Source organism: Variovorax sp. 10L421, from assembly GCF_056395365.1.
In genome coordinates this window covers 558,719-614,670 of sequence record NZ_JBFTJJ010000001.1, presented here as the reverse complement: position 1 = coordinate 614,670, position 55,952 = coordinate 558,719, and the positions used below count along the sequence as shown (strand labels likewise).

At 67.9% G+C, this 55,952-nt stretch carries 52 protein-coding genes (2 of these 52 running past the window's edge); 33 read left to right on the top strand and 19 right to left on the bottom strand.

Annotated features, from left to right (window positions below; all coding sequences use genetic code 11):
• Positions 1-162: the beginning of a MarR family winged helix-turn-helix transcriptional regulator gene (locus AC1DFC_RS03015; protein ID WP_007833731.1), read on the bottom strand. The gene continues 363 nt to the left of window position 1, outside the view; only the first 162 of its 525 coding nucleotides appear in the window; its start codon is at positions 160-162; its stop codon lies beyond the left edge, outside the window.
• Positions 163-267: 105 nt separating this feature from the next.
• Between AC1DFC_RS03015 and AC1DFC_RS03010 the strand changes: the two genes are divergently transcribed.
• From AC1DFC_RS03010 to AC1DFC_RS03000, 3 genes are read left to right on the top strand one after another with little or no spacing between them, the layout of a single operon-like run.
• On the top strand, positions 268-1,266 hold the full coding sequence (locus AC1DFC_RS03010; RefSeq protein WP_007833732.1) for a Bug family tripartite tricarboxylate transporter substrate binding protein: 999 nt from the start codon (positions 268-270) through the stop codon (positions 1,264-1,266).
• A gap of 39 nt (positions 1,267-1,305) precedes the next feature.
• Positions 1,306-2,298 (top strand): Bug family tripartite tricarboxylate transporter substrate binding protein, encoded by a 993-nt coding sequence (locus AC1DFC_RS03005; RefSeq protein ID WP_413334111.1) that lies wholly within the window; start codon positions 1,306-1,308, stop codon positions 2,296-2,298.
• 53 nt (positions 2,299-2,351) lie between these two features.
• Positions 2,352-3,668 (top strand): sulfatase family protein, encoded by a 1,317-nt coding sequence (locus AC1DFC_RS03000; protein ID WP_478178650.1) that lies wholly within the window; start codon positions 2,352-2,354, stop codon positions 3,666-3,668.
• Positions 3,669-3,974: 306 nt separating this feature from the next.
• Here AC1DFC_RS03000 and arr read toward each other — a convergent pair whose 3' ends face one another.
• The 3 genes from arr to AC1DFC_RS02985 all read right to left on the bottom strand — a co-directional run bounded on the left by arr (position 3,975) and on the right by AC1DFC_RS02985 (position 5,980).
• Positions 3,975-4,370, bottom strand: a complete 396-nt coding sequence (gene arr, locus AC1DFC_RS02995; protein ID WP_007833735.1) for an NAD(+)--rifampin ADP-ribosyltransferase — start codon at positions 4,368-4,370, stop codon at positions 3,975-3,977.
• A gap of 209 nt (positions 4,371-4,579) precedes the next feature.
• Positions 4,580-4,990 carry a hypothetical protein gene (locus AC1DFC_RS02990; protein WP_237726095.1) on the bottom strand — a complete coding sequence of 137 codons (411 nt, stop codon included), beginning with the start codon at positions 4,988-4,990 and terminating at the stop codon, positions 4,580-4,582.
• 63 nt (positions 4,991-5,053) lie between these two features.
• Positions 5,054-5,980, bottom strand: coding sequence for a protein NO VEIN domain-containing protein (locus AC1DFC_RS02985; RefSeq protein ID WP_478178649.1), 927 nt, complete (start codon positions 5,978-5,980; stop codon positions 5,054-5,056).
• A gap of 94 nt (positions 5,981-6,074) precedes the next feature.
• On the opposite strand from AC1DFC_RS02985, the gene AC1DFC_RS02980 reads away from it, so the two are divergent.
• The 9 genes from AC1DFC_RS02980 (at position 6,075) to AC1DFC_RS02940 (ending at position 15,462) form a co-directional block, all read left to right on the top strand.
• Entirely contained in the window at positions 6,075-6,635 is a 561-nt protein-coding gene (locus tag AC1DFC_RS02980; protein ID WP_007833740.1) for a hypothetical protein, read from the top strand.
• Complete coding sequence (locus AC1DFC_RS02975) at positions 6,632-7,819, top strand: PrsW family intramembrane metalloprotease (RefSeq protein ID WP_413312601.1); 1,188 nt, start codon at positions 6,632-6,634, stop codon at positions 7,817-7,819. Before AC1DFC_RS02980 ends, AC1DFC_RS02975 begins: the two co-directional genes overlap by 4 nt.
• On the top strand, positions 7,816-8,241 hold the full coding sequence (locus AC1DFC_RS02970; RefSeq protein ID WP_478178648.1) for a DUF1801 domain-containing protein: 426 nt from the start codon (positions 7,816-7,818) through the stop codon (positions 8,239-8,241). Before AC1DFC_RS02975 ends, AC1DFC_RS02970 begins: the two co-directional genes overlap by 4 nt.
• A gap of 371 nt (positions 8,242-8,612) precedes the next feature.
• Entirely contained in the window at positions 8,613-10,928 is a 2,316-nt protein-coding gene (locus AC1DFC_RS02965) for an alkaline phosphatase family protein (protein WP_478178647.1), read from the top strand.
• Positions 10,925-12,361 carry a cytochrome-c peroxidase gene (locus tag AC1DFC_RS02960; protein WP_413334101.1) on the top strand — a complete coding sequence of 479 codons (1,437 nt, stop codon included), beginning with the start codon at positions 10,925-10,927 and terminating at the stop codon, positions 12,359-12,361. The genes AC1DFC_RS02965 and AC1DFC_RS02960 overlap by 4 nt, the downstream gene beginning before the upstream one ends.
• Positions 12,362-12,372: 11 nt before the next feature.
• A complete protein-coding gene (locus tag AC1DFC_RS02955) occupies positions 12,373-12,996 on the top strand; it encodes a hypothetical protein (protein ID WP_007833751.1) in 624 nt (207 codons plus the stop codon).
• A 4-nt stretch (positions 12,997-13,000) separates the two neighbouring features.
• Entirely contained in the window at positions 13,001-13,891 is an 891-nt protein-coding gene (locus tag AC1DFC_RS02950; protein ID WP_478178646.1) for a 2OG-Fe(II) oxygenase, read from the top strand.
• Positions 13,892-13,998: 107 nt separating this feature from the next.
• A complete protein-coding gene (locus AC1DFC_RS02945; RefSeq protein WP_007833756.1) occupies positions 13,999-14,574 on the top strand; it encodes a PadR family transcriptional regulator in 576 nt (191 codons plus the stop codon).
• A 54-nt stretch (positions 14,575-14,628) separates the two neighbouring features.
• Complete coding sequence (locus AC1DFC_RS02940) at positions 14,629-15,462, top strand: siderophore-interacting protein (RefSeq protein WP_413334095.1); 834 nt, start codon at positions 14,629-14,631, stop codon at positions 15,460-15,462.
• 54 nt (positions 15,463-15,516) lie between these two features.
• On the opposite strand, the gene AC1DFC_RS02935 is transcribed toward AC1DFC_RS02940, so the two are convergent.
• Positions 15,517-16,494 carry a magnesium and cobalt transport protein CorA gene (locus AC1DFC_RS02935; protein ID WP_007833758.1) on the bottom strand — a complete coding sequence of 326 codons (978 nt, stop codon included), beginning with the start codon at positions 16,492-16,494 and terminating at the stop codon, positions 15,517-15,519.
• A gap of 22 nt (positions 16,495-16,516) precedes the next feature.
• Entirely contained in the window at positions 16,517-16,849 is a 333-nt protein-coding gene (locus tag AC1DFC_RS02930; protein ID WP_157632202.1) for a hypothetical protein, read from the bottom strand.
• An 18-nt stretch (positions 16,850-16,867) separates the two neighbouring features.
• On the opposite strand from AC1DFC_RS02930, the gene mutS reads away from it, so the two are divergent.
• From mutS to AC1DFC_RS02915, 3 genes are read left to right on the top strand one after another with little or no spacing between them, the layout of a single operon-like run.
• Positions 16,868-19,516 (top strand): DNA mismatch repair protein MutS, encoded by a 2,649-nt coding sequence (gene mutS / locus AC1DFC_RS02925; RefSeq protein WP_413334092.1) that lies wholly within the window; start codon positions 16,868-16,870, stop codon positions 19,514-19,516.
• 28 nt (positions 19,517-19,544) lie between these two features.
• Positions 19,545-20,384, top strand: a complete 840-nt coding sequence (locus AC1DFC_RS02920) for a proteasome-type protease (RefSeq protein ID WP_042673444.1) — start codon at positions 19,545-19,547, stop codon at positions 20,382-20,384.
• Between the two features lie 20 nt (positions 20,385-20,404).
• Complete coding sequence (locus tag AC1DFC_RS02915; protein ID WP_413334090.1) at positions 20,405-21,205, top strand: alpha/beta fold hydrolase; 801 nt, start codon at positions 20,405-20,407, stop codon at positions 21,203-21,205.
• 15 nt (positions 21,206-21,220) lie between these two features.
• Here the strand turns inward: AC1DFC_RS02915 and AC1DFC_RS02910 are convergent, their stop codons facing one another.
• Positions 21,221-22,693 carry an amidase gene (locus tag AC1DFC_RS02910; protein ID WP_478178692.1) on the bottom strand — a complete coding sequence of 491 codons (1,473 nt, stop codon included), beginning with the start codon at positions 22,691-22,693 and terminating at the stop codon, positions 21,221-21,223.
• 122 nt (positions 22,694-22,815) lie between these two features.
• Between AC1DFC_RS02910 and AC1DFC_RS02905 the strand changes: the two genes are divergently transcribed.
• The 5 genes from AC1DFC_RS02905 (at position 22,816) to AC1DFC_RS02885 (ending at position 26,831) form a co-directional block, all read left to right on the top strand.
• The gene (locus AC1DFC_RS02905; protein WP_478178645.1) at positions 22,816-24,069 is read left to right on the top strand and encodes an RNA polymerase sigma factor; all 1,254 of its coding nucleotides are present in this window, start codon (positions 22,816-22,818) and stop codon (positions 24,067-24,069) included.
• A gap of 47 nt (positions 24,070-24,116) precedes the next feature.
• Positions 24,117-24,497 (top strand): YciI family protein, encoded by a 381-nt coding sequence (locus tag AC1DFC_RS02900; protein ID WP_478178644.1) that lies wholly within the window; start codon positions 24,117-24,119, stop codon positions 24,495-24,497.
• 94 nt (positions 24,498-24,591) lie between these two features.
• Positions 24,592-25,395, top strand: a complete 804-nt coding sequence (locus tag AC1DFC_RS02895) for an SDR family NAD(P)-dependent oxidoreductase (protein ID WP_478178643.1) — start codon at positions 24,592-24,594, stop codon at positions 25,393-25,395.
• A gap of 62 nt (positions 25,396-25,457) precedes the next feature.
• Positions 25,458-26,054, top strand: coding sequence for a GNAT family N-acetyltransferase (locus AC1DFC_RS02890; RefSeq protein ID WP_007833774.1), 597 nt, complete (start codon positions 25,458-25,460; stop codon positions 26,052-26,054).
• A 72-nt stretch (positions 26,055-26,126) separates the two neighbouring features.
• Complete coding sequence (locus AC1DFC_RS02885) at positions 26,127-26,831, top strand: response regulator (RefSeq protein ID WP_478178642.1); 705 nt, start codon at positions 26,127-26,129, stop codon at positions 26,829-26,831.
• A 31-nt stretch (positions 26,832-26,862) separates the two neighbouring features.
• Here the strand turns inward: AC1DFC_RS02885 and AC1DFC_RS02880 are convergent, their stop codons facing one another.
• A complete protein-coding gene (locus AC1DFC_RS02880; protein ID WP_478178641.1) occupies positions 26,863-28,839 on the bottom strand; it encodes a YadA family autotransporter adhesin in 1,977 nt (658 codons plus the stop codon).
• Positions 28,840-28,944: 105 nt separating this feature from the next.
• Here AC1DFC_RS02880 and AC1DFC_RS02875 point away from each other — a divergent pair, with 105 nt between their 5' ends.
• The gene (locus AC1DFC_RS02875) at positions 28,945-30,831 is read left to right on the top strand and encodes a sensor histidine kinase (protein ID WP_007833777.1); all 1,887 of its coding nucleotides are present in this window, start codon (positions 28,945-28,947) and stop codon (positions 30,829-30,831) included.
• 13 nt (positions 30,832-30,844) lie between these two features.
• On the opposite strand, the gene AC1DFC_RS02870 is transcribed toward AC1DFC_RS02875, so the two are convergent.
• Positions 30,845-31,669: an undecaprenyl-diphosphate phosphatase gene (locus AC1DFC_RS02870; RefSeq protein ID WP_007833779.1), complete on the bottom strand. Its 825-nt coding sequence runs from the start codon at positions 31,667-31,669 to the stop codon at positions 30,845-30,847.
• 147 nt (positions 31,670-31,816) lie between these two features.
• Here AC1DFC_RS02870 and AC1DFC_RS02865 point away from each other — a divergent pair, with 147 nt between their 5' ends.
• Positions 31,817-32,698 carry a hypothetical protein gene (locus tag AC1DFC_RS02865; RefSeq protein ID WP_478178640.1) on the top strand — a complete coding sequence of 294 codons (882 nt, stop codon included), beginning with the start codon at positions 31,817-31,819 and terminating at the stop codon, positions 32,696-32,698.
• Here the strand turns inward: AC1DFC_RS02865 and AC1DFC_RS02860 are convergent.
• From AC1DFC_RS02860 to AC1DFC_RS02850, 3 genes are read right to left on the bottom strand one after another with little or no spacing between them, the layout of a single operon-like run.
• Positions 32,690-33,346, bottom strand: coding sequence for an aspartate/glutamate racemase family protein (locus AC1DFC_RS02860; RefSeq protein ID WP_478178639.1), 657 nt, complete (start codon positions 33,344-33,346; stop codon positions 32,690-32,692). The two genes, AC1DFC_RS02865 and AC1DFC_RS02860, sit on opposite strands and share 9 nt — an antisense overlap.
• A gap of 14 nt (positions 33,347-33,360) precedes the next feature.
• Positions 33,361-34,275 carry a transporter substrate-binding domain-containing protein gene (locus tag AC1DFC_RS02855; protein ID WP_478178638.1) on the bottom strand — a complete coding sequence of 305 codons (915 nt, stop codon included), beginning with the start codon at positions 34,273-34,275 and terminating at the stop codon, positions 33,361-33,363.
• A gap of 53 nt (positions 34,276-34,328) precedes the next feature.
• Positions 34,329-35,672, bottom strand: a complete 1,344-nt coding sequence (locus tag AC1DFC_RS02850) for an aspartate aminotransferase family protein (RefSeq protein ID WP_413334067.1) — start codon at positions 35,670-35,672, stop codon at positions 34,329-34,331.
• 192 nt (positions 35,673-35,864) lie between these two features.
• On the opposite strand from AC1DFC_RS02850, the gene AC1DFC_RS02845 reads away from it, so the two are divergent.
• The gene (locus AC1DFC_RS02845) at positions 35,865-36,731 is read left to right on the top strand and encodes a MurR/RpiR family transcriptional regulator (protein ID WP_007833803.1); all 867 of its coding nucleotides are present in this window, start codon (positions 35,865-35,867) and stop codon (positions 36,729-36,731) included.
• A 79-nt stretch (positions 36,732-36,810) separates the two neighbouring features.
• Positions 36,811-37,176 (top strand): SPW repeat protein, encoded by a 366-nt coding sequence (locus tag AC1DFC_RS02840; RefSeq protein WP_413334065.1) that lies wholly within the window; start codon positions 36,811-36,813, stop codon positions 37,174-37,176.
• A gap of 100 nt (positions 37,177-37,276) precedes the next feature.
• Here the strand turns inward: AC1DFC_RS02840 and AC1DFC_RS02835 are convergent, their stop codons facing one another.
• From AC1DFC_RS02835 to AC1DFC_RS02820, 4 genes are all read right to left on the bottom strand, one after another.
• Complete coding sequence (locus AC1DFC_RS02835) at positions 37,277-38,758, bottom strand: efflux transporter outer membrane subunit (RefSeq protein ID WP_007833807.1); 1,482 nt, start codon at positions 38,756-38,758, stop codon at positions 37,277-37,279.
• A 13-nt stretch (positions 38,759-38,771) separates the two neighbouring features.
• On the bottom strand, positions 38,772-42,044 hold the full coding sequence (locus tag AC1DFC_RS02830; RefSeq protein ID WP_007833809.1) for an efflux RND transporter permease subunit: 3,273 nt from the start codon (positions 42,042-42,044) through the stop codon (positions 38,772-38,774).
• 76 nt (positions 42,045-42,120) lie between these two features.
• Positions 42,121-45,318: an efflux RND transporter permease subunit gene (locus tag AC1DFC_RS02825; RefSeq protein ID WP_478178637.1), complete on the bottom strand. Its 3,198-nt coding sequence runs from the start codon at positions 45,316-45,318 to the stop codon at positions 42,121-42,123.
• Between the two features lie 34 nt (positions 45,319-45,352).
• Positions 45,353-46,981: an efflux RND transporter periplasmic adaptor subunit gene (locus AC1DFC_RS02820; protein ID WP_478178636.1), complete on the bottom strand. Its 1,629-nt coding sequence runs from the start codon at positions 46,979-46,981 to the stop codon at positions 45,353-45,355.
• Between the two features lie 258 nt (positions 46,982-47,239).
• Between AC1DFC_RS02820 and AC1DFC_RS02815 the strand changes: the two genes are divergently transcribed.
• The 5 genes from AC1DFC_RS02815 to AC1DFC_RS02795 are packed head-to-tail and all read left to right on the top strand — an operon-like array spanning position 47,240 to position 50,965.
• Positions 47,240-47,761, top strand: a complete 522-nt coding sequence (locus AC1DFC_RS02815; RefSeq protein ID WP_413335114.1) for a DUF6622 family protein — start codon at positions 47,240-47,242, stop codon at positions 47,759-47,761.
• Positions 47,762-47,796: 35 nt separating this feature from the next.
• Positions 47,797-48,750 (top strand): sterol desaturase family protein, encoded by a 954-nt coding sequence (locus AC1DFC_RS02810; RefSeq protein WP_007833817.1) that lies wholly within the window; start codon positions 47,797-47,799, stop codon positions 48,748-48,750.
• On the top strand, positions 48,747-49,040 hold the full coding sequence (locus AC1DFC_RS02805; protein WP_007833819.1) for a 2TM domain-containing protein: 294 nt from the start codon (positions 48,747-48,749) through the stop codon (positions 49,038-49,040). The genes AC1DFC_RS02810 and AC1DFC_RS02805 overlap by 4 nt, the downstream gene beginning before the upstream one ends.
• A gap of 53 nt (positions 49,041-49,093) precedes the next feature.
• Positions 49,094-50,107 (top strand): sensor histidine kinase, encoded by a 1,014-nt coding sequence (locus AC1DFC_RS02800; protein ID WP_007833821.1) that lies wholly within the window; start codon positions 49,094-49,096, stop codon positions 50,105-50,107.
• Positions 50,108-50,134: 27 nt separating this feature from the next.
• Positions 50,135-50,965: a LytR/AlgR family response regulator transcription factor gene (locus AC1DFC_RS02795; protein ID WP_413335116.1), complete on the top strand. Its 831-nt coding sequence runs from the start codon at positions 50,135-50,137 to the stop codon at positions 50,963-50,965.
• 78 nt (positions 50,966-51,043) lie between these two features.
• On the opposite strand, the gene AC1DFC_RS02790 is transcribed toward AC1DFC_RS02795, so the two are convergent.
• Positions 51,044-51,385: a hypothetical protein gene (locus tag AC1DFC_RS02790; RefSeq protein ID WP_007833825.1), complete on the bottom strand. Its 342-nt coding sequence runs from the start codon at positions 51,383-51,385 to the stop codon at positions 51,044-51,046.
• Between the two features lie 149 nt (positions 51,386-51,534).
• Here AC1DFC_RS02790 and AC1DFC_RS02785 point away from each other — a divergent pair, with 149 nt between their 5' ends.
• A complete protein-coding gene (locus AC1DFC_RS02785; protein WP_007833826.1) occupies positions 51,535-53,349 on the top strand; it encodes a glutamine--tRNA ligase/YqeY domain fusion protein in 1,815 nt (604 codons plus the stop codon).
• A gap of 11 nt (positions 53,350-53,360) precedes the next feature.
• Here AC1DFC_RS02785 and AC1DFC_RS02780 read toward each other — a convergent pair whose 3' ends face one another.
• Positions 53,361-53,663 carry a hypothetical protein gene (locus tag AC1DFC_RS02780; protein WP_478178635.1) on the bottom strand — a complete coding sequence of 101 codons (303 nt, stop codon included), beginning with the start codon at positions 53,661-53,663 and terminating at the stop codon, positions 53,361-53,363.
• 86 nt (positions 53,664-53,749) lie between these two features.
• Between AC1DFC_RS02780 and AC1DFC_RS02775 the strand changes: the two genes are divergently transcribed.
• The 3 genes from AC1DFC_RS02775 to AC1DFC_RS02765 are packed head-to-tail and all read left to right on the top strand — an operon-like array spanning position 53,750 to position 55,535.
• Positions 53,750-54,298, top strand: coding sequence for a pseudouridine synthase (locus AC1DFC_RS02775; protein ID WP_157632203.1), 549 nt, complete (start codon positions 53,750-53,752; stop codon positions 54,296-54,298).
• Positions 54,299-54,335: 37 nt separating this feature from the next.
• Positions 54,336-55,241 (top strand): peptidoglycan DD-metalloendopeptidase family protein, encoded by a 906-nt coding sequence (locus AC1DFC_RS02770; protein WP_413335119.1) that lies wholly within the window; start codon positions 54,336-54,338, stop codon positions 55,239-55,241.
• Between the two features lie 42 nt (positions 55,242-55,283).
• Complete coding sequence (locus AC1DFC_RS02765) at positions 55,284-55,535, top strand: nucleotidyltransferase family protein (RefSeq protein ID WP_478178691.1); 252 nt, start codon at positions 55,284-55,286, stop codon at positions 55,533-55,535.
• An 84-nt stretch (positions 55,536-55,619) separates the two neighbouring features.
• Here AC1DFC_RS02765 and AC1DFC_RS02760 read toward each other — a convergent pair whose 3' ends face one another.
• Positions 55,620-55,952, bottom strand: partial view of a M14 family metallopeptidase gene (locus AC1DFC_RS02760; protein WP_413314148.1) — the 3' portion only. The gene runs 603 nt beyond the window's last position; only the last 333 of its 936 coding nucleotides appear in the window; its start codon lies off the right edge, out of view; it ends in the stop codon at positions 55,620-55,622.

The window sequence follows — 55,952 nt, the reverse complement described above, 5'->3', positions numbered from 1 at the left end:
CAGTTCGCCGCGGCGCGCGAGCACCACGATCAGCCGCCATTCGCGCCGCGTGATGCCGAAGCGGCCCTCGCACAGCCGGATCACCATGCCACCCGCCACGCCGACCACCCGCGACAGCCGGTACAGCAGCAGGTCGTCGAGCGAACGGTGCTGCGTGGTCATTGGGGGTTAGTCCGGGGGTTGGTTGATTAGATCAATCGACTGTAGCGTCTCTACAGTCTTCGGGATCGAACTCCAACCCCGAGAAAACCCCGGAGACGCCGCCCCATGCCCACGCCCCTTTCTTCGTTCGACCGCCGCCACGCACTCGCCGCCCTGGGCGGGTTTGCCCTTGCGCCGCTCGCCCTCGATGCGCGGGCCCAGGCCTTCAGGCCCGGCCAGCCCATCAAGGTGCTGATCGGCGTGCCCGCCGGCGGCACGCAGGACGTGCTGACCCGCGCCATCGCGCAGCAGGTGCGCGAGGCGCTGGGCCCGCTCATCGTCGACAACCGCGCGGGCGCGGCGGGCCGCATTGCGGCGGAAACCGTCAAGACGGCCGCCCCCGACGGCCACACGCTGCTGCTGGGAACGGCCAGCATGATGACCATGTACCCGAGCGCCTACCGCAGCCTCTCGTACGACCCGTTCAAGGATTTCGTGCCGATCATCAACGCGGCGCGCTTCGAGCTGGCGCTGACCGTGCACAAGGACGTGCCTGCCAACACGCTGGCCGAGTTCATCGCCTGGGCCAAGGCGCAGGGCGACAAGCTGAGCTTCGGCTCCTACGGCTCGGGCACGCCTTCGCACTTTCTAGGCGAGATGCTCAACCGCACGGCCGGGCTGAAGATGGTGCACGTGCCCTACCGCGGCTCCACGCCCGCGCGGCAGGACGTGATGGGCGGCACCATACCCGTGTACTTCGACACCGTCGGCGGCGCGCAGCAGATGATGCCCTCGGGCCGCGTGAAGGTGCTGGCCACCAGCGGCGAGAAGCGCTCGCCGCTCATGCCCAACCTGCCATGCTTCGTCGAAGCCGGCTACAAGGACGTGGTGGCCACCGCCTGGTTCGCCTACTACGCACCGCTCAAGACACCACAAGCCACCGTCGACAAGCTGCGCGCGGAATTCGCCCGCGCCGTCAACTCGCGCGAGGTGCGCCAACAGTTGCTGCAGAACGGCATGTACCCGGTCGGCGACGGCAGCGACGCCTTGCTGAAGACCATGCGCGAGGACACCGCGCGCTGGGCGGGCATCATGAAAGCCGTGAATTTCCAGGCCAACGACTGAACAACCAAACGAACGACCGAAACGAGGAGGAACCCCGATATGCCGAATACGACCCCCATCACCCGCCGCCTGGCCACGCTGCTTGCCGCAGCCGGCTTCATGGCATCCATCGCCGCCACGGCACCCGCGGCGAGCGCGCAGACGTTCGACACCCCGCTGCACATCGTCGTCGGCTACGCCCCCGGCGGCGCCACCGACCGCGTGGCGCGCATCGTGGGCGACAAGCTTTCCTCGCGCCTGGGCGTGCCCGTGGTGGTCGACAACAAGCCCGGTGCGGGCGGCCGCCTCGCGGCGCAGCAGGTGAAGACCACCCCGGCCAGCCAGAACGTGCTGATGCTCGCCAACCCCGCCGTGATAGTGGTGGCGCCGCTGGTCTTCAAGGACAACAACTACGACCCCGAGCGCGACTTCGTGCCCGTGTCTTACGTCAACGACTACAACTTCGCGCTGGCGGTGTCCCCCACCCTGCCCGTGCGCGAGCTCAACCATCTGCTCGCCTGGATGCGCGCCAACCCCAACCAGGCCAACGTCGGCGTGCCGGCCACCGGCAGCCTGCCGCACTTCTTCGGCCTCATGGTGGGCGAGAAGGCCAAGGTGCAGACCCAGGTGATCGGCTACCGCGGCTCCGCGCCGCTGCTGAATGACCTGATCGGCGGGCAGGTGCCCATTGCCGTCGACACCGAAGACGTGGTCGTGCCGCAGCACACCGCCGGCAAGGTCCGCATCCTCGCCATTTCGGGCACCAAGCGCTCGCCCTTCGTGCCCGACGTGCCCACCTTCAAGGAAGCGGGCCTCGACCTTGCCGCCACCGGCTGGAACACCTTCTTCGCACCGGCCACCATGCCGAAGGAAAAGGTCGAACGCCTCGCCACCGTGATCCGCGAAGTCATGCAGGACCCGGACACGCAACGCAAGTTCAAGGACTCGGGCATGACGCCCGTGGTGAGCACCCAGGCGCAGACCGCCGCGATGCTCAAGGCCTACCGCACCCAGTGGGCGCCCGTGGTGCAGAAGTCGGGCTACCAGCCCTGACCACCGACAAGCAGAAGCAAAGAACCAAGCAAGCGAGAGAGCCCCAGAGAGACATGGCAAGACCCAACATCATCTTCATCGTGGCCGACGACCTCGGCTATGCCGATCTCGGCTGCTACGGCGGCCGCGACGCCGTGTTCGGCCCCGTGTCGCCCGTGCTCGACGGGCTGGCCGCCAACGGCCTGAAGCTCACGCAGGGCTACGCCAACTCGCCCGTGTGCTCGCCCACGCGCTTCGGCATGATCACCGGGCGCTACCAGTACCGCCTGCGCGGCGCCGCCGAAGAGCCCATCAACAGCAGGAGCCGCGGCAGCACCACGCTTGGCCTGCCGACCGACCATCCCACGCTGCCTTCATTGCTGAAGGCCAGCGGCTACAGCACGGCGCTCATCGGCAAATGGCACCTGGGTTACCCGCCCAGCTTCGGGCCGCTGCGCTCGGGATACGACGAATTCTTCGGTCCGATGTCGGGCGGGGTCGACTACTTCACCCACTGCGACTCCACCGGACGGCACGACCTGTGGTTCGGCGAGGAAGACAAGGTCGAGGAGGGCTACCTCACCGACATCCTCTCGAAGCGCGCGGTCGAGTACGTGGAGCGCATGGCGAAGCAGGAAGCGCCCTTTTTCCTGAGCCTGCACTACACCGCCCCGCACTGGCCATGGGAAACGCGCGACGACGCGGCCAAGGCACCCGCCGTGAAGGACAACCTGTTCGACCTGGCCGGCGGCAACATCCACGTGTACCGCCGCATGATCCATCACATGGACGAAGGCATCGGCTGGATCATGGCCGCGCTGCAGAAGCACAACATGGCCGACAACACGCTGGTGGTGTTCACCAGCGACAACGGCGGCGAGCGCTTCTCGGACAACTGGCCGCTGGTGGGCGGCAAGATGGATTTGACCGAAGGCGGCATCCGCGTGCCATGGATCGCGCACTGGCCTGCGGTGATCGGCAAGGGCGGCGAGAGCACGCAGCTGTGCATGACGATGGACTGGTCGGCCACCATGCTCGACGCGGCCGGCGTGGCCGCGCACCCCGACTATCCGCTGGACGGCGTCTCGCTGATGCCCGTGCTGAAGGACGCGAAGCAAAGCTTCCGCAGGCCGTTGCACTGGCGCATGAACCACCGCGGGCAGGAAGCCATGCGCGATGGGGACTGGAAGTACCTGAAGGTGGACGGGAACGAGTACCTGTTCAACATTCCCGGGGATGAGCGCGAGCGGGCGAATCTGGCGAAGAAGGAGCCGGAAAGGCTGGCTGCGATGCGGGCGGATTGGCAGGCTTGGAATGCGACGATGCCGGCGATTCCGGAGGATGCGACTGTGAGCCTGGGGTATTCGATCAAGGACATGCCGCAGAGGTGATGAACGGCGGGAAGGACCGCTGCCGTGGGAAACGCGCGCATGCGAATTCCTGCGCCACAGGGATCACTGGCTTGAATCGGCAAATGTGATGGGGCTGTCTTTTCCGGAACTGCGGTGAGCGGGTGGTGCGGCCGCTCGCCGTCGGTGAATGACTGTTCGAGCTGCGCGGACCATCCGTGGTGCACTCCTAAAGTCTGGTTGTGGCCGACGCTCGAATCCATCATCCAACGCCGGGCATCGCGCTGGGCGATCTCCGCGACCCAGTCCATTTCCGATCGCTACCCAGCGCGGCATGGCAGGCGGGATTCAGTTAATGATCTCCCCCATGCCCACGCGTACGCGCTCCCTGAGCTGCAGGATGTACTCCGCGTCAAAGAGCTCCCAGGTCGCCAGTTCGCCCACGATCCGAAGCGGCTCCCGGCTGCGGTACGAGCGTGTGGGATTGCCCGGAAACTTCTTGTCGGTGACGTTGGGGTCATCCTCGAAGGCACCCGTGGGTTCGACGATGTAGACGCGGCGACGGCCCTCGCCCTTCGCCATTTCGGCGGCCAGCCCGGCGCCCTTTGGCCAGGCGGTGAAGTAGATGTGGTTCATGACGACGCGGCCGTCGTAGTTCGAGCGGAAGCCTGCGGTGAGCAGGTCGCCCACCTGGAGGTCCGCCCGCGTACCGTGGAAGTAAGGGCCGGCGCCGAAGACAGCCATCGCGGGTCGCTCCTCTGCAGAACAGAAAGCCGCGGAGTCTACTCGGGTCGATTTCCACGCGAGCACCCGCCCCCGCCCTCTGTACCAGGCCGGTTTCGCTTTCGGCTTGCGCGCACTGCGACCCGAGGCGCGGGTTCTGTGCGCCGGCACCTTGGGCGAGGCATTGGCAGTCGCCGACGCGCAGCAGACAGTCGGGCTCCCGGCTCGAACTATCGGCCCAGCGAAATGAGGCTCCACACGATGGCCACGAGCTGGGCGATGTTGATCAGGATCGCAATGACGTGGGTTCGGCGAAATCCCGGAATGGCGTCCATGTAGTTCGCCTGGATCTGCGCCCCGAGCGAGTCCATCCTGGGGATGATCTTCCTGCGCAGGGCGACGGCAATCAGCGCCAACACCACGGCACCCGCGGCGAGCCCCGCGCGCCCTGCGAGTGCAAAGCTGATGGCTGTTGCAGTCGCGGTAATGAACGCGGCGTTGTAGTAGATGTTGAAGAAGCCGCGCACAAAGCGGGCGTCGAGCGGTGTGTCGTGCTGCAGGACCAGAAGCGGGATCGAACCCATGATGAAGTAGGCCGTCGTGACGAGGAGCGCGACCGTAAAGCCCAGGGCGGCGAACATTGCAACAGGCATCTGGATTCCTCCATGCGGTGGGCCTGAGATGCGCCGGCCCCGGCGCGCTGCTTACGACGGGTCGTGGCCCGGGGCCGAGTTGATCTCGGTGGGCTTGTAGATCTTGTGCTGCGCGGTCGGGCTGCCCGCGTCGGTCACCACCAGTAGACGCCAGAGCGGTTCGCGCACGGAGCATGCGCTTTCTTCTTCGCTGAGCTTGAAGCTCGGCACGCCCGGCGCGGTGCCCTTGACCACGACGCGCAGCAGCGTCTGGCCCTTGGCGTTCGACACTTCGAGGTCGTAGCCGATGTTCTTGTCGGCGAGGTTCTCGGCCTTGTAGCCGTAGCCGGTGAAATGCTTGATGACGTACGCGATGGCGGCGGCCCGCACTTCTTCGGGCGACGCCTTGCTTGCGGCGCCATCGGCTGCACCGGCGGCTGCGGCCAGCTGCTGCGGCACGTTGCCGCGCGCCCTGGCGGTTTGCACTTCGGCCTCGGTCGGCACCCAGCCGCGCGGGCCGCGAACCAGCACAGCCAGCTTCTGCTCGGGCTCCCAGCTGGCGACGTGCCACTCGTCGTCGTCGCGCACGCGGGTGGACACCTTGGCGTCCTTGTTGCTTTCCACTTCGACGATGGCGAGGCGGTTGGTCTGCACCACGGCACGGAAGCCCTGGCCGGCGTCGAAGGTGCGCTTGAGCAAGGCCAGGCGGTCTTTGCCGCGCTGGACTTGTTGCGCGTTGCGCTCGCCGCCGCCCGCACGGTGGTGGATGTCGAGCGACTCCAGGCAGAACCAGCGCCCGCCGGCCCCCACGTTCACCCATTCGGCCCAGATGGTGGCGATGACGTTGTCGCCGGTTGCGAGCCAGGCGTGGTCGAACGGCTTTTCGCGCGCGTCGAACACGCCCATCTTGGCAACGATTTCGACCGGCGTGAGCCGTGGTCCGGACAGTCGCTTTTCATTGATGACTGCGAGTACCTGGGGGTCGACTTCGTTTTCCATTCGGCGGGCTTCTGGGAGTTTTTAGGGGCTGGCAGTATGCCGCATCGGTTGCGGGGGCCGCCAGGCGCATGCGATCGTATGGCACGATCAAAGGATGCATGAGCCGTCACGCCGCATACCGTATCGCACCTGGCCGGGCGCGCTGGCGGTGCTCCTCGCCATTGCCGCCTATGTGGGCGGTCTCACCTTCTGGAACCGTCACACGCCGGGCAACCGGCCGTTGCCCGTGGGACAGACGGTGGACGCCGGCCAGGCCAGGTTCGTCCCCGCCGAGGGATGGGAGATGGACGTTTCCCGCTCGAAGGCAGGCCAGTCGCTGATGCTTTTCAAGGGCAGCCACAAGTTCCTGGTAACGACGCAGCCCTGGGCCGGCGGGCCGGATGGCTCGCTGGTGCGGCAGCAGCGGCTGATGGAGCGCGGCCAGCGCCTGCGCATCGATGGCGACGTGTCCGACTTCGTCACGTCGTGGGGGCTGCAGGGCAAGACCTTCGCCTACTACGGCTCCAAGCTGGCGGGCCGGTTCTGGCAGGTGGTCGACCTGCAGCGCAAATCGCTCGTGCAGATCGACTTCTACGGCGCCAACGAAGGCATGGACGACGCGCTGACCGAAGCCCGCGGCATGCTGGACTCGATGGACCTGGAGGCCGCGCAGTGAGGCCGCCCGTCTTCGACCAGGACCGGGCCCAGTGGCCGGTCGGCACCGACTCGTTCTTCCAGCCAGGGCGCGCCGCTTTCTGGCTGCTGGCGGCGCTGATCGTCAACGGGCTGTTCTACACGGTCCAGATGTTCTCGATGGGGTTTCGCGTGGTGCCCATCACCGCATTCCTGGGGCTGCTGGTGTGGGGGGCCTACACGCTGCTTTTCGTGCTGGCCTTTCGTACGCTGGACCTGCTCGAGCAGCACCCGCCGGAGGCCTACGTGCTGGCCTTCGCATGGGGCGGCATGGGCGCGGTCTATTTCGCGGCGCCGGCCAACATCGCCATCCAAAGTCTGTGCGCCAAGCTGGTGTCGCCGGAGTTCGTCGCGGTGTGGGGGCCGGCTGTTGCGGGGCCGGTCACGGAAGAGTTCCTGAAGCTTGCCGGGGTCGTCCTCCTGGTGCTGGTGGCGCGCAACCAGTTCCAGACCTACCTGTCGGTGCTGATCGTCGGCGCGATGGCGGGGCTGGGCTTTCAGGTGGTCGAGAACCTGAGCTACACGGTCAACGCCTCCATGCACTTTCCGCTGGAGAACCAGGTGTATCCGGTGCTGCTCAACCTGCTGACGCGCGGGCTGCTGAGCGGGCTGTGGAGCCACGCGGCCTACACGGCGATCGCGTCTTTCGGCGTGGCGTGGTTCCTGCTGCATCCGCATCGGCCGATGGCGGTGCGCATCGCATGCGCGCTGCTGTGCTTCATGCTCGCATGGGCGATGCATTTCATCTGGAACTCGCCTTTCCTCGAAGATCTCTTCGATGGCGGGTACGGTGAAATGGCCATCATGCTGGTGATCAAGGGGCTCCCCGCGATCATCGTGGCGGGGCTCTTCTGGCAGGTTGCCGCGCGCGAGAACGGCACGTACCTGCACGCACTGGCAGCCTGGTTCGTGCCGGAGCGCGAGCTGATCCGCGACGACGAATGGGTGCGGCTGGGCGCGCCCATGCAGCGGTACAAGGTCCGCAGGGAAACGGGCTGGACCTACGGCTGGCGCGCAAGGCGCCTGAAGACACGGCTGCAGCGTGAGCAGTTGCGGCTGATTCGCAAGGCCGCGACCTACGGGCGCGGCGCGCAGACGCTGCGGCACGAAGTGGCGGTAAAACGCCTCCGCGCCGAACTGGATCCACTCATCGAGGTACGAACATGAAGCAGTCGGACACGAAAGCAGACCAGGGCCAGCCGGCCTCGGAACTCATCTCCGAAAAAAACGCCGGACTCGGCGACTGGCGCGGCGCAACACTCGCCAGGATGCGCAAGCTCATCACCGAGGCAGACCCGCAGGTGATCGAGGAGTGGAAGTGGATGGGCACGCCGGTCTGGTCGCACGACGGCATCATCTGCACGGGCGAGTCGTACAAGAGCGTGGTGAAGCTGACCTTCGCCAAGGGTGCGTCGCTGAAGGACCCGGCCCGACTCTTCAATTCGAGCCTCGACGGCAACGTGCGCCGCGCCATCGACATCCATGAAGGTGAAGAGCCGGACGCAACCGCGTTCAAGGCGCTGGTTCTCGAAGCGGTCGCGCTCAATGGGGCGGGCAAGGCGAAGTCTTCGAAGAAAGCGAAGTCCTGAGTCTTCCGGCGCGACGTCCCTGACCGGCTTTCCACGGTCTGGGTGGGTGGCTCGCGATCACGCCGCCGCCAGTGTCGGCTCGCCCCGCGACGGCCGCATTTCAGGTGCGCGGCGCGCCAAAAAGTCAGGTGGCAGTCAGGCCTCCCTGCACGCCGTTCGTTTCGGCTTTTCCTGTGCTTCTTTCGACGTGGTCAGGTCGCGGGGCCTCGCTAATTCGCTGCTAAGTCTTCTGCCTTTTGACTGACATGCGGCGCTCCTAGATTCATCCGCGATCCGCAGTGCAAGCGCAGCCATCGGCTGCGCTGCTGCTTCACGCTCCCCTCCACGCTCGAAAGAAGAAATTGAAAGCCATTCAAAAAATCAGATCCGGCTTGCTGTGTCCCACCCTGACCGTGCTCGCAGCTTCGCTGCTGGCTGCGTGCGGAGGCGGAGGCGGCGGCTCGGGGCCGGTTGCATTCCTCCCGCCGCCCGCGAGCCAACCCGTGAGCCAGCCCGCGGGCTCCGGCAACACCACCTTCAGCGGCGTGCTCGCCGCCACCGCCTTCAAGGCCGGCAGCAGCACCGATCCAGTGATTGCGGCCGGCTACTACGCAGGCGCCACGGTCTGCGTCGACAGCAACAACAACGGCCGCTGCGACAGCGGCGAGCCCGCCGCCGTGACCGATGCCAACGGCAAGTTCAGCCTCTCGCTGTCCGCCGCGTCCGCGCTCATTGCCGACATCGGCACCAACGCGAAGAACACCGCCACCAACGCCAGCGTGCCCAGGCGCGAAGTGCTGCGCGTGGCGCTCGACCAGGTGAAGGAGCAAGGCACGGCCGTGGTGGTGAGCCCGCTGTCATCCGAGGTCGCGCGCCTGATCGAAGCCAACGGCACGAGCTACGCAGTCGAGAAGCAGAACCTGGCCACGCGCCTGGGCGTGCCGGTCGACGCCCTGCTTGCCGACTTCAATGCCGCGGCCGCCAATGTGCAGACCGCCTTGCTCGGCGAGGCCAATGCGCTCAACAACCGCTTCGCCTACGCGACCACCAAGCTTGACCGCGGCGACCTGTACCCCGACGCGCTGGCCAACCCCGGCGGCGACCCGCGCCTGAGCGGCATGGCGGGCGTGACGGTGGCGACGGCAGGCGTCGCGGACAACCGCAAGCCCATCACCTTCCTGCAGGCGCAGCAGGCCGCATTCAACGTCGAGGGCATTCCGCGCTACGACAACATCTTCATCGTGATGCTGGAGAACAAGGCCACGATGTCGATCCTGAACTCGGCCTACGCGCCCAAGATCAACGGCTACCTGAAGGCCGGAAACCAGCTGGTGAGCTACTACGCCACCGGCAACCCGAGCGAGCCCAACTACACGGCGCTGGGCGGCGCGGACGACTGGGGCATCGGCGACGACAGCCAGTGGAACTGCGACGCGACCGGCGCCAATGCGGTGCAGGACACGCCCGTGCCCGACAACACGCAACCGGGCCTGGCCAAGTCGCCATTCGCGGCCACCTGCACGCAGGCCGCCGCGGTGAACCACAACATCGTCGGCAAGCCGAACCTCTTCAACGCGATCACGAGCGCCGGCCTCACCTGGCGCACCTACAGCGAGTCAATGAACCCGGGCCAGGACTTCCGCACCGACAGCGTGGCCGACGCCGCCGTCACCGCGAAGGACAACGTCTACCCGCCCGGCACGCTCGGCGGCAACAACGCGACCATCGGCGACGCCACGCTCACGCTGCCGCTGCCCGCGGGCCTGTACAAGACCAAGCATCACCCCGGCATGGCCTACCAGAACGTGCGCAGCGCGCCCGAATGGAAGTACAGCAACCGCACCATGGGCGGCGGCCAATGGGATGCGGCGCTGAAGAACAGCACCGACTACGCCATTCCCGCAAGCTACGACTACGACCAGCTCGGCACCGACCTGGCCAGCGGCAACGTCGGCAACCTGAACTTCCTGGTGCCCGACCAGTGCGACGACATGCACGGCATCAGCGTGAAGGGCGCCGGCGGCACCGGCACCGCGAGCGACTGCAGCAGCGTGGCGAACAACGTGTCGACCACGGCCGTCTCGCCGATCATCACGCGCGGCGACAACTACGTGGACTTCACGGTCAAGCGCATCCAGGCTTCGCCGCTGTGGAAGAACACGCACAAGCGCGTGGCGATCGTGCTGATGTTCGACGAAGGCAGCGCCACCAGCGGCTTCAATTCCTGCTGCGGCTGGAACGTGGCCAACAGCACCGTTGCCAACCCGATCAAGCAGAACGCGGACGGTACCTGGTCGGTCGATGCCACGATCAACAACTACACCAAGGGCAACCGCGGCCACGGCGAGAGCATCTTCGGCATCCTGACCAACCAGCCCGACGCGCCCAAGGGCGTATCGGACAGCGATGCCTACAGCCACTTCTCGTTCGTGCGCACGCTGCAGGACATGTTCCAGCTGGCCGACCCGGCGGTCGACGGCTCGTACATGAACCGCTCGAAGTACACCGAGGCCTTCATCGCCCAGAACATCATGAACCTGCCGGAGTACGCGGGCAGCGCGGACACGCACTTCGACAGCGTGCGGCCGATCAACCACGCCTTCGTGATCCCGGCGAGCTACACGCAGAAGCAGTCGGGCGACGTGTCGACCGCCGCGCAGGTCGGGCCGGATGCCAACCAGTTCAACGTCTGGTCGCTGAAGCAATGAGCGAACGCCGTTCGGGCCCGAAGGGGCCGGCGGTGACGCGCGCCGGCTGGGTCGGGCTGGCGGTGCTGGCCGCAGCAGGCGCGGCGGGCGGTGCGCTCGTTTCCTGCGGCGGCGGTGGCGGGGGATCGGCGGCCGCGCTGCCGACCGCCTCCGCGCCCGTCACGGCGGCGAGCGCGCCCGCGGCGGCGCCCGCTTCCGCCAGCACGCTGAGCCTCGCGGCGCAGGTGGGCCAGAAGATGTTCTTCGACAAGAACCTCTCGGGCTCCGGCGCCATGTCGTGCGCGAGCTGCCACGACCCGGCCCATGCGTACGCGCCGGCCAACGACCTCTCCGTGCAGCTCGGCGGCGAGCGCATGGACAAGGCCGGCCTGCGCGCAGTGCCCTCGCTGCGCTACAAGGACATCACGCCGCCCTACGCCGATCTGCTGGACAACCCCGACGGCATCAGCGCGCCCGGCCCCGGCGGCGGCTTCGCCTGGGACGGCCGCGCCGACACGCTGGCCGCGCAGGCCCGCCTTCCGCTGCTCGATCCGCTGGAGATGGCCAACGCGAGCAGCACCGACGTAGTGAAGAAACTGCAGGCGGCCGACTACGCACCGCTGGTCGCCAAGGCCTTCGGCGCGAAGGTGTTCGACGACAGCGACGCCGCCTTCGCCAGCGCGCTGCAGGCCCTGCAGGCCTACCAGCTGGAGGACAAGAGCTTTCACCCGTACAGCAGCAAGTTCGACCTGTACGCGGCCAACAAGATCGGCGGCACGCTCACGCCGGCGGAAACGCGAGGGCTGAAGGTGTTCACCAACCCGGCCACCGGCAACTGCGCCTCGTGCCACTACCAGGGCGCGGGCCTGAACGGCAGCTCGGCGCTGTTCACCGACTTCTCGTACGAGGCGATCAGCGTGCCGCGCAACGCGGGCATTCCGGCCAACGGCGACCTGAAGTATTTCGACATGGGCGTGTGCGGCCCGATGCGCACCGACCACGCGCCGGCCGCACCCAACGCTGCGAACGGCTTCTGCGGCATGTTCAAGGCGCCGACCATGCGCAACGTGGCGACGCGGCAGGCCTTCTTCCACAACGGCGTGATGCATTCGCTGGAGCAGGTCGTGCGCTTCTACAACACGCGCGACACGCAGCCCGAGCTGTGGTACCCCACCGTCGGCGGAACGCCCAAGGCGAAGAACGATCCCGGCTTTCCGGCGTACGGCCTCGTCACGACGCAGTACACGGGCGGCAAAGTGCAGAAGTACGACGACCTGCCGGCTGCCTACGCGGCCAACATCGACACGCAACTGCCGATGGACGGCCGCGCCGCGGGCTCCGCGCCTCCCATGTCCGAGCAGGACATCGCGGACCTGCTCTGCTTCCTGAACACCCTGAGCGATGCGGACACGGCAGCGGCCACGCCCGCGAAGCCGGGGGCGTGCGTCAATTGATTTGCCTACACATGAACAACAAGATCCTTTGCGCGGCAATCGGCGCCGCCACCCTGGCCGCACTCACGGGCTGCGGCCCGCAGCAGCCCGAAGCCGACCTGCCGAACCTCACGGCCGCGATGAACGCCTACCTTGCGAAGAAAGGCGACCTGTGCCTGGGCAAGACCCAATGGCCCATCGACGTGCCGCAGCGCGAGGCAGGCACGCGCGCGCGCAACGCGGTGCAGATGCCGGTGCTGGAACATGTCGGGCTGGTGAGTGCGTCCACGGCGAAGGTCGAGAACGACAAGGAGGCCGGCGAAATCGAGGTCACCCGCTACGCGCTGACCGACGAAGGAAAGAAGTACTTCCTGGTGCGCAAGAACCAAGGCGGCCAGAGCGGCCAGGGCGACTTCTGCGCCGCTCACCTGACGCTCGACAAGATCGTCGGCTGGGAAGCGCGCAAGGACGCCAAGGACCCGGCCGAAGTCGTCGTCACCTACACCTACAGGATCGATGCCGCGCCCTGGACGGGCAATGCCGACGTGCAAAAGGCCTTTCCGATGGTCGACCGCGTGGTGCGCGGCGCCGGCACCATGCAGCTGAAGCAGAACTTCAAACGCACCGGCAACGGCTGGGTTCCGGCGGAAGTCTGAGCCGATGGATGCGGTGCTGCGTTTCTCGCCCGCGCTGAGCGACTGGGTATTGCACAACCTGCGCCAGGGCTGCGCCCCCGCGAACGTGATCAAGGCCATGCGCGCGCAAGACATGCCGCCCGAGGCCGCCAGGACCATCGTCGATGCCTTCGTGTTCGCGCTGCGCACCGGAAGCCCGGTGCCTGTCGATTCGGTAACGGTAGCGCCCCTCTACCAGTACGAGCCGCCGCGGCTGCCGCCGGGCACGTCGATCTGTACCACGGACCGGCTCATGCGCGTGGCCGCGCGCGCGGCGCAGCCGGCCATGGCTGTGCTCGACGACGTGTTCGACGCGCGGGAATGCGAAGAGCTGATCGCGCTCGCGAGGCCCCGGCTGGCGCCATCGACCACCGTCGATCCGCTGTCCGGGCGCGACCTTGTCGGTGAACAGCGCAGCAGCCTGGGCATGTTCTTCCGGCTGCGCGAAAACGCCTTCATCGCCAGGCTCGATCAGCGCGTGTCGGAGCTCATGAACCTGCCGGTGGAAAACGGCGAAGGCCTGCAGGTGCTGTGCTACCCGGCCGGCGCGCAGAGCATGCCCCACTTCGATTTCCTGGTGCCGTCGAACGCAGCCAACAAGGCCTCGCTGGCACGCAGCGGCCAGCGGGTGAGCACGCTCGTGAGCTACCTCAACGAGGTGGAGGAAGGCGGCGAGACCATATTTCCCGAATGCGGCTGGTCGGTGCCGCCACGACGCGGCAGCGCGGTGTACTTCGAGTACTGCAACAGCCTCGGGCAAGTGGACCATGCATCGCTGCATGCGGGCGGACCCGTGCTGCACGGCGAGAAATGGGTGGCGACCAAGTGGATGCGGCAGCGGCGCTTCGTGGCCGCTGGAGAGGCTTCGGACGGCTGACTCGCGGCGATGGGCGAGCCGCCTTCCGTGTGGTCTGGGGTATCGGTTTGACTTTATTTTAGATATATCTAAAATAATTTCGATGTACATCATGAAGGATGCTCGCCATGAGACATTTCCACTCCAGCCATCACCACTGCCGCACCGCCCGCGGCGAACATGAAGACGGCCTTTCCGGCGGGCGCGGACAACACCGCGGCGGTGGCCGTGGCGGCGCACGCGTGTTCGGCCACGGCGGCCTGCGCTTCGTGCTGCTGCAGCTCATTGCCGACAAGCCGGCCCACGGCTACGAACTGATCAAGGCCATCGAAGACCGCCTCGGCGGCAGCTACGCGCCGAGCCCCGGCGTGGTCTACCCCACGCTCACGCTGCTCGAGGAAATGGGCTACCTCAGCGTGGAAGCCGGCGACGGCAGCGGCCGCAAGCGCTACAGCGTCACGGCCAGCGGCCAGGAATTCCTCGCTGCGAACCGCGAGATGGCCGACGCCATGATGGCCCGCATGAGCGGCGGCGTGGACGGCGCCGGCCCGCGCGGCGGACGGCCGCCGCAGGTCACGCGCGCCATCGAGAACCTCAAGCTCGCAATGCGCATGCGCCTGTCGGGCGCCGCGATGACCGAGCAGCAGGCGCATGAATTCGCCGCGGTGCTCGACGCCGCGGCCCAGCAGATCGAAAAGATCTGAGCCTGCGCCCTCCCCCGAATCTCAACCCGTCCTGTTCACCACAGGATTCCTGCAATGACTGACTCCAGTAACTCATCCGCCTCCACCGCGCCCGACCGCATGCCGCGCCGGGTGCGCCACGACCTGCGCTTTCGCCGGCTCACGGTGAAAACCGCGCGGCGCGTGACGCCGCACCTGATCCGCATCACCCTCGCGGGCGACGACCTCGCGGGCTTCACCAGCCCCGGCTTCGACGACCACGCGAAGATCTTCTTTCCTGATGCCACCGGCAAGCTCACGCTGCCCACGGTCGGCCCCGAGGGCCCGATCTGGCCCGAAGGCCGCCCGACCATGCGCGACTACACGCCGCGCCGCCATGACGCCACGGCCGGCACGCTCGAAATCGACTTCGCGCTGCACGAAGCCGGCCCCGCCACGCAATGGGCCGAGCAGGCCAGGCCCGGCGACGTCGTCGGCGTGGGCGGCCCGCGCGGTTCGTTCATCGTGCCGACCGAATTCGACTGGCACCTGCTGATCGGCGACGACACCGCCCTGCCCGCCATCTCGCGCCGCCTGGCTGAGCTGCCGGCCGGTGCGCGCGCGGTGGTGCTGGCGGAAGTCGACAGCGAAGCCGACGAGATTCCGTTCGACACGAAGGCCGAGCTCACGCTCAGGTGGGTGCACCGCCGCGGCACCGAACCGGGCCTGAGTCCTGTGCTGCTCAACGCGCTGAAAGCGATGCAGCTGCCGGCCGGCGACTTCCATGCATGGGTGGGTTGCGAATCGGCGATCGCCAAGGCGCTGCGCGCGCACCTCGTGGGCGAGCGAGGCGCGAACCCGAAATGGACACGGGCCTCGGGCTACTGGCGCCGCGGCGCGATCGCCACGCACGACACGCACGACGAGTAAGGTCTTGCTCCTTCCCCTCCCCGGGGAAGGAAAAAAACCGGGGCAGCCCCGCCCTCACAGCCAGCCGGCGCGCTTGAACCGGTAGTAGAGATAGCCGCAGGTGCCGGCGATCAGCCCCAGCGCCACCGCATAGCCGTAGCGGAATTTCAGCTCCGGCATGTTCTCGAAGTTCATGCCCCAGATGCCGGCGTAGGCGGTGCACACCGCGAAGATGCTGGCCCAGGATGCAAGGCGCTTGGTGACTTCGCTCTCCTCGATGGTGACCATCGACAGGTTCACCTGGACCGCCGTGCCGATGGTGTCGCGCATGGCGTCGATCGAGCCGTTGATGCGCCCCAGGTGGTCGCCCACGTCGCGGAAGTACTCCTGGGAACTCATGCAGATCTGGGGCACCCGCCCGCCGTGCAGCTTGCTGGCCGCCTCCAGCAGCGGCGCCACCGCGCGCTTCAGGATCATGCTGCGCCGCTTCAGGTCGTACAGCTGCTTGATCTTGTCGCGCGCCACGCCGCCCTGACCGAAGATCTGCTGCTCGATGGCCTCGAGCTCCACCTCCAGCGCGTCGATCACCGGGAAGTAGCGGTCGACCACCGCGTCCATCAGCGCATACAGCACGAAGCCCGCGCCGTTGCACAGCAGCTCGGGCTCGCGTTCGCAGCGCTCGCGCACGCCCAGAAAGCCCTGCTTGCTGCGGTTGCGCACCGACAGCACGTAGTTGGTGCCGACGAACACGTCGACCTCGCCCACGTTCGTGCAGTGCTCGCCCTCGGGCGAAGGCTCCACGAGGTGCATGACGACGAAGAGCGAATCGCCGTACTCCTCCACCTTGGGGCGCTGGTGGCCATGCTGCGCGTCTTCCACCGCGAGCGGATGCAGGCCGAATTCCTGCTGCATCTCGGCCAGCTCCCCTGGCGTGGCGTCGCTCAGTGCCACCCAGACAAAGCACCCCGGCCGGCTGATGTATTCGCTGATGTCCTCGACCGGAATGTCGGCGAGCTTGGCACCGTTTTCATAGGCCACGCAGTTGATCAGCATCGGTACCCCACAAAGTTCGCAGTCATAAGCTGCCAATGGTGCCATGCGGGCGAAGGAGTACGCATTCGGGGAAGCGATCCACGGCAGCTTCAGAGAAGACGCCGAGACCCGAGAAAAGCAGGCTCATACGGCGGACCGGCATGTCGTCGAACTCGGGCAACCGGCTCGAGGCGGTCTGGACGCTGGAAATCGAGATCGCCCCCCCGGGAATCGCTCTGACGCGCGAGCAGACGATCCGGGTGTCCTGATGGCCCTGCGAAAGGGTGGCGCCGGGCAGGCCACAATAATGGGTTGATCTTTCGCCGCGTTGCCCCCAGGGCAACGCCGGACAGCCTCTTTTCTCCATGTCATCCATGGCTTATGCAGACAACCAATGACGGACAAAACACAGTTGGCGGCAACTGATCTTTCGGGCCACACGCCCATGATGGCGCAGTACCTCGGCCTCAAGGCCAACCATCCGGACACCCTGCTGTTCTACCGGATGGGCGATTTTTACGAACTCTTCTGGGCCGACGCCGAGAAGGCCGCGCGCCTGCTCGACATCACGCTCACCCAGCGCGGCCAGTCGGCCGGCCAGCCGGTGGTGATGTGCGGCGTGCCCTTCCATGCGGTCGACACCTACCTCGCGCGGCTCATCAAGCTGGGCGAATCGGTGGCCATCTGCGAGCAGGTGGGCGAGGTCGGCGCCAGCAAGGGGCCGGTGGAGCGCAAGGTGGTGCGGGTGGTCACGCCCGGCACGCTGACCGACTCCGAACTGCTCAACGACAAGAGCGAATCGCTGCTGCTCGCGGTGCATGCTGGCTCGCGCAATTTCTGCGGACTGGCCTGGCTCAGCGTGACAGGTGCCGAACTGCGGCTGGCCGAATGCCCGGCCGACGCGCTCGAAGCCTGGATCGCGCGCATCGCGCCGAGCGAGCTGCTCTACAGCGCCGAAGTGACGCCCGCCTTCGAGCAACGCCTGAAGGCCGCGCGCGCCACCACGCCGTTCACGCTGTCGCTGCGACCGGCGTGGCAGTTCGACGGTGGCCTGGGCGAACGCAAGCTCAGCGAGCAAATGGGCAGCAACAGCCTCGCCGCCTGGAACGCGGAGTCGCTCACCAACGCGCACGCCGCGGCCGCCGCGCTGCTGGGCTATGCGGAGCACACGCAGGGCCGCGCGCTCTCGCACGTGCAACGCCTCTCGGTCGAGCGCGACGGCGACCTGATCGAGCTGCCGCCCACCACGCGGCGCAACCTCGAACTGGTGCAGACGCTGCGCGGCGAAGACTCGCCCACCATGTTCTCGCTGCTCGACACCTGCATGACGGGCATGGGCAGCCGGCTCCTGAAGCGCTGGCTGCTTTCGCCGCGGCGCGACCGCTCCGAGGCGCAGGCCCGGCTCGAAGCCATTGGCGCACTGCAGGCCACGGTGCTGGGAGGCACGGCTGCACCCTGGCGCACGCTGCGCGAGCAGCTCAAGAACACGAGCGACGTGGAACGCATCGCCGCGCGCATCGCGCTGCGCCAGGTGCGACCGCGCGAACTGCTGGCGCTGCGCCTGGCGCTGTCGAAGGCGGAACAGCTCGCGCCGCTGCTGCCCGGCGCCGCCGCACTGCTGGCCCGGATCGCCGAACGCCTCGCCCCGCCACCGGGCTGCGCCGACCTGCTGGCCAGCGCCATCAAGCCCGACCCATCCGCGCTGGTGCGAGACGGCGGCGTGATCGCCACCGGCCACGACGCCGAGCTCGACGAGCTGCGCGCCATCAGCGAGAACTGCGACGACTTCCTGCTGAAACTCGAGATCAGCGAGCGCGAGCGCACCGGCATCAGCAACCTGCGGGTGCAGTTCAACCGCGTGCACGGCTTCTACATCGAGGTGACGCAAAGCGCGCTCTCCAAGGTGCCCGACAACTACCGCCGCCGCCAGACGCTGAAAAATGCCGAGCGCTTCGTCACGCCCGAGCTGAAGGCCTTCGAGGACAAGGCCCTGAGCGCGCAAGACCGCGCGCTGGCCCGCGAGAAATGGCTGTACGAGCAGCTGCTCGACGCGCTGCAGCCCTCGGTGCCCGCGCTCACGCAGCTGGCCGGCGGCATCGCCACGCTCGACGCGCTGTGCGCACTGGCCGAGCGCTCGCACACGCTGCACTGGCGCGCGCCCAGCTTCGTGGCGCACCCGTGCATCGAGATCCAGCAGGGCCGCCACCCGGTGGTGGAGGCGCGGCTGGCAGAGAAGTCGTCGGGCGGCTTCATCGCCAACGACACGCAGCTTGGGACGCAGCAGCGCATGCAGGTCATCACCGGCCCCAACATGGGCGGCAAGTCGACGTACATGCGGCAGGTGGCGATCATCGTGCTGCTGGCTTCCATCGGCTCGCACGTGCCGGCGGCCGCCTGCCGGCTCGGGCCGATCGACGCGATCCACACCCGCATCGGCGCGGCCGACGACCTTGCCAATGCGCAGTCGACCTTCATGCTCGAGATGACCGAAGCCGCGCAGATCCTGCACAGCGCCACGGCCCAGTCGCTGGTGTTGATGGACGAGATCGGCCGCGGCACCAGCACCTTCGACGGGCTGGCGCTGGCCGCGGGCATTGCGGCCCAGCTGCACGACCGCAGCAAGGCCTTCACGCTGTTCGCCACGCACTATTTCGAGCTGACCGAGTTTCCGGCCACGCACCATGGTGCGGTGAACATGCACGTGAGCGCCACCGAGGCAGGCCGCGACATCGTGTTCCTGCATGAAATGCAGCCCGGCCCGGCCAGCAAGAGCTACGGCATCCAGGTGGCGCGGCTCGCGGGCATGCCCGCGGCGGTGGTCAACCATGCGCGGCAAGCGCTGGAAGCACTCGAATCGCAGCATGCGCAAACTCGTGCACAGGTCGACCTGTTCGCACCGCCCCCGGTAGCCGAAACGCCGCTGGCCAGCGCCGTAGAATCCGCGCTGGCTGCGCTCGACCCCGACACCATGAGCCCGCGCGAGGCGCTCGACGCCTTGTATGCCCTTCAAAAACTGAATAAACGTGAACTCGGCGCCGCATGACCGGGCACCGTTCATGCAAGATGAACTCATGACTTACTGCGTAGGCATCAAACTCAACGCCGGCCTGGTGTTTCTCTCCGACTCGCGCACCAACGCGGGCGTGGACCACATCAGCACCTTCCGCAAGATGATCGTCTACGAGCAGCCGGGCGACCGCGTCATGGTGCTGCTGTCGGCGGGCAACCTGAGCATCTCGCAGTCGGTGCGCGAAATCCTCCAGATCGAGGAACTGCGCGAAACCCGCGAGGACGGCACGCAGGGCGACCCGATCACCATCTGGAACGCCAAGAGCATGTTCGATGCCGCGCGCGTGCTGGGCTCGGCGGTGCGCCACGTGTACGACCGCGACGCCGAAGCACTCAAGCATGCGGGGCTGGACTTCAACGTGTCCTTCATCTTCGGCGGGCAGGTCAAGGGCGAGGGCATGCGCCTGTTCCTGGTCTACGCGGCGGGCAACTTCATCGAAGCGACCACCGAGACGCCCTACTTCCAGGTCGGCGAATCGAAATACGGCAAGCCCGTGCTCGACCGCGTGCTCACGCCAGAGACCCCACTCGACGAGGCCGCCAAGTGCGCGCTGGTGTCGATGGACTCGACCATGAAGTCGAACCTGTCGGTCGGCCTGCCGCTCGACCTCGTGGTGTACGAGGCCAACAAGCTCGAGACCGACCGCGTGATCTGCATCGACGCCGACAACCCCTACTACCGCATGATGCACAACAGCTGGGGCCAGAAGCTGCGCGAGGTGTTCGACAGCATCGAAGATCCGGTGTGGGACGACAGCCATACCGAGCATCCTCTGAAGATGCCCGCCACGCGGCACAGCGCGCTGCGCAAGATCTCCACGCCCGACGAAAAACTCATCTGAAGCCCGGTGCGGCTGTGGTGATGCCTCCCGTCGTCTTCTCGCACGGCAACAGTTTTCCCGCGAGCACCTACCGCGTCGTTCTCGACAGCCTGCGCGACCGCGGCTTCGAGGTCGACGCCATCGAGAAGTTCGGGCACGACCCGAAGTATCCCGTCACCGACAACTGGCCGCACCTCGTGCAGCAGCTGGCCGACTTCGCGCAGCAGCACGCCGGCCGCGCCGGCAGACCGGTGTTCCTGGTCGGCCATTCGCTTGGCGGAATCCTGAGCCTGATGTGCGCGGCGCTGCACCCGGAGCTCGCTTGCGGCGTGGTGCTGCTCGATTCGCCGATCCTCAGCGGCTGGCGCGCGAACACGCTCAATGTGGTCAAGCGCACGCCCCTCATGAAGAGCGTGTCGCCCGGCGCCATCAGCCACCGGCGCAGGAACAGCTGGGCACACCGGGAGGCGGTGTTCGAGCACTTCCGCAGCAAGAAGGCTTTTGCCAAGTGGGACGAGCAGGTGCTGCACGACTACATCGACCACGGCACCTTCGAGGGGGAAAACACGCGCGAGCTGAGTTTCGACCGCAACGTGGAAACGGCCATCTACAACACCTTGCCCCATAACCTCGGTGCCCTGCTGCGCCGCCACCCGCCCAAGTGCAAGGTGGCCTTCATCGGCGGGCGCCAGTCGGTGGAGATGAGGCAGGTAGGCATGGCGATGACCGAGCAAGTCACCAAGGGACGCATCGCGATGCTCGACGGCGGCCATCTGTTTCCCATGGAAAAGCCGCTGGCCACCGCCGCTGCCATCGAGGCGGCGCTGCGCAACCTGCTCTGAGCGGCCGCCGCGCCGTCACTCTTCGGCAACGTGCGCCCCGGGCCGCCTGCCCGAATTCCATTGGCCCCCGAGCGCCCGCTCGACCTGCGCCGCCAGCTGCAGCAGCAGCCCGTCGTTCGCCTGGGCAGCCTGTGCCTGGATGCCCAGCGGCAGGCCGTTGTCTTGCGCGGCCATCGGCAGCGAGATGCCCGGCATGCCACACAGATTGGCCAGCGGCGTGTAGGCGAAGTTCTGCCAGAGGTTGGCGAACCAGTCGTATACCGATGGGTTCGTGCTGGTCGTGAGGTACTCGCTGGTGCCCACCTTCGGCGTGGGCAGCGCGGTGATGGGCGTGAGGATGATGTCCCAACGCTGGAAGAAGTCGCCGAAGGCGCGCGAAGTGGTGTTGAACACCGCCTGCATCTTCGCTCGCTCGGTGTACGAAGTGTGCAGCCCGGCTTCCCAGATCTTGATGTTGATCGGCTCCAGCAGCTCGGCCGGCGGGCGCTCCAGCCCCAGCCGGTGCAGGTGGCCGTCGATGACCTGCGCGAAGTTGCTGATGTAGCAGGTGGTCTGGGCGTCGAAGGCGGCCTTGAAGTCGACCGCCGGCAGCACCCATTCCACGTGATGGCCCAGCCCCTCGAGGAACTTGCCGACACGCTCCAGCTCGGCCACGAAATGCGGCGTGGCGCGGAAGTCGCCCCACTCATGCGACAGCGCGATGCGCAGCCGGCCCGGGTCGCGCCGGATGAGCTCGCTGTACGGCTCGGCCGGCGACCAGAAGGGCATGAACTCGCCGGGCGCGCCGCCGCGGCAGTGGTCGACGAAGGCGGCCGTGTCGCGCACGGTGCGGCTGTGGCAGCCCTGGATCGACACCAGCCCCGAAAGATCGGACAGCCCCGGCGCCAGTGAGAACACGCCGCGCGACACCTTCAGCCCGATGTTGCCGTTCACGCCCGCCGGAATGCGGATGGAGCCACCGCCGTCGGTGGCATGCGACAGCGGCAGTACGCCCGCGGCCACGATCGCCGCCGTGCCGGCCGACGAGCCGCAGGTGGTGTATTCGAGGTCCCAGGGGTTGCGCGTGACGTGGAAGGCGTTCTCCGCCGAACTGCACACGCCGAACTCCGGCGTGGTGCTGCGGCCCACGATGTTCAGCCCCGCCCTGCGCAGCTGCTGCGTGAGGAAGCTGTCGGCCGCCGGGCGATGGCCCTGCATCATCATCGAGCCGAACTCCTGCAGCCGGCCCTTCAGCGTGGGGCCCAGGTCCTTCATCAGGTAGGGCAGGCCCGCGAACACGCCCTCGGGGTTCATGCCGTCCTTCAGCGGATCGGTGACCACGTCGTCGAAGACTTCGACGACCGCGTCGAGCTGCGGATCGAGCCTCGCGATGCCGGCAGCCGCCTGCGCGGCCAGCTCCGCCGCGCTCACGTCGCCCTTGCGCACCCGTTCGGCCAGGCCGATTCCGTCGTGATCAGCCCATTCGCTCCAGCTCATTGCCAACGTCATTTCGCGGTGCTCCATTTCTTGTTCGTCGAGGAAAGTGCGTCCGATTTTGCCGAGCGTGTCGGCGCGACGCATACTCGTGCGTCCTTGGGTGAGCAGGAACGAAGGACAAGCAAGCGCGCCGCATGACCGACGACGACACCGCCTGGATCGCCACCACGTTGACCGCCTCGCGCCCGCGCGCGGTGGCCGCGCTGCTGCGCTACTTCCGCGAGCTCGACATGGCCGAGGAAGCTTTCCAGGAAGCCAGCCTGCGCGCCCTGCGGCACTGGCCCGCGAGCGGCCCGCCGCGCGATCCGCTGGCCTGGCTGATCTTCGTCGGGCGCAACGCGGCGCTCGACGAGGTGCGCCGGCGCGGCCAGCACGAGCCGCTCCCCGAGGACGACGCGCTCGTTTCCGACCTCGACGACACCGAGGCCGCCCTGGTCGAGCGGCTCGACCAGGCGCACTACCGCGACGACGTGCTGCGCCTGCTTTTCGTCTGCTGCCACCCCGAGCTGCCGCTGACGCAGCAGATCGCGCTGGCATTGCGCATCGTCTCGGGCCTGTCGGTGCGGGAGATCGCGCGCGCCTTCCTGGTCGGCGAAAGCGCGATGGAGCAGCGCATCACCCGCGCCAAGAAGCGCGTGGCCTCGGCCGGCATTCCCTTCGACACGCCGGGCCGGCGCGAACGCGACGAGCGGCTCGCGGCCGTGTGCACCACCGTCTACCTGCTCTTCAACGAAGGCTATTCGGCCAGCGGCGGCGAGGAGCACGTGCGCGCCGCGCTCTGCGAGGAGGCGATACGCCTCGCGCGGCTGCTGCTCGAACTGTTCCCCGGCGAGCCCGAGCTGATGGGCCTGGCCGCCCTGCTCCTGCTGCAACATGCGCGCGCCGATGCGCGGCTCGATGACGGCGGCATGGTCGTGCTGCTCGAAGACCAGGACCGCGCACGCTGGAACCGCGCGCTCATCGCCGAGGGGCTGGCGCTGGTCGAAGGCGCGCTGCGGCAGCGCAGGCCCGGCCCCTACCAGCTACAGGCCGCCATCGCCGCCACCCACGCGCAGGCCGCGCGTGCCGAAGAAACGGACTGGGCAGAGATCGACCGCCTCTACGCCGCGCTCGAAACCCTGCAGCCCTCGCCGGTGGTCACGCTGAACCGCGCGGTGGCGGTGCACAAGCTGCACGGGCCGCAGGTCGCGCTGGCGCTGACCGAACCGCTGGCCGGCGCGCTCGACGGCTACTTCCACTTCCACGGCCTGCAGGGCGCGCTGCTGATGCAGCTGGAGCGCGCCGACGAAGCCCGCGCCGCCTTCGCACGCGCCCTCGGCATGGCCCGCACGGCAGCGGAGGCCGCGCACATCCGCGCGATGCTCGACCGCCTGGGCTCGCTCGGCTGACTTCATCCATCCCACCCGCCACGAACCACGGAAAGAAAAGGAAGACCATGCTCTATTCCATCCTCATCTACGGCTCCGAATCCACGGTGGCCGCCTGGGAACCGGGCGTCGAAGAGGAAATGCTCGAACGCCACACCGACCTGCGCGAGGACCTCCAGACGCAGGGCAAGCTCGGCACCGTGCTGCGGCTTATGCCGAACGTGGCGACCACGGTGCGCCGCGCGGGCGACATGCACCCTCTGATCACCGACGGCCCCTTCGCCGAGACGAAGGAGCAGCTCATGGGCATCTACATCGTGGAGTGCGAGTCGGTCGAGGAGGCCACCCACGCCGCGCACCGGCTGGCCTTCGAGGGCGGGGTGTTCGAGATCAGGCCGGTCACCTGGTACGACCCGGGGGTGATCGCGGCGCGCATTCCGCAGGTCTGAGAAAAAAACTGATCGGCGATGTCGGATCGGGCCGCCGGTCCGCGTCCTTGGTTGGAACGCCCGCATGTCGCGGGCGGCAATCCGAGGAGAAGCGATGTCGCAGACGTTCAGCAACAAGTGCGTGGTGGTTCACGGTGGCAGCGGTGCCATCGGCGGCGCGGTGGCCCGCGCCTTCGCACGTGAAGGCGCCAGGGTGTTCATCACCGGGCGCAACCGGGCCAGGCTCGATGCGGCGGTGCGGGCCATCGAGGCCGAGGGTGGGCGCGCCGAGGCCGACGTGGTCGATGCGCTCGACGAGCAGGCCATGATCCGCCACGCCGCCGAGGTGGCCGAAAGCGCAGGCGGCATCGACATCGCGCTCAACGCCATCGGCGTGACGCACGTGCAGGGCACACCCCTGTCGGCGCTGGCGCTGGAAGACTTCTTCCTGCCCGTGCAGGCCTACACCCGCGGCTGCTTTCTCACGGCCAAAGCCGTGGCGCCGCACATGGCGAAGCGCGGCGGGGGCGTGGTTCTTTCGGTGTCCACGCCGGCCTCGCGCCTGCCGGGGCCGGGCTACCTGGGCCACGCGGTGGCCTGCGCGGGCGTGGAGGCGCTTTCGCGCCACATGGCGGGCGAGCTGGCGGCCTTCAACATCCGCACCGTGTGCATCCGCTCGCACGCCATTCCCGAGGCGGTGACGGCAGGCTCGCACGCCCGCGAGGTGTTCCGCCCGGCCGCCGAGAGCATGGGGCTCACGGTGGAACAGATGCTCGCGGCCAAGCCGCCCGGCCTGCTGGTGCAGCGTCTGCCCTCGCTCGACCAGATGGCGGCCGCCGCACTGTTCGCGGCCTCCGAAGGTGCGGGCGCGATGACGGGCGCTGTGCTGAACCTGAGCGGGGGTGTCACGCTGGACTAAGGTGTGGTCAGGGCGGGCTCCCTAGAATCGCCCGGGTCATTCCCGAACCTCGCCGATTCCGCATGCAGCCTGAATTTCCGTCAGCGCCCGCGCTGGCCGACGCACTGATCGTCGACCCGTTCTATCTCGCGATCTCCGTCGATTTCGAGCACGACATGCCGCAGCGCAAGGCGGTGCTCGCCAACTACTTCGCCTACTCGCTGGGCGAGGCCGCGCGCACTGGCCGCTACCTCGCCGCCGAAGACGCCCGGCTCGGGGCGGCGGCCTGGCTGCTGCCTCGCGCCGATGCGATCGATGCGGCCGAGTCGGCGGCGAAGAGCGACTACCTCGCCAGCGCGCTGGGCGCGCGGGGCCTCGGCAACTACCGCCGCATCGTCGATTTCATGGCCGCGCGCTCGCCGGACATGGCGCCGGCGCATGCCTGGTACCTGTCGATCCTCGGCATCTCGCCCGATGCACAGGGGCGCGGGCTGGGCGCAAAGCTGCTGGCGCCTACGCTGGCCGAGGCCGACGCGGCGGGCGTGCCCTGCTTCCTGGAAACCTTCACGCCGCGTAGCGTGGCCTTCTACGAGCGGCTGGGCTTCCGCGGCGAGGCGGAGCACCTGGAGCCGGTCACGAATTCGACTTACCTGATCATGTGCAGACCTACCCGACAATAGTTGGCAGCAAGTCTGGAAAAATAAGCAAATACCTTGCGCCCGGCTCGCCGGCCTGGCCGAAGAATCCGCCGCATGTCCCCCTTTCCGACCGAAGACGCCGAACCCGTTTCGCTGAGCCCCACGCTGATCGTCGAGGACGAGCCGGCCATGCAGGAGCGTCTGCGCTACGTGCTGTCCACCCTCGGCTGCGACGAGAACCGCATTTCGGTGACCGACAGCGTCGCCGGCGCCCGGCAACTGCTCGACAAACAGGGCTACGGCGTGGTGCTGGTGGACATCGGCCTGCCCGACGGCAGCGGGGTCGAGCTCATCGGCTGGCTGCAGGCGCACCACCCGGGCGTTCCGGCGGTGGTGATCTCGGCCTGGCGCACGGAGGAAATCATCTTCGCAGCCCTGCGCGCAGGCGCCATCGGCTACCTGCTCAAGGAGCGTGACGACATCGAGCTGGGCATCGCGCTGCGCAGCATCGAACAGGGCGGCGCGCCCATCGACCCGAGCATCGCCCGCCACATCCTCGCCTGGCTGGCGACGCACCAGCCGCCGCCGGCCGAAGCGGCGGTGCAGGCCTCCGGCAAAGCACCGGCCGCGCTCACGCCCCGGGAGCGCAAGATACTGGAGCTCGTCTCGCAAGGCCTGAGCAACCGCGACATGGCCGAATCACTGTCGATCTCCAGGCTGACCGTGGAATGCCACACCAAGAACATCTACCGCAAGCTGGCCGTCAGCTCGCGCACCGAAGCCGTCTTCGAGGGCCGGCGGCACGGCTTGCTGCGCTGACCTGACCCGCGCCGGCCTTCTTCCCTGCCCTTCACCATGCATAGCCCGCCTGAACGCGGGCGGCAATTCGGTTGCTGCTGCCGCTGCTGGTGGCCGTGGACACACCCAGCCCCAGGTTCAGGTTGTCGTTGACCTGGTAGCCGAAAGCGAAGCCGATGGCGGATGCGCCGGCGTAGTTGCCCGCGGCGGCCCCCATCCACTTCCTGCCTGCCGCAAGCGTCGGCATGGAGGGCATGGCGAGCGCCGCTGCAATGCCCTTTGCGGCAAAGGCATTCGCCTGGCTGGTCGCGCTGCTCACCGCCTGCTGCATCTGGTTGACGTTGACGGCGTCGGTGCCCAGCACGCCGGGCGCAACATTCGCAATGCCGCGCAACTGCCCGGTGGCCGCGTTGCCCACCGACACGGTGTTGTCGCGATCGGCCACCGAGCCCTGGCCCAGCGCGACCGCATTGCTGCCCGAAGCCAGCGTGTTGGCCCCGAGCGCCACGGCGTTGTTGCCGGTGGCCACCGCGTTGTTGCCTACGGCGGTGGTGGGATCGGCCAGCGCCCTGGCGCCTGCACCGATGGCGACCGAGCCGGCATGGCGGGCCTCGGCGCCGCTGCCGACGGCGGTGGTGCTGTCCCCGTTGGCCGTGGCATTGGTGCCCATCGCCGTGGCGCCCGCACCGGTGGCCTTGCTGCCCGTGCCGCAGGTCACGCTGCCTCCGCTGAAGCTGCACAGGCCGTTGGCGAAGGCCTGATTCATGACGCTCTGCAATGCGGCCACCTGCTGCACCGTGAAGCTGTTGGAGGTCGCCACGGCGCCTTGCTCGGCCTGCTGGACCTGCCCGACGTTGGCGGCATCCGTCATGGCCGTGCCGGCGCGAACGTTGCTGAGCGTGGTTCCCGCGCCGCCGTTGGCATTCAGGCTGACGGTCGCGCCACCCGGACCGTACTGGACCGAGTTGTTCGCCACGCCCAAGGCAGTATTCGCCGTGCCCTGGGCCGCTGCTGCCGCAGCCTGGGCTCCGTTGGCCGTGGTCTGGGCCGTGCTCGCGTTGGCGAGCGCGGTGTTCGCCGTTCCTTGGGCAGCAACAGCCGCTGTCTGGGCTCCGTTCGCCATGGCCTGTGCCGTGCCTGCATTGGCAAGCGCGGTGTTCGCCGTGCCCTCGGCCACCGTCGCAGCGGCCAGGGCAAGCCCAGCCATGGCCGTTGCGCCGCTGGCGGTTGCCAGGGCGGTGTCGGCGGTCTCTCGCACCGAGTACAGCTGGCCGCCGTTGACCGCGTCGGTGCTCGTGGCGGTCACCGATCCCGCACTGACGTTGACCAGGCCGCGCGTTTGGCCGGTGGACCCGAAGGAGACCGTATTGGCCGCCGTGGCAACGGAGTTCGCGCCAATGGCCACGCTGCCGCTCGCACCGCTTTCGACCCGACTGCCCGAGCCGATCGCCACACCGCCTGTCGCAAGCGCCGCCGCGCCCGAAGCGCCACCGTTCGCGCCGCCGATCGCCGTGCTGCCATTGCCGGACGCCACTGCGCCCTGGCTGGTGCCAGAGGCGCTCCCGATGGCTACTGCCGAGTTGCCCGTGGCCTGCGCGCCACTGCCGCCGGCGCGGCCGGGGAAGCCGCAGCAACCGTCAACGCCGGCGCCGCCAGCGCCGACGGCAATGGCGCCGGAAGACGTGGCCTGGGCGCCGCTTCCCCCTGCCCCGCCCGTGCCGCCCGCGATACCTTGCCCCGCGGTTCCGCCGCCCCCGATGGCCGTCGAACCATTCGCGGTCGCACTGGCGCCAACGCCGCCCGTTCCACCTATTCCGCCAGCAGTTCCGTTGCTGCCATCGCCACCCGCGCCGATCGCAGTGGAACCGTCTCCTGAGACCGTAGCCGCGGCGCCGCCGGCGCTCGACGACCAGCCGGGTTGGGCGGGGCCTGCGTTGCCCGCGCCACCGGCGGCATAGCCGGCGGCATGTGCGCTTCCCGCGAAAGACAAGGCAATCGCCAGCAGCTGCGCATGGATCCGGATGGACATCGACTTCTCCCTCTATGAACAACTAAGACAAAACATGGCAAAGTGTGTCTTTTCGTTTTCATCGAGGCCATCCCCGAGAACTGGTAAATGAAGGATCTGGATCGGATGAGGAGCCGGCAGCCCGCATCGCCCGCACAGGCATTGCTTGCCGCGTTGATGGGCGCCCTTCTTTTCTTCCTCCTTGTTTCCATCCCTGCGAGGACGCTCGCGCAGCAGCCCCCACCTCCCGACCTCCGCGTCGAAGCGGTGCGAGGCACGGGCTGGAACGAGACCAGCCCGCCGACCGACGGATGGACGCGCGTCACGCTGCCCGACAGCTGGGCCGAACGCTGGCCCGGCTTCGACGGCGTGGTCTGGTACCGGCTGACCTGGGACCAGCCCGCGCAGACCAACGAAACGGGCCTGCTGCTGCACTACCTCAACATGGCCGGCGAGGTTTCGCTCAACGGCACGCCGATTTCGCGCGACCAGAACCTGGTCGAACCGCTGACCCGCGCCTGGAACATGCCGCGCTACTGGCTGCTGGCGCCGCCGCTGCTGAAGCCGGGCGCCACCAACATGCTGACGGTCCGCGTCTCGGGCCTGTCTGCCTACCAGGCCGGCCTGGGCCCGGTCAGTCTCGGCAGGCCCGCCGCCGTGCAGGCGACCTACGAGCGGGAGCGGTTCGTGCGCCGCGACCTGCAGGTGCTGGGCCTCGCGGTCAGCGCGGCGGTCTCAGGGTTCTTCGCCGCGCTGTGGCTGCTGCGGCGGCGCGAGGCGGCCTACGGATGGTTCGCGCTGATGTCGGTGCTGTGGCTGCTGTTCGGCTACAACCAGATCGCCACCAGTCCCTGGCCGTTTGCCTCCAACCACGGGTGGCAGGCGCTCAACACTTCGCTGCTTCTGGTTTTCGGCGTGTCCTACATCGTCTTTGCGCTGCGCTTCTGCGCATCGCGCATGCCGCGCCTTGAAGCGGCGGCACTGTTGGTCGCGCTGGCCGGCGTGCTCGACCTGTGGCTGGCGAGCGGCCTGGACCTGCCGGTTCACCGCGCCATCTGGACGCTGGTGGGTGGCCTCACGGTCATTGCGGTGAACAGCGCATCGATCGTGCACGCCCTGCGGCACCGCGCGAGCCCGATGCGTTCGCTCGCGCCCTTCATGGCCGTGTCGGCGGCAACGGCAATGCACGACCTGCTGGTGTTCATGCAGGTGATCCACAGCAACATCTACTACACGACCATGTCGTCGTACGTGCTGCTGCTGGGCATGGCGCTGACGCAGGCCGGGCGCTTCGTGAGCAGCCTGAAGCGCATCGAGAACTTCAACACCGAGCTCATCGAAGAGGTGAACACCGCCAAGGCCGAACTGGCCGCCACGCTCGCGCAGCAGCATGCACTGGAGCTGGCGCATGCGCGCATCGGCGAGCGGGTGAACCTCGCGAGCGACCTGCACGACGGGCTGGGCGGCATGCTGGTCGGCAGCATCGCGACGCTGGAACGCAGGCCCGAAGAGCTTTCCGCGCCCGCACTGCTCGCGATGCTCAAGAGCCTGCGCGACGACCTGCGGCTGATCATCGAGGCCGCGGGCCAGCACGACGGGGCGCGTGCATTCGGCGAGCTGCTCGCGCCCTTGCGCCATCGCACCTCGCAGCTGCTCGACGCGAACGGCATCGACTGCCGCTGGCAGGTATCGAACATCGAGACGCTCGAGCTGCCGCCGTCACAGAGCCTCGACCTGCTGCGCTTCCTGCAGGAAGCGCTGACGAACGCGCTCAAGCACAGCGCAGGCCGGCACGTGGACGTGGCCGTGACCCGCACCGGCGCGGGTCTGCAGCTCAGCGTGCGCGACGACGGCCGCGGCTTCGTGGTCGATGGCGCCGACAAGGGCGCGGGTGCCGGACTGCGCAGCCTGCGCGCCCGGGCGCGGCGCCTCGGGGCCGAACTGCGGCTGCAGTCGCGCCCGGGCGAGACGCGGCTGACGCTTCAGGTGCCGCTGGCGGCAAAGGCAAGCTGAGCGCCGCGCAAAGTTACTCCGCCCAGACCACCGCTCCGCTCCACGCGGTGGCCAGCACCACGATGCCGAAGGCGATGCGGTACCAGGCGAACGGAATGAAGTTGTGGGTGCTGATGTACTTCAGCAGCCAGCGCACGCACAACCATGCGCTGATGAACGAGAACACCAGCCCCACCGCGAACAGCGGGAGGTCGGCCACCGACAGCAGCGCGCGCTCCTTGTAGAGGCTGTACACGCCGGCGCCGATCAGCGTGGGAATGGCCAGGAAGAACGAGAAATCGGTCGCCGCCTGCCGCGACAGCCCCAGCAGCATGCCGCCGATGATGGTCGAGCCGCTGCGGCTGGTGCCGGGGATCATCGCGAAGCATTGCACCAGGCCGACCTTGAGTGCGTCCCAGGGCGACATGTCGTCGACATGCTCCACGCGCACCGAACCCGGCGGCCGCTTCTCGGCCCAGAGGATGATGAAGCCGCCGATGATGAAGGTGCTCGCCACCACGGTCGGGATGAACAGGTGCGCCTTGATGGCCTTGCCGAACAGCAGGCCCAGCACCACCGCGGGCAGGAAGCCGATGAAGATGTTCAGCGCCAGGCGCTGCGCCTTCGGCTGCCGGGGCAGCGCGACGACGGTCGACTTGATCTTGTGCCAGTAGACCAGGATCACCGCGAAGATCGCGCCGGTCTGGATGGCGATGTCGAAGACCTTGGCCTTGTCGTCGTCGAAACCGAGCAGCGAGCCCGCAAGAATCAGGTGGCCGGTCGACGAGATCGGCAGGAATTCGGTCAGCCCTTCGACGATGCCCATCACGGCGGCCTTGACCAGCAAAACAATGTCCACGCGCACTCCTTTGAAGAGCGGCCATTATCGCGAGGGAGCAGTCAGGCGCCATTCAGGCTCCCCTGTTCGGGTGATGTTCAGACCCGGTGCGTTGGCACACAGTCGGTCATGTTCGGGCATGTGTGGCGCCCGAAGGAGCCTTGACCAATGCGAACGTTCACGCCCAACAACGGGCTCGAAGAACACGCCTCGACCGCCGACGACCACGGCGAAGACCGCCGGAAGAACGCGCAGGATCTCGAGCGCGAGCAGCGCGCCTCGATGCGGCGGGTGGCCGAGGCCACCGGCGCATCGGCCAGCGAGCTGCAGCAGCTGATGCAGCGGCTGCTCGACATCGACCGCTCGGGCACGAGCGCCGGCATCGTGGCGCAGGGCCACATCGCGGCCGACCGCATGCAGTCGGGCATGCCGGTGCTGGACCTCGGCGGCGGCAACATGGCCGAACAGCAGGTCGACGCCATGCAGAGCATCGATTTCCGGTTGCTCGAAACGCTGGACCCGGCGCGCGACAAGAAGTGGTACGCCCGCTGGAAGTTCTGGAGCTTCATCCTCGGTGCGGCCGGCCCCGAGGCCGCGCTCACGCTGCAGGGCCTGGCGCTGCGCCCCACCGAGCCCGGCGATGCGCACGCCGACCTGGTGGCCAAGGCGCGCAAGGTGCTGGAAAGCTGGCGCCGCACCTCCGAGCCGCTGTTCTGGGCAGCCGTCGAGTGCTACGTGCGGCAGCAGTCGTTCTCGCTCGAAACGCAGGCCTACCTGATGCACTGCATCGCCGCCGTGTTCGCGGGCACTCCGATGAAGCTGTCGAACGCGCAGAGCGAGCAGCTCGCGGGCGTGCTCATCGACACCTATTGCGATGCGTTGGGCACCTCGGCGTGCATGCCCTCGGCGGACATCTACCGGCGGCTGTCGCAAGGCCTGGACGCAACCGACCGCGAAACCGGCATCCCCCGCTACCTGGGGCGCAGCGACGCGGCGCAGATCGCGATGACGGCGCTGTTCTCGGTCATCGAAGGCTCGCGCTCACGCTGACCAGGGCCCGATGCGCCGGCGCAGTGCGCGCACTGCGCTGTCGACCGTGGTCAGCACCGGCAGGCCGCTGGCCGTTTCGCAGGCGGCGCGCGCGCGCGCCATGCTGAACTGGGCCAAGGCAATGCGCGTGCAGCCGCGCTTGCTCAGGGCCGCGGCCTGCGCGGCGATCAGGGCGTCGTGCTGCTGCGTGTCGCCGGCATTCAATGCGTCGAGCGCGCCTTCGGCCAGCGCGGGTTCGATTGCCGTACCCCGCGGAAACTCGGGCGGCATGGAGGCCAGCGTCGGCGCGAAGGTGGCGATCAGCCCGAGCCGCCCCTGCCCTTGCGCCACCTCGTCGATCATGGCTTCGTTGGGCTTGAGCACCGGAATGCCCGCATGGCACCGCGCCACCGCCTCGATGCACGGCCCGAAGGCCGAGCAGGTGAAGAGAATGCCCTGCGCGCCCGTGTCGACCGCGTACTGCGCGAGCCGCTGGAAGCGCTCGTGCATGGCGCCGTCGAGCCCCTTGCTGCCGTTGCGCGCGAGGTCGGCCGACAGGCTGTCGTCGAGCAGGTTCATGCGCCGAGCCTCGGGCCAGTCGCGCGCGAAGGCGTCGTTGATGGGCGCGACCGAGTGCGACAGGGCGTGGATCAGGGCAATGCGAGTCATGGGGTCACGGGGGTTCAGATGCCTTTCGACGAGGGGATCGCGAAGGCGTCCTTCGTCTCGGCGTTGAGCGGGTAGTTGATGTTGATGCCCTTCGGCGGGATGGGCGACATGAACCACTTGGCATAGAGCTTTTCCATCTCGCCCGACTTCATCATGCCCGACACCACGCGGTCGACCAGCGCCTTGAAGGCCGGGTCGTCCTTGCGGAACATCAGCGACTGGTTCTCGGTGCGAAGGCTCTCGCCGGTGATGAGGAAGTCCTTCGGGTTGCGCGCATTCGCGATCTGCCCGGCCAGCAGGATGTCGTCGAGCACGAAGGCCTGGGCGCGGCCGCTTTCCACCAGCAGGAAGGAGTCGCTGTGGTCCTTGCCCGCGAGGTTGGTCACGTCGAGGCTGCGGCCCCGGTCGGCCTCGCGCAGCAGGCGGAACGAGGTGGTGCCGGTGGTGGTGGCCACGGTCTTGCCCTGCAGGTCGGCGATGCCCTTGATGCCCGAATCGGCCTTCACCAGCATGCGCACGTTGTAGCGGAAGATGTCCGGCGAGAACGCCACCTGCTTCTGGCGCTCGACCAGGTTGGTGGTGGAGCCGCACTCGATGTCGACCGTGCCGTTCTTCACCAGCGGCATGCGGTTGGCGGAGGTGACAGCCTGGTACTTGATCTCGATGGCGGGCAGCTTCAGCTCGGCCTTCACCGCCTCGACGATGCGGTTGCAGATCTCGATGCTGTAGCCCACGGGCTTGAGGTTGCCGTCGAGGTACGAGAAGCCGAACGACGACTCCCGGTAGCCGAAGGTGATGGCGCCGCTGGCCTTGATCTTGGCAAGCGTGTCGTTGTCCTGGGCCTGTGCGGCCGTGAGCGGCATGAGGGCCGCGAAGAGCATCGCGAGCGCGGTGGCACCGAAGGGAAACGGCAGACGAAGCTTGGGCATGGAACGCTCCTCGGAAGGACGGTTGAAGGAAAAGAGAACTGAAAAAGTGGTGCTCAGCGCGCAGCTGCCGCAGCGGCGCGCGTGACAGCGTCGATGGAGGCCGCGAGCCGCGCGGCGATCTCCTGCAGGTCCTGCCGCGTGGCGATGAAGGGCGGTGCCAGCAGCACGTGGTCGCCCTGCCGGCCATCGACCGTGCCGCCGAAGGGGTAGCACAGCAGGCCACGCGCCATGGCGTCCTTCTTGACGGTGGCGTTGAGCTTCAGCGCCGGGTCGAACGGCGCCTTGCTCGCGCGATCGGCCACCAACTCGATGCCCCAGAAGAAGCCGCGGCCACGGACGTCGCCCACGTGCGGGTGCGCGCCCAGCGCCTCGGCCAGCATCGCGCCGAACGCAATGCCGCCTTCGCGCACCTTGGCCACCAGCCCGTCGCGCCGGATCACCCGCTGCACCGCGAGCGCGGCGGCACAGGCCATCGGATGGCCGAGGTAGGTGTGGCCGTGCTGGAAGAAGCCGCTGCCCTTCGACATGGCATCGACGATGCTGCGCTGCGCCAGCACCGCGCCGATGGGCTGGTAGCCGCCGCCCAAGCCCTTGGCGACGGTCATCAGGTCGGGCACCACGCCCTCCTGCTCGCAGGCGTGCAGCGAGCCGGTGCGGCCCATGCCGCACATCACCTCGTCGAGGATCAGCAGCACGCCGTACTTGTCGCACACCGCGCGCACCGCCTTGAAGTAGCCCGGCACGGGCGTGAGCACGCCGGCCGTGGCACCGCCGACGGTCTCGGCCACGAAGGCGATCACCCGGTCGGCACCCTGCGCGAGGATGGCCGCCTCGAGTTCGGCCGCGAGGCGCAGGCCGTACTGTTCGGCGCTTTCGTCGGCGCGCTGCTCGCGGTACGGATAGCACGGCGCCACATGCGTGGCCGGCACGAGAATCGGCGCGAAGGGCTCGCGCCGCCACGCGTTGCCGCCCACCGCCAGCGCGCCGAGCGTATTGCCGTGATAGCTCTGGCGGCGCGCGATGAAGTGCGTGCGCTGCGGCTGGCCAATTTCGACGAAGTATTGCCGCGCCATCTTCAGCGCCGACTCCACCGCCTCCGAACCGCCGCTCACCAGGTAGACGTGGCTCATGCCTTCGGGAGCGGAGCCGATCATCTCGTCGGCCAGCTGTTCGGCCACCTCGCTCGTGAAGAAGCTGGTGTGCGCATAGGCCAGCTTGTCGAGCTGGGCGTGCATGGCGGCCAGCACCTCGGGGTGCGCATGGCCCAGCGACGACACCGCAGCGCCGCCCGAAGCGTCGAGGTATTCGCGGCCTTCGGCGTCACGGATGAACATGCCGTGGGAGCCGGCGGCTACGGGCGGGGTCTGGCGAAGGTGGCGGTGGAAGACGTGCGTCATGGTGTTTCGGATGCTTGGAACCAACGTTTCGCCCGGATTATTGTTTGGAACATTTGTTCCGTCAACTGTTCCCGTCTTCCACCTCCGGTACATTTGTTCCAACCGCAGCCGAAGAGAGACGGAGCCATGAGCGCCGCCGCCGGCCCGCCCCAAGCAAGCGCGCACCGCAGTGCGCAGCACGGAGGCCATCCAATGAACACCAGAGAGCAGATCCGCCAGCGTTTCAACGAACTGAGCCCCGCACTGCAGCAGGTGGCGCGCTACGTGCTCGACCATCCGAACGAGGTGGTCACGGGCTCGATGCGCAACGTCGGCACGCGTTCGCAGAGCACGCCTGCCACGCTCGTGCGGTTCGCCCAGCATCTGGGTTTCGGAGGCTGGCCGCAGCTCAAGGAAGCATTTGCCGCCGACATGGGCCTGGGCTCCGAAACCTACGGCGGGCGCGCCAAGCAGCTCGTCGGCCGCGCGAAAGACCAGACGCTGACGGGCGAAATGTTCGAGGTGCAGCGCCGCAACCTCGAGGCCACCCACCAGCAAAGCGAGCAGGCGCTGCAGAAGGCCTGCGTGCTGATCGAGAAGGCGCCGGCCGTGCACGCCGCGGGTTTCAGGGCGTGCTTTCCGATCGCCTTTTCATTCGTCTACGTGTACCGGCTCTTCCGCGCCAGCGTGCACCTGGTCGACGGCCAGGGCGGCTCGCTGGAGATGCAGCAGCGCGCTTTCGCCAAGGGCGACGCGCTGGTGGTGGCGAGCTTTGCGCCCTACTCGCGCGAGGCGCTGCAGGTGGCGCAGGCGGCCCGGGCGGCGGGCTGCCGCATCGTTGCCATCACCGACAGCGCGGCCTCGCCGCTGTCGCTGCTGGCGGACGAAACCCTGCTCTTCACGATCAACAGCCCCTCGTTCTTCCCCTCGGTCGCGGCCGGGGTGGCGGTAACGGAAGCGCTGGTCGAGCTGCTGGCCAGCCGCGCCGGCAAGCCCGTGATCCGGCGCATCGACCAGGCGGAGGCGCAACTGTTCGAATCGGGGGCCTACCTCACGGCCCCGGCGGCGCGGGGCAGCTAGCTTCCTCCAGCGGAACCCTGCCCGCAACGGTGTATCCAACCGCTGTCGCGGCGCCTTGTCGCGACAGGAGGTAATGACCATGAAGCAAGTGAAGCATTGGCAAGACCCTGTCAACGCCGCCGCCGGCGCCTGGCTGATCGTCTCGCCCTGGGTTCTGGGCTTTTCGGGCACGACGGCCGCCATGTGGACGATGGTTGCGACCGGCATCCTGCTCGGCGCGGTGGCGCTCGGTGCGACCTTCGTGCCCCGGCAGTGGGAAGAATGGACCGAGGTGGGCCTGGCAGCCTGGCTCGCGGTTTCGCCCTGGGTGCTCGGTTTCCGCGGCATCGAGATGGCCATGGTCAACGCGGTGCTCGTGGCCGCGGTGATCCTGGTGCTGGCGCTGTGGGTGCTGGTGACCGACAAGGACTATCTGGGCCACACCATCGACCGTACGGCGCATTGACCGCCCGGACGTCGTGACATTGCAATCAGGCCCGGCGAAGCGCCTGCGCTGACCTTCGGGCTTGCGGATGGGCCTCGCGCCCATCCCCGGCATCGCCGCCCTACTGTGTGCGGGAAGCGGCGGGGTGCGGTGCTGCCGCATCCGCCTTGGCGTTGCCCTCCATCCACCCGGCCTGCCATCCGCCACCCATCGCCTGGATCAGCGCGACGGCAGTGTTCTGGCGATTGACCTGCAGTTGCACCAGCGTGCGCCGCGCGCTGAGCGCGGCAGCCTGTGCCGTGACCACGTCGGTGTAGCTCACCTGTGCGGCGCGGTAGCGGTTGAGCAGCTGCTGCTCGGTCTTGTCGGCCGCCGCGGATGCCTCGCGGCGCAGGCCCTCTTGCTGCGCGAGCGTTGCGCTGGCGGTGAGCTGGTCTTCCACGGCCTGGAAGGCGGTGAGCACTGTCTGGCGGTAGCGCGCCACGCTGGACTCGTAGCCGGCCTTGGCGGAATCGACATTGGCCGCAATCGCGCCCGCGTCGAATATCACCTGTGCCACCGACAGCCCGAGCCCCCACAGTGTGTTGGCCGAACCGAACAGATCCTTCACGCGGCTTGCGTTGCTGCCCACCGAGGCCGTGAGGCCGATGTTCGGGAAGTACGCCGCGCGCGCAATGCCGATCTGCGCATTGGCCGCCGCCACCGAGCGCTCGGCCGCCGCGATGTCGGGCCGGCGCTGCAGCAGCGTGGAAGGCACGCCGAGCGGCACGCCGGGCACCATGGGCGTCCATTGCGCGGCCGGCAGGCTGAAGTCGGCGGGCGCCACGCCCAGCAGCATCGCAATGGCGTGCTCGTAGGTGGAGCGCGTGCGCTGCAGGCCCACGCGCTCGGCCTTGGCATTGACGAGCTGCGTCTGCGCCTGCAGCACATCGGTCTGCGCGGCGATGCCGGCCGCATAGCGGTTGCTCGTGATCTCGAAGGCGCGCTGATAGCCCTGGATGGTCTCGTCGAGCAGCACGATCTCGGCATCGGCCTCGCGCAGGGAAAAATAGTTGGTCGCGAGGCTGCCAATGGCCGAGAGCCGCGCGGCCGCAAGATCGGCCTCGCTCGCCTGCGCGTTGGCCTGCGCGCTGCTCACGGCTTCGCGCAGGCGGCCCCACACATCGGGCGTCCAGCTCGCGCCGAGCGTGACCGAGAAAGTGTTCGCCGGGCTCGACGTGCTGCTGCCACCCACCGTGCCGGAGCGCTTGCCCGAACCGTCGAGCGACACCGACGGGAACAGTGCCGCCCGCTCGCCGCGCACCAGCGCCTGGGCCTGCGTGTAGTTGGCCACCGCCGCGGCGATGTTCTGGTTCGACACCTGCACGCGGCCAGCCAGTTCGTCGAGCGCGGGGTCAGCGAACAGCTTCCACCACTCGCCGCGGTCGAGCGCATCGGCCGGCGCGGCGGGCAGCCAGCCTTCGGCGGTTTTCTGCTCTTTCCAGTCGATGGACGCGGCGGTGGTGGGCTGCACGTAGCGCGGGCCGACGGCGCAGCCGGCGAGGGCCGCGGCGAGCGCGAGCGCCGAGAGCGAAAAGCGCGAAGTGGAAAGCAGTGCGTTCATGGCGGTGTTGTTCTCAGACGGGCGTGGCACGGCTCAATTCGTGTTCATGTTTGCTTCGGCGGCGCAGCTTGTCCAGCAACAGGTAGACCACTGGCGTCGTCAACAGGGTCAACAGCTGGCTCGCGATCAGCCCGCCGATGATGGCCACGCCCAGCGGCCGGCGCAGCTCGGCGCCCTCCCCGAAGCCGATGGCCAGCGGCAGCGCGCCCAACGCGGCGGCCAGCGTGGTCATCAGGATCGGTCGGAAGCGCAGCAGGCAGGCCTCGCGGACCGCCTCGAGCGGCGTGAGCCCGCGCGAGCGCTCCGCCTCCAGCGCAAAGTCGATGATCAGGATGGCGTTCTTCTTCACGATGCCGATCAGCAGGAACACGCCGATCAGCGCAATGATCGAGAACTCCATGCGGAACATCAGCAGCGCCAGCACCGCGCCCACGCCGGCCGACGGCAGCGTCGACAGCACGGTGATCGGATGCACCAGGCTTTCATAGAGGATGCCCAGCACGATGTAGATCACGACCAGCGCCGCCAGGATCAGCATCAACTGCTGCCCCTGCGACTGCTGCGCACTGGCTGCCGTGCCGGCGAACGCGCCGCGCACGTTGGTGGGCATGGCGATGTTGGCCTCGGCCTTGGCGATGGCCTCGCGCGCGTCGCCGAGGTTCGCGCCCTCGGCAAGGTTGAACGAGATCGTGGTCGCCAACTCGCCGTCTTCATGGCTTACCGAGGTTGCGACGGATTGCTCCTCGAACTTCGCCACCGCCGACAGCGGCACCAGGGCGGTGGGCGTGTTGCTGAGCACGTTGCCGGTCGACGCGCCGCGCAGGCCCGCGTTGGCCGAGACCGGCACCGTCGCGCTCGCGGCCGTGGCCGATGCCGCCGAACTGCCGGAGGACGACGTGGTACCCGTCGCCGCCGCCACCTGCGTGGTCACCGTCTGCCCGCCGATCACCGAGGTCTTGGTCGCCGGCACGTACACATCGCTCAGCGAATTGGGGCTGCGCGTGTAGCGCGGCGCCCACTCCATCACCACGTGGTACTGGTTGAGCTCGGTGTAGATGGTTGCCACCTGCCGCTGGCCGAAGGCGTTGTAGAGCGCGTTGTCGATGGCGGTGGAAGTCAGGCCGAGCCGGCGCGCGCTGTCCGGGTCGACCTTGGCCACCGTCTCCACGCCGTTCTGGTCCTGGTCGGTGTCGATGTCGGTCAGCACCGGCTGCAGCTTCAGTTCGTCGGACAGCTTGACGGCCCAGGTGCGCAGGTCGGCCAGGCTGTCGCTCTTGAGCGAGTACTGGTAGGTGGAATTGCTGGCGCGGCCGCCCGAGCGCACGTCCTGCACGGGGCCGAGGAAAACGCGCAGGCCGGTCACCTCGTTGAGCTGCGGCCGCAGCCGCGCGATCACGGCCAGGCCGCTTTCCGTGCGCTGGTTGGCCGGCTTCAGGTTGACGAACATGAAGCCGCCACCCGCACGCGATCCGCCGGTGAAGCCGATCACCGTGTCAACCGCGGGGTCCTTGCGGACGATATCGATCACTTGCCGCAGCTTGTCGGCCAGCGCCTGCGACGAAATGCTCTGGTCGGCGCGCAGCCCGCCATTGAGCTGGCCGCTGTCCTGCTGCGGAAAGAAACCCTTGGGCGCGGCGCTGAACAGGTAGACGTTGAGCCCGACTACTGCCACCAGAATGAGCATGACGAGCGCCTTGCTGTCGAGCGCCCAGTCGAGGCTGTTCTCGTAGCGCTTGAGCACCCAGTCGTAGCTGCGCGCCGCCATGCGGCCGAGGCGTCCCTGCGGCTTGTTCTTGTCGTGCTCGCCGCCGGGCTTCAGGAGCCATGCGCACATCATCGGCGTGGTGGTGAGCGAGATGACCAGCGAGATCATCACCGCCGCCGACAGCGTGATCGCGAACTCGCGGAACAGCCGCCCCACCTGCCCGCCCATGAACAGCAGCGGAATGAACACCGCCACCAGCGACACGCTGATCGACAGCACGGTGAAGCCCACTTCCTTCGCGCCCAGCAGCGCCGCCTTCATGCGCGTCATGCCCGACTCGATGTGCCGGCTGGTGTTCTCGAGCACGACGATGGCGTCGTCCACCACGAAGCCCGTCGCCACCGTGAGCGCCATCAGGCTCAGGTTGTTGAGGCTGAAGCCCAGCAGGTACATCACCCCGAAGGTGCCGAGCAGGGCCGCCACCGTGGCCACCGCCGGCACGATGGTGGCGCGAACGCTGCGCAGGAACAGGCTGACCACCAGCACCACGAGCAGCACCGCGGCGATCAGCGTGAACTCGACCTCGCGCAACGAGGCGCGGATGGAGTTGGTGCTGTCCGACGCGACCTGCAGCGTGACGTCGGGCGGCAGTTGCGCCTGCAGTTCGGGCAGCAGCGCGCGCACGCTGTCGACGGTTTCGATGATGTTGGCCGAGGGCTGCCGCGTGATGAGGATGACGATCGCCGGCTGGCCATTGAAGAGGCCCAGCGTGCGCGTGTCTTCCACGCCGTCGAGCACCTCCGCCACGTCCTGCAGCCGCACCGCCGCGCCGTTTCGCCAGGCCACCACCATCGAGGCGTAGTCGCTGGCGCGCAGGGCCGGCGTCTGCGTGTAGATCTGGAGCTTGCGGCCTTCGCCCTGCACAATGCCCTTGGGGCGGTTGGCGTTGGAGGCCTGGATGGCGGCACGCACGTCCTCGGTGCTGATGCCGTAGCGGTTGAGCGCGAAAGGCAGCAGTTCCACGCGCACCGCGGGAAGCGAGCCGCCGCCGATCTCCACGTCGCCCACCCCATCCACCTGCGACAGTCGCTGGCTCACGATGTTCGAGACGGCGTCGTAGATCTGGCCCGGAGTCTTGGTCTTGGACGTGAGGGCCAGGATGATGACCGGCGAGGCCGCCGGGTTGGCCTTGCGGTAGGTCGGGTTGCTGCGCAGCGTGGCGGGAAGGTCCACGCGGCTGGCGTTGATGGCGGCCTGCACTTCGCGGGCCGCGCCGTCGATGTTGCGGCTCAGGTCGAACTGCAGGGTGACTCTTGAGGAGCCTACCGAGCTGGTGGACGTCATTTCGTTGACGCCTGCGATGGTGCCCAGGTGGCGCTCCAGCGGGGTTGCCACGCTGGTTGCCATCGTCTCGGGGCTTGCTCCCGGGATGGATGCTCTTACCGAGATGACTGGGTAGTCGACCTGGGGGAGCGGGGAAACGGGGAGGACGAAGAACGCGGCGATGCCTGCGAGGGCGACGCCGATGGTCAGCAGGACTGTGCCTATGGGGCGGCGGACGAAAGGCAGCGAGAGATTCATCGCTGTGCCCCCTGCTCGGGGCGCCGGCCGGGTCTCGGCCCCGGAAAGCAAACCAAGCACCAGGAGTCAGACAGCATCAAACCGCCTCCTCCTCGATCACGACCCGTCGAGAGCTCCCCCCACCCAGCCGGTCAAACGCCAGGTAGATCACAGGCGTAGTGAACAGCGTCAGCAACTGGCTGACGATCAGCCCGCCGAAGATCGCCAAGCCAAGAGGCCTGCGCAACTCGGCGCCTTCCCCAAAACTCAACATCAAAGGAATGGCAGCAAACAAGGCGGCCAGCGTCGTCATCAAGATGGGCCGGAAGCGCAGCAAGGCAGCCTGATGAATGGCTTCGCGCGCAGACTTGCCCTGGGTACGCTCCGCATCGATAGCGAAGTCGATCATCATGATCGCGTTCTTCTTCACGATGCCGATCAGCAGGATGATCCCGATGATCCCGATCACCCCCAGGTCGTTGCCCGTGATCATCAACGCGAGCAACGCACCGACCCCGGCAGAAGGCAGCGTGGACAGGATCGTCAGCGGATGCACGTAGCTCTCGTACAGCACCCCCAGCACGATGTACACGCAGACCACGGCGGCAAGAATCAGCCACAGCTGGTTCGACAGCGACCTCTCGTAGGCCCCTGAAGCGCCCAGGAAAGTCATCGTCACGCTGCCCGGCAGCCCGATCTCCTTGGCCGCCGCGCGAATCGCATCGACCGAGGCGCCAAGCGAAACCCCAGGTGCGGTATCGAAGTTCAGCGTGCTCGCCGGGTACTGCGCCACGTGCGTGATCTGCAGCGGTGCCTGCTGCTCGGTGATGTCGGCGATGGCGGACAGCGGCGTCGCGGTGCCGGAGCCCGCGATCAGGCTCAGCTGCCCGAGCGTCTGCGGCGTGTTCACCATCCCGGGCTGCGCCTCGAGGATCACGCGGTACTGGTTCGTCTCGGTGAAGATCGTCGACACGATGCGCTGGCCGAAGGCGCTGTAGAGCGCATCGTCCACCGTGCTCGCGGTGATCGACAGCCGGGCCGCCGTATCGCGGTTCACGTTCACGAAGGCGGCCAGCCCTTGCGCCCCGGCATCGCTGCTCACGTTGCGCACCTTGTCGGAGTCCTGCAGCTTCGCCACGAGCTTCTTCATCCACCCGGTGATCGTCGCGCTGTCCACGCCTTCGAGCGACACGCGGTATTCGGTCGGCCCGGTCTCGGCGTCGATGGTCAGGTCTTGCGTGGGCTGCAGGTACAGCGTGACGCCGGCCACCTGCCGCGCGCGTTCGCGCAGCCGGTCCATCACCTTCTGCTGGCTGTCGTGGCCGGACTTCAGGTTGATGAGCATGCTGCCCGTATGCAGCATGGTGTTGTTGGCGGCGTCCACGCCGACAAAGGAGCTGAGGTTCTCCACGTCGGGGTCGTCCAGAATCGCGCGGGCCGCCTGCTGCTGCAGCTGCGACATGCGGTCGAACGACACGTCCTGCGCCGCCTGGATGCGGCCCTGCAGCTGGCCGGTGTCCTGCGTGGGGAACAGGCCCTTCGGGATCGTGAGGTACAGCACCACGGTCAGCACCATGGTGAGCAAGGCGACCAGCAGCGTGAGCGGCTGGTGATCGATCACCCAATGCAGCGAGCGGTCGTAGCGCAGCATCACGCCTTCGAAGAAACGCTGGGCACGCGCGCCGAAGCCCGTGCCGCCTTCTTTCTTCGGCTGGTGCTTGAGCCAGCGCGCCGACATCATCGGCACGAGCGTGAGCGAGACCACGGCCGAGATCAGGATGGTGATGGCCAGCGTTACCGCGAACTCGCGAAACAGCCGCCCCACCACGTCGCCCATGAAGAGCAGCGGGATCAGCACGGCAATAAGCGACACCGTCAGCGAGATGATGGTGAAGCCGATCTGCGTCGCGCCCTTGAAGGCCGCCTGCAGGGGCTTCTCGCCCTCCTCGATGTAGCGCGCGATGTTCTCGATCATCACGATCGCGTCGTCCACCACGAAGCCGGTGGCGATGGTCAGCGCCATCAGGCTCAGGTTGTTCAGGCTGTAGCCCAGCATGTACATCAGGCCGAAGGTGCCGATGAGCGAGATGGGCACCGCGACACTGGCAATGACGGTGGCGCGCAGGCTGCCGAGAAAGGCGAAGATCACCAGCACCACCAGCACCACGGCCAGCACCAGTTCCATCTCCACGTGCCGCACCGAAGCGCGGATGCCCGCGGTGCGGTCGCTGAGCACTTCGATCTTCAGGCCCGCGGGAAAGCCGGCCTGGAGCTCGGGCAGCAGCTTCTTGATGGCGTTGACGGTGGCGATCACGTTCGCGCCCGGCTGGCGCTGCACGTTCAGGATGATGGCCGGCGTGAGCTTGCCCTCGCCGGCCTCGGCGGTCCCGGGCTGGCGCCGGGCCGTCCCAAGGCAGTCGCCCCCCTGGGGGGGAGGTTGCGAAGCAACTTCGGGGGGGCACTTTGTCCCGGCCCATGCGCCGAGCTGCGTGTTCTCCGCGCTGTTGACCACCTGCGCCACGTCGACCATGCGGATCGGCGCGCCCTTCTTGTAGCTGACGATGAGGTTCTTGTAGTCCTCGACCGTGAGCAGCTGGTCGTTCGAGTTGATGGTGTAGGCGCGCTTGGGGCCGTCGAAGCTGCCCTTGGCGCCGTTCGAGTTGGCCGCGCTGATGGCGGTACGCAGCGTGTCCAGCCCGATGCCGTTGGCGGCGAGGGCCTGCGTGTTGGCCTGGATGCGCACGGCCGGGCGCTGCCCCCCGCTGAGCGACACCAGCCCGACGCCCGAGACCTGGCTGATCTTCTGTGCGAGCCGCGTGTTGACGAGGTTCTGCACCTCGGTGAGCGGCAGCGTGTCGGACGTGACGGCCAGCGTGAGCACCGGTGCATCGGCCGGATTGACCTTGGCATACACCGGCGGCGCGGGCAGGTCGGCCGGCAGCAGCGAGCCGCCGGCATTGATGGCGGCCTGCACTTCCTGCTCGGCGACGTCGAGCGTCTGGCCGAGCGAGAACTGCAGCGTGATGATCGACACACCCGCGGCGCTGGTCGAGCTCATGCGGTCGAGCCCCGACATCTGGCCGAACTGGCGCTCCAGCGGCGCAGTGACGGTGTTGCTCATCACCTCGGGGCTGCCCCCGGGGTAAAGCGTCTGCACCTGGATGGTCGGGTAGTCAACCTGCGGCAAGGCCGACAGCGGCAGGAAGCGGAACGCCACCAGTCCGGCCAGCACGATGGCGACCATCAGCAGCGAGGTCGCCACCGGCCGGAGAATGAACGGGCGTGAGGGGCTCACCGGGAGGTCTCCGCGCTGCAGCGGCTATTGCCTGTCATGGGCCGCGCCTGCCCTGTCCGCCCTCGCCGCGGCCTTCGGACATGCGCTGCCAGCGCTCCAGCGCCGCCGGGTCGCCGCGGTCCAGCGCCTCGAGGAAGCGCTTGCGGCGCTCCAACTGTTCCGGGTTGTCCTTGACCGAATCGAGCATGCGCTGGCGCTGCTCGGCGGTCGGGAGCTTGGCGGGAGGCGCGGATTCCGCCGCGGGGGCGGCGGGGGCCGCAGGGGTAGCAGGAACCGCTGCGGCCGGGCCCGATGCGGCACCCTTCGGCATCGCCGCGCCGCCGCCGCCGGCACCACCCTGGCGGCGCCCGCCACGAGCCGTGCCGCCCGCGGGCGCCGATGCCGCGCCGGCCGGGCGCTCGGCCTGGGTCTGCACCCGCGCGCCATCCTTCAGCCGGTCGCCGCCTTCGGTCACGACCTGTTCGCCGGCCTTCAGGCCCGACATGACCGCCACGTTGTCCACGCTCGATTCACCGCGCGTCACCGGCCGCTGCGACACCGTGCTGTCGTCGTTCAGCACATACACATAGTCGCCGTTGGGGCCGTGGCGCAGCGCCGTGACCGGCACCACCACCGCGCTGCTCACGGTGCGCAGCAGCAGCCGCAGGTTGACGAACTGGTTCGGGAACAGCGCATCGTCGGCATTGGAGAAACGGGCCTTGGCCTTGACGGTGCCGGTCGCGGTGTCGACCAGGTTGTCGAGGGTGGCGAAGGTACCGTTCGCGAGCCGGCGCGTGCGCGTGCGGTCGAAGGCGGTGGCGTCGAGCTTGGCGCCCTGCGCGAGGCGCTCCTGCACTTCGGGCACGCGGTCTTGCGGAATGGCGAACTCGACGTCGATGGGTGCGATCTGCGTGATGGTCGCCACGCCGTTGGTACTGCCGGTCGAGATGTAGTTGCCCGCGTCCACCGGCCGCAGGCCGATGCGCCCGCTCGCCGGCGCGGTGATGCGGCTCCAGGCAAGGTTGAGCTTGGCCGTGTTCTCGTTGGCGCGGTCGATGGCCACAGTGCCTTCGAGCTGCTTGACCAGCGCGGCCTGCGTGTCCACGTCCTGCCGGGCGATGGAGTCCTGCCCCAGCAGAGTCTGGTAGCGCTGCAGCGTGACGCGCGCCGCCGCCAGCTGCGCCTCGTCGCGCTGGCGCGCCCCGGAGGCCTGCGCCAGCGCGTTCTGGAACGGCTGCGGATCGATGGTGGCGAGCACGTCGCCCTTCTTGACCATCTGCCCTTCCTGGAAGAGCACGGCCGTGAGCACGCCCGACACCTGCGGCTGGACGATCACGTTGGCCAGCGGCGTGACGGTGCCCAGCGCTTCGAGTTGCACGGGGATGTCGGCCTGCCTGGCCGTGGCGACGCCCACCGTGCTGGAGGCCCCGCCACCGCCGCCGCGCCCACCCGGGCCACCCGGGCCGCCCGGACCACCGGGCCCGCCCTGCCGGCCGGCACCGGGGCCGCCACCGGGACCGGGAACGGGCGTCTTCGACCGCTGGATCAGATACCAGGCGCCCCCGCCCAGTGCCACGAGCAGCAGCAACGTCAGCAGCCCGCCGACCCAGCGGCGCCTGCGCACCGTCGGATGTGTGGGCGAGACGGTGGGAGGCAGGGGCTCGGGTGGTTTTTCTTGTTCCATGGACGGTGCGTGCAGGAAATGCAGGGCAGGAGTGCGGACCAGCGTAGTACAGCGCGGAATGGTAGTCCGGCTGTTTGCTATGCCGTAAAGCGACGGTAAAGCTGCCCGCCGACATCCGCGATCAAGCGCAATTCACGCCTTCGGGCCGCAGTTCGCGCCGCCCGCATGCATTTCGTCGCACGCCCGTGGCAGGAATGGGCGAGCGTCGGCACAGTCCGCTGCATCGATTCGACCTTCCACTTTCAACGGAGCGCAACCATGCTGATGCAAATCATCCTTCACACGCCCAAGTGGGTCTTCGCCGTGTTCTTCCTGCTGCTGTGGCTCGGCGCCAGGCAGCTGCTCGCCAACAACGTGAGCCTGACGCGCGTCACGCTGATGCCCGTGGCGATGGGCGCGCTGTCGGTCTATGGCGTGGTTTCCGTCTTCGGCGATTCCTTCGGCGCCCTGCTCGGCTGGGCCGCCGCGGCGGTGGCGATGATGGCGCTGGTGCTGCAGCGCCAGCTGCCCGCCACCACCCGCTACGACGCGGCAGCGCGCCGCTTCCACGTGGCCGGCAGCCCGGTGCCGCTGATGCTCATGATGGGCATCTTCCTGACCAAGTACCTGGTGGGCGCAGCGCTGGCCATGCACCCCGAACTGCGCCAGCAGGCAGCCTTCGGCCTCGTAATCCCGGTGCTGTACGGTGCCTTCAGCGGTGTCTTCGCGGCCCGTGCGGTGCGCCTGTGGAAGCTGGCCATCCGTACTGACGCCATGACAGCCACGGTCGGCGCCGCCTAAGATCCCGAGCCGCAGCCCCCCAGGAAAGCACCGCCATGAACGTACTCCTGCTGATCCTCAAGATCTCCGTCACGGTGGTGCTCGCCGCCTCCATCGCCGAGGCGCTCGTGCTGTCCTGGCGCAACGGCTGGCGCAGCTACGACTGGAAGGCGTCCGGCATCTCGGTGGTCGACTTCCTGGTGCGCGAATACCCAATGCGCTGGCTGCTGCCGCTGGCCTTCTGGAGCGGCGCGATGGACTGGTTCTACGCCCACCGCCTCTTCACCCTGCCGATGGACCACTGGACCGGCTGGGCCGCCTGCTTCATCGGCCAGGAGTTCTGCTACTACTGGTACCACCGCGCGGCGCACCGGGTGCGCTGGTTCTGGTGCACCCACGCCATCCACCATTCGCCGAACCAGCTGAACCTGTCGGCCGCCTACCGCTTCGGCTGGACCGGCCGCCTCACCGGCACACTGGCGTTCTTCATGCTGGCGCCGCTGCTGGGCATGCCGCCGCGGGTGATCCTGCTGATGCTCACGCTGAACCTGCTGTACCAGTTCTGGATCCACGCGACCTGGATCCCGCGCCTCGGGCCGCTCGAATGGGTGCTGAACACCCCCTCGGCCCACCGCGTGCACCACGCCTCCAACCTGGAATACCTGGACGGCAACTACGGCGGCGTGCTGATCGTGTTCGACCGCCTGTTCGGCACCTACATTCCCGAGCGCGCCGACATCCCCTGCCGCTACGGGCTGGTGAACCCGGTCACCTCGTACAACCTTTTCGAGATCGAGTTCATGCACTGGCGCGCGCTGTTCCGCGACCTGGCCTCGGCCCGCTCGGTGCGCGCCTTCGTCGGCTACCTCGTGAAGCCGCCGGGCTGGAAGCCCGACGGGCCGGGCGAGACGACCGAGGAGCTGCGGGAGCGCGCGGCCTTGCAGGCGACATCGCCGCCATCGCTGGCCGCCTCAGATTTCATTCCTGTCCAATACAAGGAGTTGTCATGAACCACATTGCATCGAATCCCACCCGCTCCGACGTCGAGCGCCTCGCCCGCCGCCGCGCCGGCGCCAAGATGGGCTGGTACATCCACGCTTTTGTCTACGTGCTGGTCAACCTCGGCCTCGTCGCGCTCTCGGCTGCCCATGGCCGCAACTGGGCGATGTACCCGCTCATGGGCTGGGGCCTGGGCCTGCTGATCCATGGCGCCGTGGTCTGGTTCGTGGCCGGCGGCGGCTTCTACGACAGGCTCGTGGAGCGCGAACGCCGCGCACTGGGTGCCGGGGACCGCGGGTGAATCCAGGCCTGCCTGCTGCAAACAACAGGTTCACGCCCGAGAACCTGAGGAGCATGCTGCGGCATGGCCTGATCACCGCCGTCTTCTGCTGCCTCATCGCCACCGCGATGACCCTCACCGGCGGTGGCAACTGGGCCGGCCACCTGGTCTATTCGCTGGCGATCGGCACCGTGAGCTGGCTGTTCATCGACTTCGGCCGGCTGCTGATCAGCGGACACCGCGAAACCCTCTGGCCAGGATGGCCGGCGGGTTTTCTCCTGATCGCGATGGGCATGGTCGTCGGCTTCTTCGTCGGCAACCTCATCGGTGACGCCTGGTTCGGCGCACCCCGATTCGACTTCCTCGAACTCAAGGGCCACAAGCTGGCCACTGCCGCCACGATCACCATCATCGCGACGGTCGGCATGTGCTTCTTCTTCTACAGCCTCGGCAGAAGCAAGCACATGCAAGGCCAGATCGAGCTGGCACAGCGCAATGCCACGGAGGCACGGCTCAAGCTGCTCGAGACGCAGCTCGAGCCGCACATGCTGTTCAACACGCTGGCCAATCTGCGCGTGCTGATCACCGTCGACCCGCCGCGCGCCGTGGCCATGCTCGACCGGCTCAACAGCTACCTGCGCATGACCTTGAGCGGCTCGCGCGCGCTGTCGCATCCGTTGTCGGCCGAGTTCGAGCGGCTGGGCGACTACCTGGAACTGATGTCGGTCCGCATGGGCGACCGGCTGCACTACAGGCTCGACCTGCCGCAGGATCTGCGCGATGCGCCGGTGCCGCCGCTGCTGCTGCAGCCGCTGGTGGAAAACAGCATCCGCCACGGACTGGAGCCGAAGGTGGAAGGCGGCGAGATCGTCGTGCGCGCCCGCAGGCAGGCCGGCCTGCTGGTGGTCGAGGTGAGCGACACCGGCGTGGGCCTCGATGCCGCACCGCCTTCTGAAGGCAGCGGCTTCGGGCTCGAGCAGGTGCGCGAGCGGCTGGCCACGGTATACGGCGCCCAGGGCCGCATGAGCCTCTCGCCCTCGCCCGCCGGCGGCACCTGCGCCACGCTGAGCTTCCCCACGCCCGTCTGAACAACCTCACCCCACAACAACAACCAGATGACCCCGACCGCCCTCATTGCCGAAGACGAACCCCTGCTCGCTCAGGCCCTCAAGGCCGAGCTGGCCGCCGCATGGCCCGAACTGCAGATCGTCGCCACGGCAGGCGACGGCCGCAGCGCCGTGCGCGAGGCGCTGCGCCTGCTGCCGCAGGTGCTGTTCTTCGACATCCGCATGCCCGGCCTCGACGGCCTGGGCGCCGCCGCCGAACTGGCCGACAGCTGGCCCATCGACGAGGCGCCGATGCCCCAGCTGGTGTTCGTGACGGCCTACGACGAATACGCCACCCGCGCCTTCGAGGCCCAGGCCCTCGACTACGTGCTCAAGCCCGTGCAGCCCGGGCGCCTGCGCAAGACCGTGGGCCGGCTGCAGCAGGCACTGTCCGCACGGCAACCTGCGCCCACATCCGCCGTGGCCGACGAAGCGCTCGAACGAACGCTCGCCCAGTGGCGCCAGGTGCTGACGGCCGCTGGAGCCGGCGCGGCAGCAGCAGCCACCGCCCCGCTGCGCATGATCGCCGCCAGCGACGCCGGTGGCAGCACCGTGCGCATGGTGCCCATCGACGAAGTGCTGTACTTCGAAGCCGCCGACAAATACCTGCGCGTGCTGACCGCCTCGCACGAATATCTGATCCGCACGCCGCTCAAGCAATTGCTGACCCAGCTCGACGCCGACACTTTCTGGCAGGTGCATAGGGCGGTGGTGGTGCGCAGTTCGGCCATCGAATCGGTGCACCGCGACGAGGCCGGCAAGCTGCACCTGATGCTGCGCGGCAGGGCCGAGAAGATCCCGGTCAGCCGCCTGTACGCCCATCTTTTTCGCGCCATGTGAAATCGGCTGGCGCGCCCAAAGAAAAAGCCGGCCCTTCGGGGGCCGGCTTTTTCATTCAGTCACGAATGGCGTTGCAATTTAGCGCCAGTGGCCATGGCCGCGGTAGTAGCCTCGACCGTAGTAGCGCGGGCCGTAGTAGGCCGGCGGGCCGTAGTAGACAGGGGCCGGACGGTAGTACACGGGCGGCGGGTTGTAGTAGACCGGGGCCGGGGGTGCGTAGTACACGGGTGCCGGCGGCGCATAGACCGGCGCCGGGTAGTAGGCCGGAGCGCCCACGCCCACTGCCACGCCGGGAAGGCCGACACCGACCGACCAGCTCACGTCGCTACGGGCACTGGCTGAAGTGGCTGCAAACAATGCACCGGCTGCCACCACGCCTGCGGTGGCCCATTTGAAGAAAGTTGAACGTGTGAGGCTCATGATCCTGGACTCCTTGTTTCGGTGGGCTGCGTTCGGATCTGAACCGCCCATGGATGTATTGAACGCGGCAAATGCAAAGGGGGTGCACCGGGCATTGTGAAGAACGTTGCCAAAGGTAACCTATAAGGGGTGCCCTCTAGAATGAGGCAATGACCTCCCCGACCGACAAAAACGGCGCCAAAACGACCGCTGCACCAAGCAATTTCCTGCGCCACGTGATCGAGAACGATCTCGCACAGGGTGCTTATTCTGGCCGCAAATGGGGCGGATCGCCCGGCAACGCCACCCACCACGCCCAGGGCATGGCCGACCCGGCCAGGGTGCGCATGCGCTTTCCGCCCGAGCCCAACGGCTACCTGCACATCGGCCATGCCAAGAGCATCTGGCTCAACTTCGAGCTGGCCAAGGAATACGGCGGCGTGAGCCACCTGCGCTTCGACGACACCAACCCCGAGAAAGAAGACCAGGAATACGTCGACTCGATCCGCGACGCGGTGAACTGGCTCGGCTACGAAACCTACCTGGCCGACCGCCCCAGCGCCCCCGGCACGCTGCAGCCGCACGAGTACTTCGCGAGCAACTACTTCGACTTCATGTACGAGGCGGCCGAATACCTGATCGGCGCCGGCCTCGCCTACGTCGACGAACAGACCGCCGAAGAGGTGCGCGCGAACCGCGGCGACTTCAACACGCCCGGCACCGACAGCCCCTTCCGCACCCGCACGCCCGAGGAAAACCTCGCGCGCTTTCGCGCCATGCGCGACGGCCAGGTCGCCGATGGCGCCGCCATCCTGCGCGCGAAGATCGACATGGCCAGCACCAACATCAACATGCGCGACCCCGCGCTGTACCGCGTGCGCCGGGCCACCCACCACAACACCGGCGACAAGTGGTGCATCTATCCGATGTACACCTACGCGCACCCCATCGAGGACGCGCTGGAACAGATCACCCACAGCATCTGCACGCTGGAGTTCGAAGACCAGCGTCCCTTCTACGACTGGCTGCTCGATCGCCTCGCCGAAGGCGGCCTCGTCGCCAGCCCGCACCCGCGCCAGTATGAATTCGCCCGCCTCAACGTGACCCACGTGCTCACCAGCAAGCGCAAGCTGCGCCAGCTGGTCGAAGAGAAATACGTCGACGGCTGGGACGATCCGCGCATGCCCACCATCGCCGGCCTGCGCCGCCGCGGCTACACGCCCGAGGCGCTGCGGCTGTTCTGCGAACGCAGCGGCACGACCAAGTCGGGCGGCTGGATCGATTACGCCAGCCTCGAGGCCGCGCTGCGCGACACCTTGGACCCGATCGCCCCGCGCGCGATGGCCGTGCTCGACCCGGTCAAGCTCGTCATCACCAACTGGGGCGAACTGATGGGCGGCGACGGCACGCTCGACGACTGCTCGGCGCCGGTTCACCCCCATCACCCGGAAATGGGCCATCGCGAGTTCAAGCTCGGCCGCGAGGTATGGATCGAACGCACCGACTACGAAGAAGTGCAACCCAAGGGCTTCTTCCGCCTGTTCCCGGGCAACAAGGTGCGGCTCAAGTACGGCCACGTCATCGAATGCACCGGCGGCACCAAGGATGCGAGCGGCAAGCTCGTCGAAGTGCAGGCCACGCTGGTTCCGGACACCAAGAGCGGTACGCCCGGCGCGGATGCGATCAAGGTAAAGGGCAACATCACCTGGGTGGCGGCCGCGGATGCGGTGCAGGCCGAGGTGCGGCTGTACGAGCGGCTGTTTGCCGCGGCCCATCCGGGCAGCGGCGAACTGCTGGAGGAACTGAACAAGGCGAGCCTGGAGGTGTGCTCGGCGTTCGTCGAGCCTTCGCTGGCCAAGGCCGAAGCGGGTGTCGGCATTCAGTTCGAGCGGCATGGGTACTTCGTGCTCGACGCGAAGGCCAGCGCGGACGGCAAGCCCGTGTTCAACCGCGCGGCGGGGATGCGGGACAGCTGGGGCAAGTAAGCCCTGCGCCGCTATTCGGGCCGCTTGTAGACCACGCCCAGCACCGCACTGTTCTCGTCGGTGGTGCAAACGGCGGACCGTCCCTGCGGCCCGACCTTCAGGTTGATCGTGTAGACGCCGTCGCGCGGCGTCGTGCCGCTGTCCACCACGATGCTGCCCGGGGGCACACGCAGTTCGCGCGCGGCCGCAGCGACGCAGTTCTTGACGCTCGCCTCGGGCGCGCCGCCGACGCGCAAGGATGAGCTGCTGCAGGTGGCCATCGAAAGGCCTGCCGCCGCCACGCACGCGAGATGGATGTGGCTTCGCATCGTCATGCCGGGTTCTCCTGTGTGATAAGCCGATTGGAATCTCCAAGGCGGCCCGAATGCTGCAGGACAGACCCGGGCTATCCTGTGCGCTCATGACTTTTCCGAGCTCTTCCCGCCTGATCCGCTTCAACAAACCTTACGGCGTCCTCAGCCAGTTCACGCCCGAGGGCCGCTGGCGCGGCCTGAAAGACTTCATCGACATCCCCGGCGTCTACGTCGCCGGCCGGCTCGATGCCGACAGCGAGGGCCTGCTGCTGCTCACCGACGACGGCAAGCTCCAGGCACACATCGCCGATCCGCGCTTCAAGATGGAGAAGATCTACTGGGTGCAGGTGGAAGGCGAGCCGACCGAAGCGGCGCTCACCGCCCTGCGCTCGGGCGTGCAGCTCAACGACGGCCCCACGCGCCCCGCGCGTGCCCGGCTGCTCGATCCGCCGCCCGAGGTGTGGGAGCGGCAACCGCCCATCCGCGAGCGCAAGAGCATTCCCACCGCGTGGATCGAACTGGCGATCCGCGAGGGCCGCAACCGCCAGGTGCGGCGCATGACGGCGGCCGTGGGGCTGCCGACGCTGCGGCTGATCCGCGCTGCCATCGGGCCCCACACGCTCGAAGGCCTCGCGCCCGGAACCTGGAGCGGATAGCGCCCTCCATCCAACGCATTCCCCACCTTCTCTTCACATGAAGCAAACGCCCTCTTCCTTCCCCGCCCCTACCGCCCTCAACCGCCGCAGCGCCGTGCTCGGCACCATCGGCCTCATCGCCACGATGCACGCCGACGCCGCGACCAAGTCGGCGGCAAAGAAGCAGCCAGCCGCAGCACCCGGCGTATGGCCGCGCGCCTCGCAGGTGCCCGGTGGCATCGGCCGCCTGTCGCTGGGCCCGTCGGCCAAGCGGCCGCAGGCCTTCGCGGGCGACATCCCCCTGCTCGTGGTGGGCGACACCATCGAATGGACTGCGATCGTCGGCATCCCCCTCGCGACCGAACCCGGCGAGGCGAGCATCACCGTGCGCGCCGAAGGCAAGCCCGAGCGCCAGATCGCCTACACCGTGGCCCCGAAGCAATACCGCGAACAGCGCCTCACCGTGGCCCCGCGCACCGTCGACCTGTCGCCCGAGGACGAGGCGCGCTACGTCAAGGAACGCGACCACCTCACCGGCGTGATGGCCACCCTCACCGACATGCGCCCCGACACCGTTCTGCAGATGCGCGTGCCCGTCCCCGGCCGCCGCTCCAGTTCCTTCGGCCTGCGCCGCGTGTTCAACGGCCAGTCGCGCAATCCGCACAGCGGCATGGACATCGCGGCCGGCACCGGCACGCCGGTGCTCGCGCCCCTGCCCGGCAAGGTGATCGACACGGGAGACTATTTCTTCAACGGCGGCACCGTCTGGCTCGACCACGGCGGCGGCCTGCTGACCATGTACTGCCACCTGAGCCGCGTCGACGTGAAGGTCGGCGACGTGATGAAGACCGGCGAACCATTGGCCGCCGTCGGAGCGACTGGTCGCGTGACGGGGCCGCATCTGCACTGGTCGGTGATGCTGAACCGGGCGATGGTGGACCCGGCGTTGTTCATTGCGGTTTGAGATCGAGCGAGCAGCCGCACCACACTCCAACATCGCGCCGGCATTCGCGAGATTGCACTGAGTCACCACGTCAATGGCGTGTGGGTGTTCGGCTCTGCATCGCGCGGCGAGGACGGGCCTGACAGCGACCTCGATCTGCTGGTCGAACCCACCGCGCAAACCACCCTCATGAACGTTGGAGCGATCAGGTTCGAACTGAAGAGCCTGCTTGGCTTGGAGGTTGACGTGCTGACGCCCAACGGTTTGCCTCCGAAGTTTCGCGATCAAGTACTACGCGAGGATGTGCCGGTATGACCGGAAAACGCAAGATGCCGTGGTGCGCAACCTCGAAGTGATCGGTGAAGCCGCGAAGCTATTGGAGACCTGAACCTCAGTGCCTCAGATCGGCTTGGTCAGATAAACCGCCTCGCGCCCGACGATCACGCGCTGCGCCGGCATGAAGATCGTGCAGTCGTCGCACAGCGCGCGAATTTCCTCGTCGCCGTTGGTCGCGATCAGTTCGCCCTTGGCGAAGGTCTCGAAGCCGATCAACGGCCGCACGAAGGCGAAGTCCGGCGACCTGATGACGTGCGTCTGCAGCAGCTGGAAGCGCCGTTGCGGCTCGGGCGCAGGCGCGGCCAGGTCCTTGTCGACGAGGCCGAAGTACGCGAGGAAGTCGTACGTGACGGCCGTCGCCAGTTCCGATGCCGAACGCAGAAAGTGCTGGCCGCA

Excerpts from the sequence above, each read along its gene's own strand:
- AC1DFC_RS03010 (WP_007833732.1), top strand. The coding sequence starts at position 268 with ATGCCCACGCCCCTTTCTTCGTTCGACCGCCGCCACGCACTCGCCGCC.
- AC1DFC_RS03005 (WP_413334111.1), top strand. The coding sequence starts at position 1,306 with ATGCCGAATACGACCCCCATCACCCGCCGCCTGGCCACGCTGCTTGCC.
- AC1DFC_RS03000 (WP_478178650.1), top strand. The coding sequence starts at position 2,352 with ATGGCAAGACCCAACATCATCTTCATCGTGGCCGACGACCTCGGCTAT.
- arr (WP_007833735.1), bottom strand. The coding sequence starts at position 4,370 with ATGGCTGTCTTCGGCGCCGGCCCTTACTTCCACGGTACGCGGGCGGAC.
- AC1DFC_RS02990 (WP_237726095.1), bottom strand. The coding sequence starts at position 4,990 with ATGTTCGCCGCCCTGGGCTTTACGGTCGCGCTCCTCGTCACGACGGCC.
- AC1DFC_RS02985 (WP_478178649.1), bottom strand. The coding sequence starts at position 5,980 with ATGGAAAACGAAGTCGACCCCCAGGTACTCGCAGTCATCAATGAAAAG.
- AC1DFC_RS02980 (WP_007833740.1), top strand. The coding sequence starts at position 6,075 with ATGCATGAGCCGTCACGCCGCATACCGTATCGCACCTGGCCGGGCGCG.
- AC1DFC_RS02970 (WP_478178648.1), top strand. The coding sequence starts at position 7,816 with ATGAAGCAGTCGGACACGAAAGCAGACCAGGGCCAGCCGGCCTCGGAA.
- AC1DFC_RS02960 (WP_413334101.1), top strand. The coding sequence starts at position 10,925 with ATGAGCGAACGCCGTTCGGGCCCGAAGGGGCCGGCGGTGACGCGCGCC.
- AC1DFC_RS02955 (WP_007833751.1), top strand. The coding sequence starts at position 12,373 with ATGAACAACAAGATCCTTTGCGCGGCAATCGGCGCCGCCACCCTGGCC.
- AC1DFC_RS02950 (WP_478178646.1), top strand. The coding sequence starts at position 13,001 with ATGGATGCGGTGCTGCGTTTCTCGCCCGCGCTGAGCGACTGGGTATTG.
- AC1DFC_RS02945 (WP_007833756.1), top strand. The coding sequence starts at position 13,999 with ATGAGACATTTCCACTCCAGCCATCACCACTGCCGCACCGCCCGCGGC.
- AC1DFC_RS02940 (WP_413334095.1), top strand. The coding sequence starts at position 14,629 with ATGACTGACTCCAGTAACTCATCCGCCTCCACCGCGCCCGACCGCATG.
- AC1DFC_RS02935 (WP_007833758.1), bottom strand. The coding sequence starts at position 16,494 with ATGCTGATCAACTGCGTGGCCTATGAAAACGGTGCCAAGCTCGCCGAC.
- AC1DFC_RS02930 (WP_157632202.1), bottom strand. The coding sequence starts at position 16,849 with ATGGATGACATGGAGAAAAGAGGCTGTCCGGCGTTGCCCTGGGGGCAA.
- mutS (WP_413334092.1), top strand. The coding sequence starts at position 16,868 with ATGACGGACAAAACACAGTTGGCGGCAACTGATCTTTCGGGCCACACG.
- AC1DFC_RS02920 (WP_042673444.1), top strand. The coding sequence starts at position 19,545 with ATGACTTACTGCGTAGGCATCAAACTCAACGCCGGCCTGGTGTTTCTC.
- AC1DFC_RS02915 (WP_413334090.1), top strand. The coding sequence starts at position 20,405 with ATGCCTCCCGTCGTCTTCTCGCACGGCAACAGTTTTCCCGCGAGCACC.
- AC1DFC_RS02910 (WP_478178692.1), bottom strand. The coding sequence starts at position 22,693 with ATGACGTTGGCAATGAGCTGGAGCGAATGGGCTGATCACGACGGAATC.
- AC1DFC_RS02905 (WP_478178645.1), top strand. The coding sequence starts at position 22,816 with ATGACCGACGACGACACCGCCTGGATCGCCACCACGTTGACCGCCTCG.
- AC1DFC_RS02900 (WP_478178644.1), top strand. The coding sequence starts at position 24,117 with ATGCTCTATTCCATCCTCATCTACGGCTCCGAATCCACGGTGGCCGCC.
- AC1DFC_RS02895 (WP_478178643.1), top strand. The coding sequence starts at position 24,592 with ATGTCGCAGACGTTCAGCAACAAGTGCGTGGTGGTTCACGGTGGCAGC.
- AC1DFC_RS02890 (WP_007833774.1), top strand. The coding sequence starts at position 25,458 with ATGCAGCCTGAATTTCCGTCAGCGCCCGCGCTGGCCGACGCACTGATC.
- AC1DFC_RS02885 (WP_478178642.1), top strand. The coding sequence starts at position 26,127 with ATGTCCCCCTTTCCGACCGAAGACGCCGAACCCGTTTCGCTGAGCCCC.
- AC1DFC_RS02880 (WP_478178641.1), bottom strand. The coding sequence starts at position 28,839 with ATGTCCATCCGGATCCATGCGCAGCTGCTGGCGATTGCCTTGTCTTTC.
- AC1DFC_RS02875 (WP_007833777.1), top strand. The coding sequence starts at position 28,945 with ATGAGGAGCCGGCAGCCCGCATCGCCCGCACAGGCATTGCTTGCCGCG.
- AC1DFC_RS02865 (WP_478178640.1), top strand. The coding sequence starts at position 31,817 with ATGCGAACGTTCACGCCCAACAACGGGCTCGAAGAACACGCCTCGACC.
- AC1DFC_RS02860 (WP_478178639.1), bottom strand. The coding sequence starts at position 33,346 with ATGACTCGCATTGCCCTGATCCACGCCCTGTCGCACTCGGTCGCGCCC.
- AC1DFC_RS02855 (WP_478178638.1), bottom strand. The coding sequence starts at position 34,275 with ATGCCCAAGCTTCGTCTGCCGTTTCCCTTCGGTGCCACCGCGCTCGCG.
- AC1DFC_RS02850 (WP_413334067.1), bottom strand. The coding sequence starts at position 35,672 with ATGACGCACGTCTTCCACCGCCACCTTCGCCAGACCCCGCCCGTAGCC.
- AC1DFC_RS02845 (WP_007833803.1), top strand. The coding sequence starts at position 35,865 with ATGAACACCAGAGAGCAGATCCGCCAGCGTTTCAACGAACTGAGCCCC.
- AC1DFC_RS02840 (WP_413334065.1), top strand. The coding sequence starts at position 36,811 with ATGAAGCAAGTGAAGCATTGGCAAGACCCTGTCAACGCCGCCGCCGGC.
- AC1DFC_RS02835 (WP_007833807.1), bottom strand. The coding sequence starts at position 38,758 with ATGAACGCACTGCTTTCCACTTCGCGCTTTTCGCTCTCGGCGCTCGCG.
- AC1DFC_RS02830 (WP_007833809.1), bottom strand. The coding sequence starts at position 42,044 with ATGAATCTCTCGCTGCCTTTCGTCCGCCGCCCCATAGGCACAGTCCTG.
- AC1DFC_RS02820 (WP_478178636.1), bottom strand. The coding sequence starts at position 46,981 with ATGGAACAAGAAAAACCACCCGAGCCCCTGCCTCCCACCGTCTCGCCC.
- AC1DFC_RS02815 (WP_413335114.1), top strand. The coding sequence starts at position 47,240 with ATGCTGATGCAAATCATCCTTCACACGCCCAAGTGGGTCTTCGCCGTG.
- AC1DFC_RS02810 (WP_007833817.1), top strand. The coding sequence starts at position 47,797 with ATGAACGTACTCCTGCTGATCCTCAAGATCTCCGTCACGGTGGTGCTC.
- AC1DFC_RS02805 (WP_007833819.1), top strand. The coding sequence starts at position 48,747 with ATGAACCACATTGCATCGAATCCCACCCGCTCCGACGTCGAGCGCCTC.
- AC1DFC_RS02800 (WP_007833821.1), top strand. The coding sequence starts at position 49,094 with ATGCTGCGGCATGGCCTGATCACCGCCGTCTTCTGCTGCCTCATCGCC.
- AC1DFC_RS02795 (WP_413335116.1), top strand. The coding sequence starts at position 50,135 with ATGACCCCGACCGCCCTCATTGCCGAAGACGAACCCCTGCTCGCTCAG.
- AC1DFC_RS02790 (WP_007833825.1), bottom strand. The coding sequence starts at position 51,385 with ATGAGCCTCACACGTTCAACTTTCTTCAAATGGGCCACCGCAGGCGTG.
- AC1DFC_RS02785 (WP_007833826.1), top strand. The coding sequence starts at position 51,535 with ATGACCTCCCCGACCGACAAAAACGGCGCCAAAACGACCGCTGCACCA.
- AC1DFC_RS02780 (WP_478178635.1), bottom strand. The coding sequence starts at position 53,663 with ATGACGATGCGAAGCCACATCCATCTCGCGTGCGTGGCGGCGGCAGGC.
- AC1DFC_RS02775 (WP_157632203.1), top strand. The coding sequence starts at position 53,750 with ATGACTTTTCCGAGCTCTTCCCGCCTGATCCGCTTCAACAAACCTTAC.
- AC1DFC_RS02770 (WP_413335119.1), top strand. The coding sequence starts at position 54,336 with ATGAAGCAAACGCCCTCTTCCTTCCCCGCCCCTACCGCCCTCAACCGC.